The sequence below is a fragment of the Streptomyces sp. NBC_00829 genome, from assembly GCF_045161795.1.
Lineage (GTDB): Bacteria > Actinomycetota > Actinomycetes > Streptomycetales > Streptomycetaceae > Streptomyces.
Window position 1 is genome coordinate 8,538,277 of sequence record NZ_CP108867.1, and the last position, 55,532, is coordinate 8,593,808.

General features: G+C 68.7%; 60 protein-coding genes and 7 pseudogenes (2 of these 67 only partly in view). 34 read left to right on the forward strand and 33 right to left on the reverse strand.

Features of this window, described 5'->3' with window-relative positions:
• Positions 1-509 carry the 3' portion of a hypothetical protein gene (locus tag OG293_RS38075; protein ID WP_406003302.1) on the forward strand. 22 nt of this gene lie to the left of the window's left edge, so the window shows 509 of its 531 coding nt (coding positions 23-531); its start codon lies beyond the left edge, outside the window; it ends in the stop codon at positions 507-509.
• Positions 510-873: 364 nt separating this feature from the next.
• Entirely contained in the window at positions 874-1,215 is a 342-nt protein-coding gene (locus OG293_RS38080; RefSeq protein WP_406003303.1) for a hypothetical protein, read from the forward strand.
• Positions 1,216-1,889: 674 nt separating this feature from the next.
• Here the strand turns inward: OG293_RS38080 and OG293_RS38085 are convergent.
• Positions 1,890-2,390, reverse strand: a complete 501-nt coding sequence (locus OG293_RS38085) for a hypothetical protein (protein ID WP_406003304.1) — start codon at positions 2,388-2,390, stop codon at positions 1,890-1,892.
• 446 nt (positions 2,391-2,836) lie between these two features.
• Here OG293_RS38085 and OG293_RS38090 point away from each other — a divergent pair, with 446 nt between their 5' ends.
• Together OG293_RS38090 and OG293_RS38095 are read left to right on the forward strand one after the other, a co-directional pair.
• Positions 2,837-3,250: a relaxase domain-containing protein gene (locus OG293_RS38090; protein ID WP_406003305.1), complete on the forward strand. Its 414-nt coding sequence runs from the start codon at positions 2,837-2,839 to the stop codon at positions 3,248-3,250.
• Positions 3,251-3,343: 93 nt separating this feature from the next.
• Positions 3,344-3,589, forward strand: coding sequence for a hypothetical protein (locus OG293_RS38095; protein WP_406003306.1), 246 nt, complete (start codon positions 3,344-3,346; stop codon positions 3,587-3,589).
• Between the two features lie 588 nt (positions 3,590-4,177).
• Here the strand turns inward: OG293_RS38095 and OG293_RS38100 are convergent.
• The 6 genes and pseudogenes from OG293_RS38100 to OG293_RS38125 all read right to left on the reverse strand — a co-directional run.
• The gene (locus OG293_RS38100; protein ID WP_406003307.1) at positions 4,178-4,333 is read right to left on the reverse strand and encodes a DUF664 domain-containing protein; all 156 of its coding nucleotides are present in this window, start codon (positions 4,331-4,333) and stop codon (positions 4,178-4,180) included.
• A 91-nt stretch (positions 4,334-4,424) separates the two neighbouring features.
• Positions 4,425-4,670: a DUF664 domain-containing protein gene (locus OG293_RS38105; RefSeq protein ID WP_406003833.1), complete on the reverse strand. Its 246-nt coding sequence runs from the start codon at positions 4,668-4,670 to the stop codon at positions 4,425-4,427.
• A gap of 515 nt (positions 4,671-5,185) precedes the next feature.
• Positions 5,186-5,536 (reverse strand): beta/gamma crystallin domain-containing protein, encoded by a 351-nt coding sequence (locus OG293_RS38110; protein ID WP_406003308.1) that lies wholly within the window; start codon positions 5,534-5,536, stop codon positions 5,186-5,188.
• Between the two features lie 231 nt (positions 5,537-5,767).
• Positions 5,768-5,893, reverse strand: a pseudogene (locus tag OG293_RS38115) (IS5/IS1182 family transposase); the annotation flags it as partial.
• Positions 5,894-6,002: 109 nt separating this feature from the next.
• The gene (locus OG293_RS38120) at positions 6,003-7,784 is read right to left on the reverse strand and encodes a reverse transcriptase domain-containing protein (protein WP_406003309.1); all 1,782 of its coding nucleotides are present in this window, start codon (positions 7,782-7,784) and stop codon (positions 6,003-6,005) included.
• A gap of 534 nt (positions 7,785-8,318) precedes the next feature.
• Positions 8,319-9,003: pseudogene (locus OG293_RS38125) on the reverse strand (IS5 family transposase); the annotation flags it as partial.
• A 79-nt stretch (positions 9,004-9,082) separates the two neighbouring features.
• On the opposite strand from OG293_RS38125, the pseudogene OG293_RS38130 reads away from it, so the two are divergent.
• Positions 9,083-9,810: pseudogene (locus OG293_RS38130) on the forward strand (IS5 family transposase); the annotation flags it as partial.
• A 225-nt stretch (positions 9,811-10,035) separates the two neighbouring features.
• On the opposite strand, the gene OG293_RS38135 reads toward OG293_RS38130, so the two are convergent.
• The 3 genes from OG293_RS38135 to OG293_RS38145 all read right to left on the reverse strand — a co-directional run bounded on the left by OG293_RS38135 (position 10,036) and on the right by OG293_RS38145 (position 11,710).
• Complete coding sequence (locus OG293_RS38135) at positions 10,036-10,524, reverse strand: calmodulin-binding protein (RefSeq protein ID WP_406003310.1); 489 nt, start codon at positions 10,522-10,524, stop codon at positions 10,036-10,038.
• Positions 10,525-11,357: 833 nt separating this feature from the next.
• Positions 11,358-11,537 (reverse strand): hypothetical protein, encoded by a 180-nt coding sequence (locus OG293_RS38140; protein ID WP_406003311.1) that lies wholly within the window; start codon positions 11,535-11,537, stop codon positions 11,358-11,360.
• Complete coding sequence (locus OG293_RS38145; protein ID WP_406003312.1) at positions 11,531-11,710, reverse strand: hypothetical protein; 180 nt, start codon at positions 11,708-11,710, stop codon at positions 11,531-11,533. The genes OG293_RS38140 and OG293_RS38145 overlap by 7 nt, the downstream gene beginning before the upstream one ends.
• Before the next feature lie 284 nt (positions 11,711-11,994).
• Between OG293_RS38145 and OG293_RS38150 the strand changes: the two genes are divergently transcribed.
• The 3 genes from OG293_RS38150 to OG293_RS38160 all read left to right on the forward strand — a co-directional run bounded on the left by OG293_RS38150 (position 11,995) and on the right by OG293_RS38160 (position 15,556).
• Positions 11,995-12,249: a hypothetical protein gene (locus OG293_RS38150; protein ID WP_406003313.1), complete on the forward strand. Its 255-nt coding sequence runs from the start codon at positions 11,995-11,997 to the stop codon at positions 12,247-12,249.
• Positions 12,250-12,376: 127 nt separating this feature from the next.
• Positions 12,377-12,691: a hypothetical protein gene (locus OG293_RS38155; RefSeq protein WP_406003314.1), complete on the forward strand. Its 315-nt coding sequence runs from the start codon at positions 12,377-12,379 to the stop codon at positions 12,689-12,691.
• A 354-nt stretch (positions 12,692-13,045) separates the two neighbouring features.
• Entirely contained in the window at positions 13,046-15,556 is a 2,511-nt protein-coding gene (locus OG293_RS38160; protein WP_406003315.1) for an ATP-binding protein, read from the forward strand.
• Between the two features lie 75 nt (positions 15,557-15,631).
• On the opposite strand, the gene OG293_RS38165 is transcribed toward OG293_RS38160, so the two are convergent.
• Positions 15,632-16,108: a hypothetical protein gene (locus OG293_RS38165; protein WP_406003316.1), complete on the reverse strand. Its 477-nt coding sequence runs from the start codon at positions 16,106-16,108 to the stop codon at positions 15,632-15,634.
• A gap of 549 nt (positions 16,109-16,657) precedes the next feature.
• On the opposite strand from OG293_RS38165, the gene OG293_RS38170 reads away from it, so the two are divergent.
• From OG293_RS38170 to OG293_RS38180, 3 genes and pseudogenes are all read left to right on the forward strand, one after another.
• Complete coding sequence (locus tag OG293_RS38170; protein WP_406003317.1) at positions 16,658-16,837, forward strand: peptidoglycan-binding protein; 180 nt, start codon at positions 16,658-16,660, stop codon at positions 16,835-16,837.
• A 15-nt stretch (positions 16,838-16,852) separates the two neighbouring features.
• On the forward strand, positions 16,853-17,269 hold the full coding sequence (locus OG293_RS38175; protein WP_406003318.1) for a peptidoglycan-binding protein: 417 nt from the start codon (positions 16,853-16,855) through the stop codon (positions 17,267-17,269).
• 241 nt (positions 17,270-17,510) lie between these two features.
• Positions 17,511-17,783: pseudogene (locus OG293_RS38180) on the forward strand (relaxase domain-containing protein); the annotation flags it as partial.
• Between the two features lie 93 nt (positions 17,784-17,876).
• On the opposite strand, the gene OG293_RS38185 reads toward OG293_RS38180, so the two are convergent.
• Positions 17,877-18,299, reverse strand: coding sequence for a hypothetical protein (locus tag OG293_RS38185; protein WP_406003874.1), 423 nt, complete (start codon positions 18,297-18,299; stop codon positions 17,877-17,879).
• Positions 18,300-18,498: 199 nt separating this feature from the next.
• Here OG293_RS38185 and OG293_RS38190 point away from each other — a divergent pair, with 199 nt between their 5' ends.
• Positions 18,499-19,740 carry an MFS transporter gene (locus OG293_RS38190; RefSeq protein WP_406003834.1) on the forward strand — a complete coding sequence of 414 codons (1,242 nt, stop codon included), beginning with the start codon at positions 18,499-18,501 and terminating at the stop codon, positions 19,738-19,740.
• A 450-nt stretch (positions 19,741-20,190) separates the two neighbouring features.
• Here OG293_RS38190 and OG293_RS38195 read toward each other — a convergent pair whose 3' ends face one another.
• Positions 20,191-20,478: a hypothetical protein gene (locus OG293_RS38195; RefSeq protein WP_406003319.1), complete on the reverse strand. Its 288-nt coding sequence runs from the start codon at positions 20,476-20,478 to the stop codon at positions 20,191-20,193.
• Positions 20,479-20,510: 32 nt separating this feature from the next.
• On the opposite strand from OG293_RS38195, the gene OG293_RS38200 reads away from it, so the two are divergent.
• The 5 genes from OG293_RS38200 to OG293_RS38220 all read left to right on the forward strand — a co-directional run bounded on the left by OG293_RS38200 (position 20,511) and on the right by OG293_RS38220 (position 23,840).
• Positions 20,511-20,765, forward strand: a complete 255-nt coding sequence (locus OG293_RS38200; RefSeq protein WP_406003320.1) for a DUF5372 family protein — start codon at positions 20,511-20,513, stop codon at positions 20,763-20,765.
• A 122-nt stretch (positions 20,766-20,887) separates the two neighbouring features.
• On the forward strand, positions 20,888-21,457 hold the full coding sequence (locus tag OG293_RS38205) for a helix-turn-helix domain-containing protein (RefSeq protein WP_406003321.1): 570 nt from the start codon (positions 20,888-20,890) through the stop codon (positions 21,455-21,457).
• The gene (locus OG293_RS38210; RefSeq protein WP_406003322.1) at positions 21,417-21,713 is read left to right on the forward strand and encodes a hypothetical protein; all 297 of its coding nucleotides are present in this window, start codon (positions 21,417-21,419) and stop codon (positions 21,711-21,713) included. Before OG293_RS38205 ends, OG293_RS38210 begins: the two co-directional genes overlap by 41 nt.
• A gap of 33 nt (positions 21,714-21,746) precedes the next feature.
• Positions 21,747-22,139, forward strand: a complete 393-nt coding sequence (locus tag OG293_RS38215; RefSeq protein WP_406003323.1) for a recombinase family protein — start codon at positions 21,747-21,749, stop codon at positions 22,137-22,139.
• 45 nt (positions 22,140-22,184) lie between these two features.
• Positions 22,185-23,840, forward strand: a complete 1,656-nt coding sequence (locus tag OG293_RS38220; protein WP_406003324.1) for a recombinase family protein — start codon at positions 22,185-22,187, stop codon at positions 23,838-23,840.
• 223 nt (positions 23,841-24,063) lie between these two features.
• Here the strand turns inward: OG293_RS38220 and OG293_RS38225 are convergent, their stop codons facing one another.
• Genes OG293_RS38225 through OG293_RS38240 form a run of 4 tightly spaced genes read right to left on the reverse strand, consistent with a single transcriptional unit; the run spans position 24,064 to position 27,321 of the window.
• Positions 24,064-24,960 (reverse strand): amino acid ABC transporter permease, encoded by an 897-nt coding sequence (locus OG293_RS38225; protein WP_405997511.1) that lies wholly within the window; start codon positions 24,958-24,960, stop codon positions 24,064-24,066.
• Positions 24,957-25,601 carry an amino acid ABC transporter permease gene (locus tag OG293_RS38230; RefSeq protein ID WP_406003325.1) on the reverse strand — a complete coding sequence of 215 codons (645 nt, stop codon included), beginning with the start codon at positions 25,599-25,601 and terminating at the stop codon, positions 24,957-24,959. The genes OG293_RS38225 and OG293_RS38230 overlap by 4 nt, the downstream gene beginning before the upstream one ends.
• A gap of 8 nt (positions 25,602-25,609) precedes the next feature.
• On the reverse strand, positions 25,610-26,569 hold the full coding sequence (locus OG293_RS38235; RefSeq protein ID WP_406003326.1) for a glutamate ABC transporter substrate-binding protein: 960 nt from the start codon (positions 26,567-26,569) through the stop codon (positions 25,610-25,612).
• Positions 26,570-26,589: 20 nt separating this feature from the next.
• Positions 26,590-27,321 (reverse strand): amino acid ABC transporter ATP-binding protein, encoded by a 732-nt coding sequence (locus tag OG293_RS38240; protein WP_406003835.1) that lies wholly within the window; start codon positions 27,319-27,321, stop codon positions 26,590-26,592.
• 147 nt (positions 27,322-27,468) lie between these two features.
• Here OG293_RS38240 and OG293_RS38245 point away from each other — a divergent pair, with 147 nt between their 5' ends.
• The 4 genes from OG293_RS38245 to OG293_RS38260 all read left to right on the forward strand — a co-directional run bounded on the left by OG293_RS38245 (position 27,469) and on the right by OG293_RS38260 (position 31,589).
• The gene (locus tag OG293_RS38245; RefSeq protein ID WP_406003327.1) at positions 27,469-28,653 is read left to right on the forward strand and encodes an ROK family protein; all 1,185 of its coding nucleotides are present in this window, start codon (positions 27,469-27,471) and stop codon (positions 28,651-28,653) included.
• Positions 28,650-30,173, forward strand: coding sequence for a M81 family metallopeptidase (locus tag OG293_RS38250; protein ID WP_406003328.1), 1,524 nt, complete (start codon positions 28,650-28,652; stop codon positions 30,171-30,173). Before OG293_RS38245 ends, OG293_RS38250 begins: the two co-directional genes overlap by 4 nt.
• Complete coding sequence (locus OG293_RS38255) at positions 30,170-31,129, forward strand: ROK family protein (protein ID WP_406003329.1); 960 nt, start codon at positions 30,170-30,172, stop codon at positions 31,127-31,129. The genes OG293_RS38250 and OG293_RS38255 overlap by 4 nt, the downstream gene beginning before the upstream one ends.
• Positions 31,130-31,418: 289 nt before the next feature.
• Positions 31,419-31,589 carry a hypothetical protein gene (locus OG293_RS38260; protein WP_406003330.1) on the forward strand — a complete coding sequence of 57 codons (171 nt, stop codon included), beginning with the start codon at positions 31,419-31,421 and terminating at the stop codon, positions 31,587-31,589.
• A gap of 201 nt (positions 31,590-31,790) precedes the next feature.
• Here the strand turns inward: OG293_RS38260 and OG293_RS38265 are convergent, their stop codons facing one another.
• Positions 31,791-32,138 (reverse strand): hypothetical protein, encoded by a 348-nt coding sequence (locus OG293_RS38265; protein WP_406003331.1) that lies wholly within the window; start codon positions 32,136-32,138, stop codon positions 31,791-31,793.
• 251 nt (positions 32,139-32,389) lie between these two features.
• Between OG293_RS38265 and OG293_RS38270 the strand changes: the two genes are divergently transcribed.
• Together OG293_RS38270 and OG293_RS38275 are read left to right on the forward strand one after the other, a co-directional pair.
• Positions 32,390-32,941 (forward strand): hypothetical protein, encoded by a 552-nt coding sequence (locus tag OG293_RS38270; RefSeq protein ID WP_406003332.1) that lies wholly within the window; start codon positions 32,390-32,392, stop codon positions 32,939-32,941.
• Positions 32,942-33,065: 124 nt separating this feature from the next.
• Positions 33,066-33,338: a hypothetical protein gene (locus tag OG293_RS38275; RefSeq protein WP_406003333.1), complete on the forward strand. Its 273-nt coding sequence runs from the start codon at positions 33,066-33,068 to the stop codon at positions 33,336-33,338.
• A gap of 359 nt (positions 33,339-33,697) precedes the next feature.
• Here the strand turns inward: OG293_RS38275 and OG293_RS38280 are convergent.
• Positions 33,698-34,350 (reverse strand): annotated as a pseudogene (locus tag OG293_RS38280) (DUF6192 family protein); the annotation flags it as partial.
• Between the two features lie 768 nt (positions 34,351-35,118).
• On the opposite strand from OG293_RS38280, the gene OG293_RS38285 reads away from it, so the two are divergent.
• Positions 35,119-37,791, forward strand: coding sequence for a GDSL-type esterase/lipase family protein (locus tag OG293_RS38285; protein WP_406003334.1), 2,673 nt, complete (start codon positions 35,119-35,121; stop codon positions 37,789-37,791).
• A gap of 74 nt (positions 37,792-37,865) precedes the next feature.
• On the opposite strand, the gene OG293_RS38290 is transcribed toward OG293_RS38285, so the two are convergent.
• A complete protein-coding gene (locus OG293_RS38290; protein WP_406003875.1) occupies positions 37,866-38,006 on the reverse strand; it encodes a hypothetical protein in 141 nt (46 codons plus the stop codon).
• 519 nt (positions 38,007-38,525) lie between these two features.
• Positions 38,526-38,819 (reverse strand): VOC family protein, encoded by a 294-nt coding sequence (locus tag OG293_RS38295; protein ID WP_406003335.1) that lies wholly within the window; start codon positions 38,817-38,819, stop codon positions 38,526-38,528.
• Positions 38,820-38,943: 124 nt separating this feature from the next.
• Here OG293_RS38295 and OG293_RS38300 point away from each other — a divergent pair, with 124 nt between their 5' ends.
• Positions 38,944-39,255, forward strand: a complete 312-nt coding sequence (locus tag OG293_RS38300) for a hypothetical protein (RefSeq protein WP_406003336.1) — start codon at positions 38,944-38,946, stop codon at positions 39,253-39,255.
• 445 nt (positions 39,256-39,700) lie between these two features.
• On the opposite strand, the gene OG293_RS38305 is transcribed toward OG293_RS38300, so the two are convergent.
• Positions 39,701-40,024, reverse strand: coding sequence for a hypothetical protein (locus OG293_RS38305; protein WP_406003836.1), 324 nt, complete (start codon positions 40,022-40,024; stop codon positions 39,701-39,703).
• A gap of 458 nt (positions 40,025-40,482) precedes the next feature.
• Here OG293_RS38305 and OG293_RS38310 point away from each other — a divergent pair, with 458 nt between their 5' ends.
• The 6 genes from OG293_RS38310 to OG293_RS38335 all read left to right on the forward strand — a co-directional run bounded on the left by OG293_RS38310 (position 40,483) and on the right by OG293_RS38335 (position 45,615).
• The gene (locus OG293_RS38310) at positions 40,483-40,875 is read left to right on the forward strand and encodes a GntR family transcriptional regulator (RefSeq protein WP_406003337.1); all 393 of its coding nucleotides are present in this window, start codon (positions 40,483-40,485) and stop codon (positions 40,873-40,875) included.
• Complete coding sequence (locus OG293_RS38315) at positions 40,875-41,801, forward strand: ABC transporter ATP-binding protein (RefSeq protein ID WP_406003338.1); 927 nt, start codon at positions 40,875-40,877, stop codon at positions 41,799-41,801. Before OG293_RS38310 ends, OG293_RS38315 begins: the two co-directional genes overlap by 1 nt.
• Positions 41,798-42,904 carry an ABC transporter permease gene (locus OG293_RS38320; RefSeq protein WP_406003339.1) on the forward strand — a complete coding sequence of 369 codons (1,107 nt, stop codon included), beginning with the start codon at positions 41,798-41,800 and terminating at the stop codon, positions 42,902-42,904. The genes OG293_RS38315 and OG293_RS38320 overlap by 4 nt, the downstream gene beginning before the upstream one ends.
• A gap of 35 nt (positions 42,905-42,939) precedes the next feature.
• Positions 42,940-43,551 carry a hypothetical protein gene (locus OG293_RS38325; protein WP_406003340.1) on the forward strand — a complete coding sequence of 204 codons (612 nt, stop codon included), beginning with the start codon at positions 42,940-42,942 and terminating at the stop codon, positions 43,549-43,551.
• Positions 43,552-43,563: 12 nt separating this feature from the next.
• Entirely contained in the window at positions 43,564-44,091 is a 528-nt protein-coding gene (locus OG293_RS38330; protein WP_406003837.1) for a glycosyltransferase 87 family protein, read from the forward strand.
• A gap of 282 nt (positions 44,092-44,373) precedes the next feature.
• Positions 44,374-45,615 (forward strand): PP2C family protein-serine/threonine phosphatase, encoded by a 1,242-nt coding sequence (locus tag OG293_RS38335; protein ID WP_406003341.1) that lies wholly within the window; start codon positions 44,374-44,376, stop codon positions 45,613-45,615.
• Positions 45,616-45,660: 45 nt separating this feature from the next.
• On the opposite strand, the gene OG293_RS38340 is transcribed toward OG293_RS38335, so the two are convergent.
• From OG293_RS38340 to OG293_RS38385, 10 genes are all read right to left on the reverse strand, one after another.
• Positions 45,661-46,422, reverse strand: a complete 762-nt coding sequence (locus tag OG293_RS38340; protein ID WP_406003342.1) for a hypothetical protein — start codon at positions 46,420-46,422, stop codon at positions 45,661-45,663.
• Positions 46,423-46,553: 131 nt separating this feature from the next.
• Entirely contained in the window at positions 46,554-46,676 is a 123-nt protein-coding gene (locus OG293_RS38345; RefSeq protein ID WP_406003343.1) for a hypothetical protein, read from the reverse strand.
• 696 nt (positions 46,677-47,372) lie between these two features.
• Entirely contained in the window at positions 47,373-47,816 is a 444-nt protein-coding gene (locus tag OG293_RS38350; protein WP_406003344.1) for a hypothetical protein, read from the reverse strand.
• Positions 47,756-48,115: a hypothetical protein gene (locus OG293_RS38355; RefSeq protein ID WP_406003345.1), complete on the reverse strand. Its 360-nt coding sequence runs from the start codon at positions 48,113-48,115 to the stop codon at positions 47,756-47,758. The genes OG293_RS38350 and OG293_RS38355 overlap by 61 nt, the downstream gene beginning before the upstream one ends.
• 102 nt (positions 48,116-48,217) lie before the next feature.
• Positions 48,218-49,381, reverse strand: coding sequence for a zeta toxin family protein (locus OG293_RS38360; protein WP_406003346.1), 1,164 nt, complete (start codon positions 49,379-49,381; stop codon positions 48,218-48,220).
• 99 nt (positions 49,382-49,480) lie between these two features.
• Positions 49,481-49,615, reverse strand: coding sequence for a hypothetical protein (locus tag OG293_RS38365; RefSeq protein ID WP_406003347.1), 135 nt, complete (start codon positions 49,613-49,615; stop codon positions 49,481-49,483).
• Between the two features lie 31 nt (positions 49,616-49,646).
• A complete protein-coding gene (locus OG293_RS38370; RefSeq protein WP_406003348.1) occupies positions 49,647-50,228 on the reverse strand; it encodes a zeta toxin family protein in 582 nt (193 codons plus the stop codon).
• Between the two features lie 22 nt (positions 50,229-50,250).
• Positions 50,251-50,427, reverse strand: coding sequence for a zeta toxin family protein (locus OG293_RS38375; RefSeq protein ID WP_406003349.1), 177 nt, complete (start codon positions 50,425-50,427; stop codon positions 50,251-50,253).
• A gap of 97 nt (positions 50,428-50,524) precedes the next feature.
• The gene (locus OG293_RS38380) at positions 50,525-50,770 is read right to left on the reverse strand and encodes a type II toxin-antitoxin system RelE/ParE family toxin (RefSeq protein ID WP_406003350.1); all 246 of its coding nucleotides are present in this window, start codon (positions 50,768-50,770) and stop codon (positions 50,525-50,527) included.
• Complete coding sequence (locus tag OG293_RS38385; protein WP_406003351.1) at positions 50,767-51,027, reverse strand: type II toxin-antitoxin system Phd/YefM family antitoxin; 261 nt, start codon at positions 51,025-51,027, stop codon at positions 50,767-50,769. Before OG293_RS38385 ends, OG293_RS38380 begins: the two co-directional genes overlap by 4 nt.
• A gap of 56 nt (positions 51,028-51,083) precedes the next feature.
• On the opposite strand from OG293_RS38385, the pseudogene OG293_RS38390 reads away from it, so the two are divergent.
• A pseudogene (locus OG293_RS38390) lies at positions 51,084-51,377 on the forward strand (helix-turn-helix domain-containing protein); the annotation flags it as partial.
• Between the two features lie 588 nt (positions 51,378-51,965).
• The gene (locus tag OG293_RS38395; protein ID WP_406003352.1) at positions 51,966-53,351 is read left to right on the forward strand and encodes a replication-relaxation family protein; all 1,386 of its coding nucleotides are present in this window, start codon (positions 51,966-51,968) and stop codon (positions 53,349-53,351) included.
• 559 nt (positions 53,352-53,910) lie between these two features.
• On the opposite strand, the pseudogene OG293_RS38400 reads toward OG293_RS38395, so the two are convergent.
• Positions 53,911-54,394, reverse strand: a pseudogene (locus OG293_RS38400) (IS5 family transposase); the annotation flags it as partial.
• A gap of 683 nt (positions 54,395-55,077) precedes the next feature.
• Between OG293_RS38400 and OG293_RS38405 the strand changes: the two are divergent.
• Positions 55,078-55,532, forward strand: the 5' portion of a protein-coding gene (locus tag OG293_RS38405) for a hypothetical protein (RefSeq protein WP_406003353.1). 4 nt of this gene lie beyond the right edge of the window; the window shows 455 of its 459 coding nt (coding positions 1-455); it begins with the start codon at positions 55,078-55,080; the stop codon falls past the right edge of the window.

The window sequence follows — 55,532 nt, forward strand, 5'->3', positions numbered from 1 at the left end:
GCCTTGCCCGGCTGCGGCTCGGCGGCTTCGCGACCGGCGGTCGCTTCCGCCTCGCGCCGCGCCGCCCGTTCTGTTTCGGTGCGGGCGCGGTCCTCCTCCGCGCACGACCCGAACAAGTCAGCCCGCTCGACGGGCCACGGGTTCGGCCGGGTCTGCTGCCAGCGTTCGTCGGTGAACTTCGTCCCGCAGCGTTCGCACACCGGCCGCCTTACCTCGCGTTCCGCGGCTTCGCGCTGCGCCTGGCGGCGGCGGGCCTTCTCCCGCTGGACGGCATACAGCTGGTCGCCGTCGGGGTTCTCGCGCTCCATGCGGTCGGCATCCGGGTGCCGGCCTTCCCCGAACAGCAGCTCCGCCTGCCGCTCCGTCACCACCGAGCCTGCGGTGAGCCCAAGGGCTGCGAGTCCCAGCCCCATCCACACCGCGGGCGGGAGGCCGGCTTCCTCCTGGGCGTCTTCATCGGCTTCCGGGCCGCACGGCGGCCGTCTCCGACGACCACACCCCGCAAGTAGTACCGATAGGCGTTCCGCTTCTGGACCTTCGTGACGCTGATCATCCTCACCGGGAACACCGGCTCTGGCCTGCAAAAGCGCGATCCCGCAGGGCTGGACAGCTCACCGGAACTTCACGGCCGATCCCGTACGGCGAGCGCCGGCGGCGACACCGCGCCCGCCCGACGGACACCCTCTTTCGCTCTCGGCGCCCCTACAGGGGGCCATGCTCATGCTGCGCCAACTGACTCAAGTGCACACCATTGGCGGGGACTTGGTGTCTCGCTGCTGACAACGGAGTGCGTCGAAGTCTCCGTCGCGGAAATCGATGATGCTTGTTCGCGTTGTCAGGTGCCGGTCGCCTCTGGATTCCTGGTTTGCCTACATGGCCAAGGCGGAGCTGTTCGCGACCTATCCCGACGGCGCGGAGGACCGCCGGCTGGGCAAGCACCGCGACCACGGCTACAGCCTGGAGCCGCTCGGGCTGCCCGGGCTGGTCTTCGACCCGCGGGCCGGCCTCCACATCGCCAACTCGCCGCCCCCCGAACGGGACACCGACACGGCCGTCATGAGGCTCACGCAGGACGCTGCGGCGAACGTCGCCGCGTACGGACAGCCGGCCCTTTCTCCGCCACGGCGACGCCCGGCTCCTGTGCGGCCTCCACGGACACATACCCTACGACGCGGTACCCGGCCTCGTTCCCGGATACGAGCGGTACCGCTTTGACACGGCAACCCTGCGCGTTCGAAACGTGGTTCCTGCCCATGTACTCCTGGCACGCCAAGAAAAACATCGACGCCAAACGGCTGCCAGAGCCCATCAAGGCTTCCACCGCGCCCGACGTATCACCACAGCCGCTCAGTCTGCGCACGGTGTTCAGAGCGGCACTGGGCTGCTTGGCTGATCGGCTGGCCCCTATGGAGTGGCGACGCCCCTCCGGTCTTTGTCCAGCGCTCCAACGCCCTGTACCCCCCCGCAGACGTGGCAAGCCCTTCCCGCCACGGACGAGAACAGATCCTGTGCATGTGGGATGTGCTGGTGGAGGAGTGGCCGGACGCGGCACCCGTTCAAGGGCTTGCCGCCGCGCTCCGGCACTGCGAGTACGAGGTGTTCACTAACCGCGATCGAGGCGCTCGCCAGGCCGCCGAGGGCGGACACTCGATCCTGCGAGTGACACCCCATGAGAATGACGACAGCTGCGGCCACCAGGGCACTCATGCGGAGTATTCCGTGACTTGGTCCATGCCGATGTTCTGCGATCTCCCCCAGACACATCTTGCTGCACCCCCCTGCAAGACGCCGGACGCCTGCGCAGAGCTTGCGCTCACTGCCTGACGGTCGCCCGGACCGCCACTTTTGCCTGTGGCGGGAGTGCGGCCTCAGTTCGTCTTTTTCTATGATCATTGCGGTAGGCCGGCCTCGGCCGCCCGGCGGAGGACGTCCCCGCATGTGGGGGACGGTATCGGCGAGCGTTCGGCGAGGACGTTCAGCGCGTAGCGCAGTTCCCTGCTCAGCAGCAAGAGCCGGTGGCTGTACTTCCCGCCCTTGTAGGCGTACAGGCGGAAGACGTTGACGGCCTGTCCGTCACGGTCGTCGCCGAAGGTGTCCGGGAGCCCGGCGAGCAGTTCGTAGTCGCGCTTGCCGGTCGCCGCGTCGGCCACGGCACTGAGGGGCAGAGTGTCGAATTCTGCGGCGGACACGGAAGCGTCGGCCGCGACGGCGTGGGCGGCCAGGGCCGCAAAGATCTCGATCATTCGTTCGCCTGTCGCGATGTCGATGCCCCGGGCCCGCAGGGTCTCGTGGCGACGCGCCTGACGCCATGGCTCCTGGTCCACCAGCGGCAGCAGGACACGGCCCAGGTGCGCACAATGACGCCATAGCATGTCGTGGTCCGAGGTCACGGTCGATCCTCTCTACGGCGAGTGGAAGGCCTGGGGCCGAGGACCCACCCCGACGACCACCAGGCCCCTCCAACTTCCCACTACGCGCAGGGCACGTACAGGACGGGGCTCTTTGCCGTGCCTCCGCCCGGAGCCGCCCGAGCTCACGAGGGTCCCGACCGTAGTGGCACGCCAGGCAACGTTCGGGTCATCGAGGTGATTCACGCAGGTTGCCGCTGCGGTCGACGACCGCAGCGGTGGCGCGCACTTGGAACTCCTGCCTCATGGGGTATAGGCACGACGTAGTAGCGGCGGCGGGGCCGGAGAGCGATGACACTCGCTCGCGGTCCGGGGGCGCTTCCCGTCTGGTGGGCACCGGGGAAGAAAGTTGGTCCGTTGCTCCCGACTGGCGGGACGTACCGCTGAACGGCCTTTTTTGCAGGTCAGGGCCGTGTGGCGTTGTCTCTATGACAGTGGATATCAGGATCGTCCGAGCCGGTCAGATGTACCGCTACTACCTGCGCCAGACCGTTGTCGGCGACGGCCGCCGCCCGGCGCGCACACCGCTGCGCGAGGCTCAGGAGGAGGCCGGTGTCCCGGCCGGGCGATGGAGAGGCCGCGGCCTGGCCGTGCTCGGTCTGACGGCAGGGCAGGAGGTCACCGAGCAGCAGCTGCGGAACCTCTTCGGCGAGCGGGGCCGGCATCCGTACGCGGACCGGATCGAGGCCGACCGGCTTGCCAAGGGCGAGTCCCCGAAGAAGGTGTGGAAGGCCGGTGCCCTCGGACGGCGGGTGACGGTCACCGGTGTCGACTTCGTCTTCCGGTCGCAGCCGACGATCTACCTGTTGTGGGCGCTGGGGGTGAGGAGACCCGGCGGGTGATCGAGGCCGCGCACGAGCGCGTGATCGAGCGGGTGCTGGAGTGGATCGAGGACGACGTTGCGGTGATCCGGTACGGCAAGGACGGCATCTACCGTGTCGCTGCGGGCCTTGAAGGCATCGCGCACCGACGTGGAAGCCCTCGATCTCACCGGCGAGCGGCCGCGCCGTCTCCAGGACGCCTTGACCGAAGCGGCCGACCAGGCCCGCGTCACCATGAACCGCTACGCCGACCATGAGGACGCCGACGCACTGCGCTCGGCGCGCGAGGACGACCAACGCACGCACCACCCCCAGCAGCCGGACCCGCACCAAGGCCGAGAGGCCGGTCCTGGTCACTGAGCCCACCCACCGGGCGCATAGAGGAAAGCTGTGGGCACCCGTCACCCGGACGAATGAATGAGCGGCCGCAGCGGCCATCGGCGAGATTTTCAAATGCACCCGCGAGGACCAGAAGCCCGGCGACTACCTGAAGATCGCCGCGACCTACCAGATCTGAACTCTCACCAAAGGCGCGGCCTCGGACCAGACGTCCGGAACGGGGTCGACAGGCACGCCCGGGAGACCGGACGCCCTCGTGCACGGAAAGACACCAGCAGACCGTGCAGCACCACAAGCAGGAAGAGCACCGTCCGACCCCAGACCCGCTACCGGCGGGGGCACATTCCCCGTTTCGGGAATGGTGACTACTCACAGCTGCTGAACGGGCTGGACTTTTCCCCCGCCGGTCGAACCGGGTGGTGACGGCTGACCTTCGCCTCGCGACGCGAAGAGCCCGCAGTCCTGGTCCAGTTCCGGGCCGCGGCGCATGCCGGACTCCACGATCAATCCCCGGCGGTGGTCGCCGGGGCTGGCCACCGGTCCACGGTCAGGGCCGGCTCGATGGGCAGCTACCACCCGCCGCCCTCGAGGTGGCCGGCCTGCCGCTGCTCAGCCGGTCGGGGCCTGCCACGGCTGGAACCACGGGTCGGGCCACTGCTCGGCGGCGGCCAGCAGAGGGAACAGGGTGGCGCCATCGATGGTCTCGCGGATGAATTCGGCGTGGCCGCCATGCCGGGCGGTCTCCTCGATCAGGTGCAGCAGCACCCAGCGGACCGACCACTCCTTGACATCGGCAGGGAACCACGGCGCCCCTGCGGAACGTCCACGGCCTGGCCGAGATCGGCGACTCCGGCGATCACCGCGTCTGTGCCCGGGCTGCGGCCTCGTACTGGTCCAGCGCATCCGCCAGCGTTTCCTCCGGGGTGAGCCGGAACTCGGCGGAGTCACTCGCGTCCGCCGTCCGCCGCGGGCCGCGCTGCCTCTGCAGGATCAGATCGGTCCAGCCAGCCTCACACCGGGCGGCGTGCTTGATCAGACCACCGATGCTCAGCTCGCTGGCGGTGGGCGCCTTCCTGGCCTGATCGTCCGTCAGGCCGGACAGAGCGGCTCAGGATCGCCGCCGCCGGGCCGCCCGTCGGCACCGCCGCCCAGCCCTTCGTCGATGCACTCACCGAGTTGGTCCAAGCCCAGGCTGACACCACCGGCTTCGTCGTCCTGCACCGCTGGGCGGAGATCCTGGAGTGCCAGGTCCCGTCGGAACTCCCCGACCCCGACCGCGCCACGGCGCCGTGACGTCCCGGGCCGTGCCGCTGATCAGCGCGGAGGACATCGACGCGGCCGTCAGGACGACGATCGACTTCCGTACTCCGGGCGCCTGATCACGGGCATGCGGGACTTTACGAGAGTGTGTGCCGCCGGGTCGCCCGACCCGGCGGCACACCATCGGGCGCCCCGCTCACTCACTGCTCGATCGGACGGCCGTTCGTACCGCGTGGGCACGTGCGCCCTTGGCCGGAGCACGTGCTCATGAGACGAAGCCCGCCTCGGTATCCGGCGAACGCCCAGGTGAACAGCTCAGTCCGAGGTCCGTTTCCATACCGGACCCCAAGAACTAGCTCAGACGATTTCGACTGCCTGGAGCTTCACGGTGCCAACCGTGGGGAAGTCGTGAACCATATTGCGCGACAGCCAGTGCCACTTCCCGTCAGCTAGCCACCAGATGTCGTTGTTGCCGGTGCTGATCTCGCTGACCCAGATTCCACCCAAACCAAGCCGCCCCGTGAAACCCACCCTTCCCTTGTTCGCATAGCAGTAGTCCTTTTTGTGGTTCACCGTCATACGGAGAAAGTCCGTATGGTTTCCACAGTCCACTTTGCTGATGGCGAACGCGGGGGCGGCGGAAATGGTCACGCCGAGCGCGACCGTCAGGGCTGCGGTTGTCGCGATTCTCTTGAAGCTTGTCTTCACTGAAGTGTCTCGACTTCCTAGGATCTTCGGGCATATGTCATCCCCCGCGCAGATCTAGATGACCGTCGGCGGCAGTTGGTTCCATCCTCAAGCCACATGCCTTCGACGTTCGTGCGGGACCCCAGCCCGAAGCGCCGGGCGCGGGCCGGCCGATGACTCCCGAATCCTCGTCAGTCGAACGGCATTCGGACGATGGACTGGTTGCCCGTGCCGAGCGTGCTGCACGGTGTCCTATGTGGTGAGGCGGACGAGGCGTTTGTAGCAGCAGAGTGCGGCGGCGAGGCCGAGAAAGGCCAGGTAGTTGCGGGGATGGCGTTCGTAGCGGGGGCTGAGTCTGCGATAGCCGGACAGCCAGGCGGTTGGGTCGGCCGCGCGGTGAGGTGCTCGCCGTGGGGCGAGTCCTGTTCCGCGCGGCCTCCCGCCGAACCGGACATGACGGTTTCCCGGTCATCCGGCTCTCCAGTGACTACGGCGTGAGTGATCGGGCTGGCCGTTCTGAATGGATACGGTCGTGGCAGACGTCGCAGGCCACGACCGTTTTGCGTCGTCGGTGAAGCATGACGCGTGCCCAGTCGGAAGGCTGCCATCCGGCATGTGCGAGGTCGGCGAGAGCACGGACGTGGTGCACTTGCACATTGCCCTTGCTTCCGCAGATCTCGCAGGTGTCCGCCAGGAGTCTCGCGATGAGTTCCTTCTGCGGATAGTCCACCCGCACCGGCTCGCGGTCGGCGAGTTCTGCCGCTCGCTGCCGTTGGAGGGGAATCCCACCGAACCGTGCCACCAGTGGTTTCCTGTTCTTCCGCTCGATGCGGGCCTCGAAGCACACCCGGGGCCCGTTGGGCGTGTCAATTCTGGCCTTGTGCTTGGCGGCCATCTTCGACACTGACGAACGGTGCTTGGCGGCAAGGGTCTTGAGCATGGACGTTTCCATGACCCATTGCAGCCGGTGCAGCCGGAAGACATCTCCGGCGAGCAGGTAGTACTGGACAACGCCCCGGTAAACGGTCCCGAAGGTCGCCACGATCGCATGATCGCTGCTGTTGATCAGGGCTGTCTTCTTCGCGGGTTCTCCGCGGGCGAGATAGGGGGCGCACTTGGACTTGATCACGTCCTGAGGGACGCGGAGAGCGATCTGGCCGTTGATCCGACGGTAACGGCCGGTTTTCTTCGTGTCGTTGTGCTGGGTCGTGATCTCGTAGCCGAGAAACCTCGCTGCCCCGGTGCGGGCATGAGTGATCAGCGTCTTTTCCTGGGACAGCTCCAGCTTGAGTTCGTCGCGCAGGAGCTGGTCCAGGCGTTGCTTGATCTGCTCGGCCTCGGCTTTCGGTCCGGTGAAACCGAGGAGGTGATCGTCCGCGTAGCGTATGTAGCGCAGTCTGCGGTATGCCGGATCGTCGGGATCCGCGCTCGGCAGGCTGACCATCCGCTGACGCAGCTTGCGGGCCTGGACCCGGTCGCCGCGCCGGCGGGCTTTCGCCAGCAGATTCTGCAACTCCAGGTAGGCCGGGTTTCGGGCCCGGCGCTTCCCTCGGGTGTAATCCGGAATCAGAACTGTCTCGATAAACTCATCCAGCTTGTGCAGGTAGATGTTGGACAAGATCGGGGAGGCCACTCCGCCTTGCGGCGCTCCGGAGAGCGTGGCACCCCATCTCCAGTCCTCCAGGTATCCGGCCTTGAGCATGTTGCGCACCAGCCGCAGAAACTGCTGGTCATGGATCTTCTCGCCGAGGATCGACAGCAGCACCTGATGGTCCAGGCTGCCGAAGCAGTCGGCAATGTCCCCTTCGATGAACCAGGACGTCCCGGTCCAGGTGTGGTCCACCTCCCGCAAAGCGGTATGGCAGCCACGGCGGGGACGAAACCCATGAGATCGGTCGGAGAACGTTGGCTCGTAGTACGCCTCTAATAACAGGCGGATCACTTCACCGACGAGTTTGTCCGACCAGGTCGGCAGCCCCAACGGACGCATCTTCCCGTTCTTCTTCGGGATATGGATGCGCCGGACCGGCTTGAAGCGGTAGCGCTCGTGGCGTATCGCCTCGATGATCCGGTATATCTTCCGCTGCGACATGCCGTCCACGGTTTCCGACGTGACCCCGGGTGTCATCGCACCATGGTTGGCGTAGATCCGCCCGTAGGCCAGCAGATACAACTGCGGATTGAACAGCTGCCGAAACAGTTCATTGCACGGCAGGCCACGCCTGCCGCGTTCACGCAGGACACCCAGCACCGTTTTGGCGCTCTGCATTACGCATACCTCCCGACTCTGTGGTGTCCAAATCACCTGGCCCCCTTCGCCCGATGTGGACGGCTTTCCCGTCCTCCCTGACCGGTCGTTACTCCGGCGACTACTACGGGGCCTCCGTCGCCATAGGACTCGCATCCCGTAGGCGATCCCACGTTCGTCCCTGTCTGTACGTTCTAGCGCGACACAGGCGTCCCACTCATCTCCTTGAATGTCCTCGCTGGAGATCGCTCCGAGCTCCGGAAGTGCACCGGACAACCTTCGAATCCAGGGCAGAGCACGGCGCCGGTTTCAGTCGTCTTTCCGACGGATGGGAACTTGCATCTTCTGGAGATTGGGCTTCAAACAATCCAGTCTTCGCCATATCGCGCGGGCCGCCCAGCACACCGTCTCTGACAACTGAGCCCGGTCACTGGTTTTCTGACATGCTGTTGTCCCCTTCACCTTTCGGATCCAGGTAAGTCATCCGGCCCAGAAACCTCCTTCCGAGTTCCTCCCGGCTGAGCCGGGGATACAAACAGAGCGCCTCGTGGCGCACAGGGTCCGCTCGATCACCCAACGCCGTCGGCCCAACCGTTCGCTGGACTCGATGCCCTTGCGTGCGATGCGCACTCCGATCCGTTGCCTCGCAGCCATTTTCGCAGGTGAGGAATGTCGTAGGCCTTGTCCGCATGCAGACGCTGAGGCTTGAAGTACCGGCCGCGGTCGGGGTCGTGTCTCGTTTGGTGACCGGCCACCGTGGGCTTCAGACCTTCGCTGGACGTTGGCAGCGGAGACGCCGACGATCAGGGGCAGTCCGTTCGCGTCCGACAGGATGTGCATCTTGGAACCCGGCTTGCCCCGGTCCACGGGGCTCGGACCTGTGTGTTCGCCCCCTTTTAGCCCGCACGCGCGCGGAGTCGAGGACGACGCGGGAGACGTCGATCAGGCCGGCGTCGTCCAACTGGTGCAGGACCGCCTTGTGCAGACGGCCCCACACACCGGCTCTCGACCAGATCATGAACCGACGGTGCGCGGTCGACTTCGATATCCCAAAGCACGGCGGCAACACCCGCCACGAACACCCGCTGACCAGCACGTAGATGATCGCTGCGAACAGCGTCTCATCAGGCGTATTCGCAGTTCCGCCGCCTTGCGGCCGTGCCCGGTCCTCCGGGATCAGCGGCCGGGCAATCTCCCACAGCCCGTCCGGAACAATCCAACTCCATGTACCCCGCCCCATGGACAGTCCAACGAGCGATCACCACGTAGGACACCGTCTAAGAAGTCGTCTCATTTGGCCTGCTCGATAGTCTGCGGTCGTGGTGGGGATCGTTGAGCGGCTGGTGCCGGATGAGTTGTGGGAGTTGTTCCAGCGGGTGGTGCTGGAGGCGCCGACGCGGCCCAGGGTGGTGGCCGACGTCGGCATGGTGACCGGGAGGTCCTGGCGGCGATCGTGTTCGTGGCCACGTGGTGCTGCACGTGGCGGCAGTTGCCGCCATCGTTCGGCCCGTCCGGGCCGACGGCCCACCGCCGGATCACCGAGTGGAGCAGAGCGCGGGTGTGGGCCAAGCTCCATCGCCTGGTGCTGGACGAGCTCGGCGCGCGGGGCGAGCTGGACTGGTCCCGCTGTGCGATCGACTCGGTCAACATGCGAGCCCTGAAAAGGGGGACCTGACAGGTCCGAATCCTGTCGACCGGGGCAAGTACGGCTCAAAAGATCCACTTGATCACCGAGCGGACCGGTCTGCCCCTCTCCGTCGGAATCTCCGGGGCGAATCTGCACGACAGCCAGGCCCTGATCCCCCTGGTGAAAGGCATACCGCCGATCCCCTCCCGCCGCGGACGACGCCGACGCAAGCCGTCCAAGCTCCACGCCGACAAGGGTTACGACTACAACCACCTGCGCCGATGGTCACGGCAGCGGGGCATCACCCACCGCATCGCCCGCAAAGGCATCGAATCCACTACGTGGGTCCGTGTCCGTCGGGCTCGGGGCAGGTCAGCCAGCTCGTTGGTATGTCCTGCCGGCAGGAAGGCGCACCGTAGATCGCGGCTCGGGTGACATCCTCCGGCTGGTGATCTGACCTGACCTGACCTGACCTGACCTGACCTGACCTGACCTTTCCCGCACCGCTGCCATATGTCCCGGGGAACCTTGGCCGCGGGCCGCGGGATTCGCCCCTGAATCAAATTTGGTGAACCGGGCCCGGTGCACGACGCGGATCTTGCGGTCACCGGGCCCGGGTTCCGGGTCATGACATCAGCGCCGTGCTCAGCGGGCCGGCTTCTGCGCCGCCTTGGGCGCGGGAACCTCACGGACCAGGCGTGAGCTCCAGTCGCACCAGGTCATGCCCGGCAGGAACGAGCCGCCCGCCTCATCGAGGTGCTCGTTGACATAGGGAATGGTCGCATCGCACACCTCCATGGCCCTGTCGAAGAAGCCGACCGTGTCTGAGTCGAGGGTGAACTTCCAGCCCGGGTTGTACGACGCCGGAGAGGCGACGATCTTCCCGATGATGTGGTTGTTCCCCTTGCGCTGCCCGCTGAGGACGTTCCTGGCCTCCTGGATCTTCGCCGGATCGGTCAGCTTGAAGACAAAGCGCTCACGGGTCACATCGGTGAACTCGAAATAGGCCTCCGACGAGGCCGACGCACGCGGCGCAGCAGCATCGACCGGCTGCGCCTGCGCGGTTCCGGCGGCAGGGATGGCTGCGATGGTGGCCGCTGCCAGAACACCGATCCTGGTCATGATACGTCGCACTGATAACTCCGGTGCTATCGGGCCGTGCTCGCTCGCACAGCTAAATGAACTCAAAAAAGCTCCGCCTCATGCCGACCGGAAGGGCCGTCATTCGGCGGGGCTGGTCGACTCCACCAGAAGTCACATCAAGACGCAAGATCAACAACGCAGATCCAGCCAAGTCATGGTGTGGCCGAACTTCTTCCCCCAGCATGGTGGGTGATGCTGTCTCAGGTTCGAGAGTTCTTATGCGGTGGGGTGGTTCAGGCTGGTGTGATCGTGGGGTGGATCAAGGCGTAGGAGCCGGCCGCCGTGGGGCTGGGCTGCCCAGGGGGTTGGTGGTGCGTCGTCTGCTGGAGCGGCAGCAGGCGGGGGAGTTGTCGACTCGGCATGTGCGTGCGGTTGCTGAGACGGTGGGTGTTTCGGAGCGTACGGTGGTTGCCGCAACCGGGCCGGCAGTCGTACTGCCGCGGGGCGGTGGCGCCCGGGTCGGGTTCGCAGAGCGCGTTGTCACGCTTGAACGCGCAGATGAGGAACGCGTCAGGGTTGTTATAGAGCACGACGCCGTCGCGGGCGAGGAAGGCGGTGCCTTGCGCGCGAAGCTCCTGGTGACGGTGCGGCCCTCGAAGCGGGGTGTCTGAGCTGCGGCGGACAGAGCCCGGCTGGCGGCAGGGCCGGAGAACTTCTCGCCGGCCGCGACGCGGTCCCGGAGCCGGGAGGCGGTGTCGGCTGCCGCCAGTGCGGTCTCGATGTCGAGGACACCGTGAATTCCGTGGCGGCTGCGGGAGCGGCAGCGCTGGACGTGCGGGCATCCAGGATCGTGCGCATGTGCCCGTACTGGATGGCGAGCGCGATCAGTCCACCGGGGCGTCGGGAGATGTGCCAGGCAGACTCCGTCTCAACCGGCTCGTGCCGATCGCGCCGTGCGGGTCCTCGGCGATGGGCTGCTCTGGCAGTCCGTGCCTGTCCACCTCGTGGTTCGCCCAGGTCACGAACTCCCGGATCCGCCTGTTCAGCGAGCTGTTCTTCAGCACGCCTTGAAACCCTGGAACCAGGGGAAGTTGTGGTGCGCGGAGCTGAGGAGGAGCTCTCCGTCGGGGACCATCCGTTCCAGGACTCGGATGGCGCGGACGACGGGTGCGATGGCGACCCAGGGGACCTCGTGTACTTCGCCAGCGGGGACGTGGTTGCCGTCGTCATCGGTCACGGTTTTGTAGTGGCGGCTGCGGATCAGATGCCGGCCAGGGACGCCGTCTGCGCCGGGTTCGGGGTCGGGGCAGCACCCGGATCTCAGGCCCTGCATTACTGGCGGGAGGGGGGTTATTCCGACCGTGCACTATTCCCCCTGGTGTTGCGTGGCGAGCGATGTGTGCCGCGTCGGTGCGGTAAGGGGAGTCGTGTCCGGCGGCGATGTGCTCGGCGAACGCGGCGGTGCCAGCGTCGGCTTGCTCATGCATGTGGCGGACCAGGTGTTCCAAGCGGTCCCGGGCCGTGTCGGCAAGCGACGCGGCGATCGTTGTCGTCAAGCTGGTAGGCGTCTGCGAGGAGTCGGAGTCGGCGGGCCTGTTCCTCGACGGCCAGGGTGAAGTCACCGTTGCCTGGATCGGTCAGGGGCACGAACCGATAGGCGGCGTAGGCGAGGTCTCAGATACGAGCACCGGGGTGGGCGGTATCGAAGTTGATGAACGCGACCGGCCTCCCGTCGCGGAAGACACAGTTGTAGGCATGAGGCGATCTCCTGTCTGACCCGGGGTATTACTCCCCGTACTTGCTGCTCGGGGGTGGGGCATGTCGTATGTAGTCGGCGAAGTCTCGATGAGCCTGCACCGCAGTGACGGACAGATCGACGAGGCCCGTACCTGGCCGACGACGGGTGCCGATATTTTCGAGCCCTCGGTGCCGTGGCACGTTCCGCTGGCGGTACGGCCAGAAGCACTACTCGGGCACGTACTGGTCCTCCACCATGCGCGTCCACGTCGTCTACGAGTCGCGGCTTGAGCTGACACGCCTCCTCTACGCCGACTTCGACCTGGACTTGACCGCGGTCTTCGCCCAGCCGTTCCGCTTCTCCACCACCGTGAACGGGCAACTACGGCGTCACGTCCCGGACTTCCTCCTCTTCCGGGCGAAGGACGTGCCGAGGGCGGTCGATGTGAAGCCACAGCACCTGCTCAGCCGACCAAGGTGAACTACGCCCTTGGCTGGCCACGCGAGATCGTCCTCTCGCGCAGCCGGGACTTCCAGGTGCGGCGCGAACCGCCGGAAGCAACAACTTGAGAACCTGCGCTTCCTCGCCGGTCACCGTCGCGACTGGCTCTTCGACGAGAGCCTGCTCGCGGAGATGCTTCCGCGCCCTGGCGGTTGCCCTTGGCCGACAATCCCGTGGTCGTCACGTAGGACCACGGGCATGATGTGGAGTCATGCTGTACGTATGCGGTTCGGCTGCCTGCGCTGCTCGGATGCGTGTCGCTGTGGCATGCGGCTTGCTGCGGGGCGGGGTCCCCTTGGCGCCGTGGAGACAAGCGCGTGGGCGGGTGGCGAGATGAACCCCGCCGAAGCGACCGGCGTCGACCCCGGCGACGCACACAACAGCAGCGAGTTCGTGGCCCAACTGCGGCGGCTGAAGACCAGAACTGGCCTGTCCTTTCGTGACATCGAACGACGTGCCCGTCAGCAGGGCTACAGCCTGCCGATGAGTACGGTCGCCAGCGCCCTCAACCGGGATACATTGCCTCACGGCGAATTGATCGGCATGCTGCTGCGCACCCTCGACCTGCCGGAAGACGAAGTGGCTCGATGGCTGGAGGTGCGCCGATCCATGGCCGAGGAACCCCCGGCCATGAAGAGTAGAAGCAGGTCCGTGGGAGCGCCGTGTCTTCTGCCGCCGGCTCAGCTTCCTCTTGTCGGGCGCGACGAGGAGGTCGACGTCGCAGGCAGGTTTCTGAAGGCGGCCGACGATGAATCGCAGTGCCTGATCATCACCGGGCCGGCCGGTGTGGGCAAGACATCCCTGGCCGTCTACCTGGGGCACAAGTTCATCAGTGAGTTTCCTGACGGGCAGCTTTACGCCGACCTCGGCGGTTTCGGTGCGACGCCGGTGGATCCCCGGAAGGTCCTCGCCATATTCCTGCGCGCCCTCGGCATGCGCAGCTCCACGATTCCTCGGGACATCGGTGAGCGGGTGGCGATGTACCGAACGTTGCTGGCGCAGCGACGGGTGCTCGTCATCCTGGACAATGTGGCCAACTCACGAATGGCGCGCGATCTGTTGCCCAACGGCCTGGAGTGCCGGGCCGTCATGACCAGCCGCTCCACTCTTGCCGACAACAGCGGAACACGCCTGCAACTGCCCCATCTGCGCCCGGACGACGCGGTTTCGCTGCTCAGCCACATGGCCGGAAGCAGCCGCACCGCGAAGAGGCCAGCCGTGGCGAACCAGATCGTGAACGAGTGCGGGTGCCTGCCCTTGGCCGTGTGGGTGATCGGCGCCCGCCTGGCCGCCCGCCCGCACATGCCGTTGGAAGACATGGCGCGGGCCCTGGCCGACGAGCGAAGCAAACTCAACGAGTTCACCGTCGGCGACGTCGCCGTACGCGCCAGCATCGAGCTGTCCTATCGACACCTCGCGACCTCCGCCCAGCGAGTGCTGCGGCTGATGAGCTTGTGCGGCAGCACCGACCTCTCCGCCTGGGTTGTGGCGGCGTTGCTCGACACTGATCTCGCCGGTGCCGAGCTCCTGCTGGATCAGCTGCTGGAACTGCATCTGGTGGAGATCCGCTCCACGTCGCGCGGCAGAACCCGCTACCAGATGCACGACATGGTCGCGGCGTTCGCTCGGGAGGCTGCGCACCAGAAGGACGCAGAAGACCATCGGGAACGTGCACTCGACCGGGTGCTCAGTGCTGCACTCCAGCTGACACAGACAGCGGACGTCCAGCTCAGCGCCGACTTTCGCGGGATCACCCGCCACCACCACCCGCCGCAGTGGACGCTGCCGGGCGACGATGCCCATCGCCTGCTGTCGCACCCACTGAGCTGGTTCGACGAGGAGGCGGAGTTCCTGGGCTGGCTCATCGAGCGCCGGATCAGTACCAACGCCACCCTGGCCGGATGCCTGGCGGTGTCGTTGACCACGTTCTTTCAGATCCGCAGTCACTTCGACGAGTGGCGCCAACTGCAACAGAAGGCCCTGGCCAAAGCCATCGCCAATGGCGACCGTCGCACCGCCGTCAAGCTGCACCGATCCCTCGGTGAGCTGGGCACCATTGTCGACCGGTATCCGGAGGCCATCGAGCACTTCCAAAGGGCACTGAACCCGCCGGAGCCGGCGGAGCCGGATTACACCGCCAGCGCCATGGCCGGGTTGGCCTACGTCTACCGGCTCATCGGTCAGCAATCACGCGCGCTGTCCTACTTCGAGCGCGCTGCCGAGCTGGCGCGGTCGATCGGCAATGCAAACTGCCTGACGTACGCGGTCAACGGAAGTGGCGTCATCTGCTTCGAGCGTGGCGACCTCGCGGAGGCCGAGCGTCTTTTTGCGGAGAGCCAGCGGCTCAGCCGGCTCATCGGCTACCAGCCCGGCGAATCGTTGGCGTCGCGGTCGCTGGGCCACGTTCACCGTGCCCGCGGGGACAGCGTGTCGGCCGCCCGATGCTATGCCCATGCGGAGGGCCTGAGCCTGAGCGTGGGCGACAGGTTATCGGCGACACACGCGCGGTGCTGGCTCGGTGATGCGCAGGTCCGGCTGGGCCAACCGGCGGCAGGGCGTCGGCTGCTGGCCGAATGTCTGCATGTCTATCGGGAGTGTGCGAACGAATGGGGGGAAGCGGCCACTCTACTGAACATCGGCAACGCTCAGCTCGCCGCTGGCCGACCGCGCATCGCTCTTCTTCGCGCCACCGCAGCCGCCGCCATCTGGCGACGGCTGAACGCGTTCTACTGGCTTGCGCAGGCACTTGACCAGGTGGCCGCCGCAGCCGACCTGTTGGGAAACAGCGCCGACGCCGTGCGTGCCCGAACTGAGGCGCGGCTGGCCCGTTCGCAGCTCACCTGACGCCGGTGGGTGCGGGCAGCGCGTGACGCACCCACCGGCAGGAGGCGGCGTGGCCGTTACCTGGAGGTACCGCTTTCACCAGGGATAGCGGATCGCTGGGGTCAGCTCCTCGCAGTTGTTGTTGGTGGTACCAGGCGCCTTCGTTCCCAGGCATACCCAGATCGTCATGTACCTCAGGTAGCCCTCGAAACCCCACGAGGTCGCCCCAGCAGTATCAACGGTGTCTTTCTTGCGCTCGAACTTGAAGTCCTGGCCGGATTGGTACTCACCCCACAGCCAGATGCGCGCTGCGACGCCGTCGCCGCTGACCAGATCCTTGACCGAGCTCGTACCGGTCGTGGTCTCGAAGTAGCCGTTGCTCTGCAGGCACCATGAGGTCTTTCCGTAGGCTCCGTTCCGACCGTGCTGGTTCGTGACGTACGCGTCGGAGCCGTAGCAGATGGGATAGGGGGCAGCGGCCGTCGGGGCAGCCGCTGTGGCTGGTATGGCCGACCCCGCCATCGTCAGCCCCAGCAGGGCGGTGCCGACGGCCAGCTTGCGTGTGAAGCTCATTGGAACTCCCTTCGACGGATCGGCGCGGGCTCGCCATAGACGATGACTGCACCGCGGGACAGCGATCCGATCCGACCACATGAGAGTTCGCCTCAGCAGCCCTCGTGCTGTACGAGGGTGTTCGAGTCCGTACATGGTGACGGAACGTGCGTGGCTGGCGGCTGGGCTCACATTCGTACGTCCTCGTATGGGACCACCCCTTCAGCCAGCGACATTTCAGCTGCTTGGCTGCGGGGTATCTCTTCGTCGGCCGGCGGGGCAGTCAAGGTATCCGTCAAGAAATTGAGGAGGCTGATGACTCATGCGGCTTCGCCACGTGATGGTGACCGTCACACTCGCATCAGCGCTCGCGGGTGGCCTTGTGGCCTCTCCCGCTCCAGCCGCTGATCGGTCAATCGCGTCCAATGCTTCCGCGGTGGCGTACTCCGCCGCCTCGGACCGCTCGGCCTGTGTCAACCAAGTCGGCACCCGCACCTACCGTCCGAGCAGCGACGTGCAACCCTCAAGAACCCCGATGTTTACCTGCGCCAGGGCAATACCGGTGCCTACGTGCGCCACGCCCAAGTCCTGCTGTCCTCCCATCTCGGGGCCCCGGGGCCGGGATTCGTCGAGGGCATCTTCGGCCCCACCACCCGCACTTGTGTACGAATGTTCCAGCGCAACGGCGGCCTCTCCGTCGACGGAGTCGTCGGGCCCGACACCTGGTACTGGCTGATAACCATCAACTGAGCAGAGGAGAAGGACTTGAGTACACGCCGCAGGACTCTCGGCATGGCGGTTATCCTGGCCGCCGGCGCACCCATGCTGCTCGACGCGGGCACAGCTCAGGCCGCGACGCCCACGTGCAACACCAGTGTCTCGTACACCACAGTCCACGGTTCTAGCACGACGATACCCGCCGCAAGTCGCAACGTGAGCTGCCTGCTGGCGCGCGGCAACAGCGGCAATGGGGTGAAGGCACTGCAGCTTTCCCTGAACGAATGCTACGGGGAGGATCTCGCCCGAGACGGGATCTTCGGGGCGGGCACCCAGGCGGCACTGCGGCGTGCACAGTCCCAGGAGGGGCAGGCGGCCGACGGGGTCTACGGCCCGCGCACTCGGGACGCCCTTCACTGGCGAGTGGCCGGCTTCGCATGCGACCGGGTCAACGGTCCCGGATGATTACCGCACATACAGCCCGACCGGGCTGTATGTTCCGGCTTCGGCCGCGACCGCATGCAGCCCCCAAGGAGGAACCTGAGACTACCCGCACACCGCGCAGGCCGAGGGGACAAGGTCGTGAGACAGCAATGCCGTGTCCTGGGCACGAAAAGCTCAGGAAATCCCAGGTCGTCACAACGGAACGGGACATTCTGAATGCGGGCCTGCAGCTCTCGACACCCGCCACCTCTATCAGCACGTCGTGGCGGCCGGGACGCTCTACACCCTCACGACGACCACCGAGGTGTGTGAGGAGCTGGGTCTGGCAACCGTGCCCCGGGAGGTGACGCCGGGCCTGCATCCAGTCATGGAGATAGCCGGCGTGGACCGCGACCTCATCGACTGGTCGGCCACCCGCCGCGAGCAGATCGACGCGGCCCTGGAGGGCATCACCGACACTACGTCAAGAAGCACGGGCGGCTGCCCGGCAAGCGCGGCCGCCACGGGCTCGGGTGGTGGGCCTCAGGACACCCGCCGGGCGAAGAAAACCCCGAAGCCGTTGGAGCAACTGCGCGCGTGGTGGCGTACGTCCGCGATCCTGCGCTTCGGCAAGCAGATGGTCGACGGGCTACTGGAGCGGTGCCGCGCGGCCGGGAAGGCGATCCGGGACCGGGTGGGCCCGCGGGTGGACACCGCGCTCGCCGCCGTCGACGTCGCCGCGGTCGTCTTCACCGTGCGCCGCTCCTTCGCCCGCCGCCACGTGCTGGCCGAAGCCCGCCGGCACCTGCTGGAGACCCTGCGCGGCCTTGAGTTCACGCGCGGCCTGGACGACTACATCGCGAACGCGGCCCTGTCCCGCCACTCCCGACAGCTCACCGTTCCCCAGCCCGGCCGCCGGGCCCCGGCCCCCGACCAGCTCACGTACACGCTCGTACCGGCTCGACTCCCGAGGCGACTTGCCATCGGTCCCGGCGACCCACCAGCGGTCCGGCCAGTCGAAGTCGGCGGCTGGGTGATCGACGCGGTCGCAGTCGTACCCGGCGGCGCCCACCCGTCGTACGCGGCCGGATATTCGGTGCGCGACAACGACTTCTACCGGGCCTGGGACCACATCGCCCGGGACTCCACCGCGCCCCGGAACCGGTGCAGCGAGCCCACGCCCGGGTTACCGCCCCAGGAACTGACCTATCAGGACCTCGGCATCATCAGCGGCGTTCTCGCCATCTTCTGGGGGAAACCTCTCCGACCGCATCGGGCGGCGCAAAGTCCTCATCCCGGCCGTCGTCGGATTCTCCCTCATCTGCGGCCTCACGGGGGCCGCGTCCGGTATGGGAATGCTGCTTGTGTTTCGCGCCACCATGGGACTTTTCGAAGGGGCCTACACGCCGGCGAGTATCGCGCACACCTCGGAGTCCTCGACACCGTCACGCCGCGGATTCAACATGGGTTTGCAGCAAAGCCTGTTCGCGCTGCTCGGACTCGGTGTCGGCCCGATCATCGCCACCCAGCTTCTCGACGTGCTGTCCAGCTGGCGATGGGTCTTCTCGTTGGTGGCACTGCCCCGGGTTTGTCGTCGCCTTTCTGCTGTACCGAACCCTGCGGGAGCCAGGTCACGCCGCTGCGGCGAGCCAAGTCCGGGCAGGCACCCGGACCGCGGAAGTTCGCGTCGGTGCCCGCCCGCCCTGGCGATCTTCGCCGAACGCAATGTCCTCCTGGCCACGGCCATGCTGTTCGGCAACTTCTCCTGCGTCTTCGTCATGGTCACCCTCATGCCGAGCTACCTCACCGACTACCTCGGTTTGTCCGCCACTCACATGGGATTCGTCCTGTCAGCCTTTGGGTTCGGAGGGTTCGTCGGATATATCGCCCTGCCTGCACTGTCTGATCGGCTGGGCCGGAAACCCGTCCTTGTCGTTGCCTTCGTCATCGGCATTGGCGCACTCATCGTCTTCCGTGCCATCGGCGCGAACCTCGCAGCTCTGTTCCTGGTGCTGTTCGTCGCCGCCGTCTGTGAATTCGGCGCTCTGTGCCTGCTGACCGGCCCCGTGGTCACCGAGGCCGTGCCCGCGGCTCTGGTCGCCTCCGCGGCCGGATTGCCGATCGGCATCGGCGAGATCGCCGGAGGTGGGCTCACTCCGGTCATCGGCGAGTTCATCGCCCAGCATTTCGGCATCAACTCCATCATCTTCGTCGCGATCGTCGGCCTCGCAATCAGCCTGACGATGTCACTTTTCCTGCGTGTGAAACGGCGCCAATCCGAACAAAGGGCCGCCTGGGCGAGGAGCCGGTCGACGTCGCCACAGCACGGTGACCACCGCCGCGACGACGTGACACCACGGCCGGTTCGACTCAGTCGAACCGGCCTTCGTCTGCGGGGTACACGGACGCGCCCCTTGAATGCCACGGTCTGCTGGCCCAGCACGTCGCAGCCGGTTGATCGGTCGTCATGTACTCGAAGTAGGCGTGCACCATCGCCGGACCGACCCGCTTGATCAACCCGCCTGTCACCGTGCCGTGTTCAACCTGCCAGGCGTGCTTGGTTTTAGCCTCGGCCCGGTTCAGATTGTTCGGACGATGACAGACGTGCAGGTGAGTGCTGCGGCACTCGTTGCAGGCCGCGTTCTCGCGCAGATGTAGGCCAATCAGATGCAGCCCGCAGAGCTCACCGACCCGAAGGCCGCCATCGGCGAGCCAGGTCACCACCAGCCGGTCCCAGGCGGAGTTCACCCTCTCCAGCAGTCTGTCCCTCGCCCCGTCCGGGAGCATCTTCGGATGCCGGCGGTGTGGGCCCTGCGGCGCGAGCGGATTCGCGGGCATCGTGGATTTCACGTGTCCCAGGAACGAGCGACGACGGTCCACTCGCGACGGCAGCCGGGTGCCATCCAGCTTCTCACCGACGTCGACGTTGATGCCGAGGGAGGCTTGGTGCAGGTAAAAGCTCTTCAGTCAGGACGCCGCGATCGACAGTGCGGACCGACATAGGGGCGCTTGCCGACCCGCCAGGGCTCGCCGAGCGGCATACGGACCCCGGCGCCGACGATGCCCATATACCTTTCCAGGTCGCGTACTTGGACCGTGTCGAAGGCCAGGCATTCACGCTCCAGCCACCGCAGATGATCCACCAGGTAGGTGTTGGAGCCCGTGTAGCCGGACACGTACTGGCAGAACAAGGTGCCCACCGAGGACATCATCTTCTCGATATGAGGCTTGTCACGAGTCGTCGACTGCACCCGATCAGCACGGTCGGCCCGGAGTTGTGAGGGTGGCGCATCCCTTCCATCCCTGGTCCGGGCGGGAGTTCACGTTCGTTGACCGGCGCCGGACCTGGGACGAGGACAGGGTCGCCTTCCAGGACGAGGACGGGCAGCTGGCGTCGCTGCCGGCGGCCTGGACGGACCTCGATCCGGTCGATCCGTTCGTCACGATGGCCGCGGGCCGGTGCCCGTTCCGCGTGGAGGACCTCCTGGCCGTCGCCGGGCTGATCGACGCTCTCCGTGTACGGGTGTCGGGAAGATGATGCCGTGACCGTCGTCTGATTCACGCCCGGCCGGACGGCCGGGGTGATCGACGGCGCGCGGAGGTAGCCAGCCGGAGCACTTCTGATCTGGTGGTTTGCCTCCGCGCGCCTGCCTTGTGGTCTTGGCCGGTCCGGGTGTCGGCGCGAACCTGGTGACACGGCTGGTGACAGGGGAGGCGGACGCGATGGCGGTGACGGCGAAGGATCCGAAGGTGGCTGTGCTGGCCGCGTCGAGATCGCTCAACCCGCATCCGGAGAAGGTGACCGACGAGGTGTTCCTGGCCTCGCCGTTCTGCGACCCGCGCGACGTGGTGCAGGTCAAGTACGAGATGGTGCGGCGCGTCCGCGTCGACAAGGTGCCCGTGGCCCGGGCGGCCCGCGCCTTCGGCTACTGCCGTCAGGCGTTCTATGAGATTGCCGCCGCCCTGGACGTGGGCGGTCCGGGTGCCCTGGTCCCCGGCAAGCCGGGCCCGAAGGGGCCGGTCAAGCTGACCGCACCGGTCATGGATCGAATCGACGCCTGGCTGGCCGCCGACGCCGCGCTGACCTCGAAGGAGATCACCGAGAAGGTCGCCGGGGAGTTCGGCTTCAGCGTCCACCCGCGGTCCGTCGAGCGCGCGCTGTCCCGGCGGCGCGAGCCGGAAAGCGCCGGTGAGGACGAGCCCATATCCCGCTGCCGCCCCGGGCGGTGACGTCACGGCGGGCGTCACCGAGTACGAGCGGCTGCGCGAGAGCGCGGGCCGCGGCGGGTGCCGAGGCGGGCTGGGCGTGCTCGTTGCCCGCGGCAAGGCCGCGTATCTGAAGGTGGCAACTTCGCTGGCCGCCGCGGCAGCTCCGAGGACAAGGAATCCGGGCCCGTCGGCCGCCGGTGCGGTGGCCACCACGCTGGACGCGGAGGTCATCCAGGTGTGGTCCCGGATGGTCTGGGCCCACGCCAACTCCCCCTGATCCACCGCGAGATGAGAAGGCACGGGAACATCGATGAATGACCAGTTGTTCGGTCCGGCCGCCAAGGTGACGGCCTCCCACCTCGCCAGAGACGCCTACCTGTATGTCCGGCAGAGCTCGCTCAAGCAGGTTCTGAACAACACCGAGTCGACGGTGCGGCAGTACGGGCTGAAGGAGCGGGCGATCGCGCTGGGGTGGCCGGCCGACCGGATCCACGTCATCGACACCGACCAGGGCCAGTCCGGCGCCACGGCCGCGGACCGGGAGGGCTTCCAGCGGCTGGTCACCGAGGTCGGCATGGGACACGCCGGGATCGTGCTCGGCCTGGAGGTCTCCCGCCTCGCGCGCAACAGCACCGACTGGCACCGGCTGCTGGAGATCAGCGCGATGTCCGGGACGCTGATCCTGGACGAGGACGGCCTCTAGCCCTGCGACGTCAACGACCGCCTCCTGCTCGGGCTCAAAGGGACCATGTCCGAGGCGGAGTTGCACCTGCTCAAAGCGCGTCTTCGGGGTGGTCAGCTGTCCAAGGCCCGGCGCGGGAAACTGGTCCAGCCGCTGCCGATCGGCCTGGTCTACGACGGCGCCGGAAAAGTCGTCCTCGACCCGGACACCGCGATCCAGCGGGCGATCCGCACCGTGTTCACGCTGTTCGACACCACCGGCTCGGCCACCGGCGTGGTCAAGGCGTTCAACCACGACCGCCTCACCCTGCCGCGGCGGATCCAGTCCGGCCCGGACAAGGGCAAGGTCGTCTGGGGGCCGATCGCGCACTCGCGGGTGCTGCAGATCCTGCACAACCCGCGCTATGCCGGGGCCTTCGTCTATGGCCGTCACCAGCACAAACCCACAGCGAGCGGGAAGAGCGCACCGGCTTTGCAGCCACGCGAGCAGTGGATCGCACTGTTCCCCGATGCCCACGTCGGCTACATCTCCTTCGACAAGTACGAGGCCAATGAGGCCAGGCTGACCTCGAACGCCGTCGCCCATGGCAAGGACCGCCGCCACGGACCGGCCCGCGAGGGCCCGGCCCTGCTCCAGGGAATGACCCTGTGCGGGATCTGCGGACGCCGGATGACCGTGCGCTACCACCAGCGCAAAGGCGGCCTGGAGCCGGAGTACGTCTGCCAGGCCAAGGGCATCGAGTACGGCAACCCGATCTGTCAGCGCGTGCACGGCGCCGTGGTCGACAACGCCGTCGGCCGCCTCCTCATCGAGGCGCTGACTCCGCACGCGATCACCGCCGCCCTCGCGGTCGCCGACGAACTCGCCGCCCGCGCCGACGAGACCGAGAGGCTGCGGGCCGCCGGTGTCGAACGTGCCCAGTACCAGGTCGACTTGGCCCGCCGTCGCTACCTCGCCGTCGATCCTGACAACCGGCTCGTCGCGGGCAGTCTGGAAGCCGACTGGAACACCGCCCTGCGCGAACTCACCCAGGTCCGCGAAACGTACGAGAGCGCCAGAAACGACGGTGGAGGTGTCCTCGACGACGCCCAGCGGGCCCGGATCACCGCCCTCGCTGGAGACTTTCCCGCCCTCTGGAAGGACCCCGATACTCCGATGCGGGAACGAAAGCGCCTGGTCAGACTGCTGGTCGTCGACGTCACTCTGGTCCGGGCCGACGAGATCGCCGTCCACGTCCGGCTGACCGGCGGCCAGGAGCACACTCTGACCCTGCCCGTCCCTCTGGCCTCCTGGCAGATCCGGCAGACCCCGCCCGAGGTCGTCGCCGCCATCGACGAGCTCCTCGACGACCACACCGACGGCCAGGTCGCCGCCATCCTCACCGAACGCGGCCACGTCAGCGGCACCGGCCACGCCCTCCGGCCCACGATCGTCCGGCACATCCGGAACAGGTACGGACTGCGCAGCCACCCCCAACGGCTCGCGGACCAGGGCATGTTGAGCCTGCGCGAGATCGCCCGGCGGCTCGGCATCGGCCTGAACACCGTCCAGGTCTGGCGGAACAACGGCCTGCTGACCGCCCTTGTCGCCAACGACAAGGGCGAGTACTTCTACTTCCCGCCACCACCCGACCTGGAACGGCCCAGGATCGGACGGCCACCGGGACCACGACCAGCACCAGCTGGAACACCCACCGAATTAGCCCAAGGAGGCGCAGTATGAAGCACGAGGTTTCTCAGCAGGTGAACCAGGGTGCGTGGGCTGGAAGTTGATGCCCAGGAACCGGCAGGAGGATCGGCAGTTGCGGGAGATGAACACCATGCCGTGGTCGCAGACGATGGTCTCCGGCACGATCACCGGTTTCGCGGCAGCGTGCGCCTGTCCTGGGCGGTCATGGCGCCCGCGGCGGAGTCGACGCACACCTCGAACCGCGCATCGTCCCTCATCACCGTCCTCCCGGCACGGCGTCGGCGACCGTCCTCGTCTCGTCCCGGGGCGGGCTCGCCGGGCCGGTCCCGGGCACGGCCGGGCGGGAGCGGCGCGGTCCGCCGCGGTTCTGCAGCACCCGCGCGGTCTTGGACAGGGCGGCGTTGACGACCAGGTATATCGCGGCCACGACGAGGAAGGTTTGGATGAGCAGGTGGCTGTAGGTGGCGTAGACCTGCCCGCTGAAGAGCAGTTCGTAGTAGCTGACGATGTAGCCCAGTGAGGTGTCCTTGATCAGGCCGACCGACTGGCTGACCAGGGAGGGCACCACCCGGCGCAGGGCCTGCGGGAGCAGGATCACGAGCATCGTGCGGCCGGAGGTCAGGCCCAGCGACAGCCCCGCCTCCTTCTGACCGCGGTCCAGCGAGAGCAGTCCGGCGCGGAAGATCTCGGCGGTGGAGGCGGCGATCGACAGCGCCAGCGGCGCGACGAGTTTCCAGTACAGGGGGAGGTTCATCCCGTACTTGGGCAGCGCGAACAGGGTGAGGTAGATGAGCAGCAGGACCGGGACGGTGCGCATGATCTCGATGTAGGTGCCCGAGACCCAGCGCACCGTCCGGTGCGCGGACATCCGGCCGACCGCGAGCAGCAGTCCGAGCGGTCCGGCGATGGCGGCGGCGCCCGCGGCGGCGAGCAGGCTGTACCAGGCGCCGTTGAGGAGGAAGCGCCAGACCGCCCAGGTGGTGAACGGCTGCCACTTGTCGGCGTCGAGCTGGCCGCGGTCGGCGAACCGGTTGACGGCGATGGCCAGCAGTGCGAGGACGACCAGGGCGGTCGCGGCGCTCGCGAGGCGTTCCCTGCGCCGGGCCCGGGGGCCCGGCGCGTCGAAGAGGACGGTGGGTTCGCGGGAGCTCATCGTACGATCGCTACTTTCCGCTCGATGTAGCCGGTCGCGAGGCCGATGGTGAGGGTGACGGCCATATAGGCCAGGCCCGCGCCGACGAAGACCGGGATGGGCTGCGCCTCGGCGAGGTTGACCTCGTTGGCCGCGTGGGTGAGTTCGACGACGCCGACCGCGGCGGCCAGGGAGGTGTTCATGGTGAGTGCGATGGTGACGTTGCCAACCGGCTGGACCACGGCCCGCAGCGCCTGCGGCACAACGACGTACCGCAGTGCCTGAGTCGTGGTCAGGCCGATGGATCTGGCCGCTTCCGCCTGGCCCCGGCCCACGCTGTTGATGCCGCTGCGCACCGCCTCGGCCATGTAGGAGGCCTCGTAGAGTGCCAGGGTGATCACGGCGGTGCTGAACAGCGGGAAGATGACCCCGACTTCGGGCAGCGCGAAGACGAACAGCAGGAGCCACACCAGCAGGGGCACATTCTGGAACAGCTCCACGTACGCCGTGCCCGCGGCGCGCAGTGAGGCGACGGGGCTGACCCTGGCTGCCGCCACCAGCACACCGATGGCCAGCGCTCCGACGAGGGAGAGCAGCATCAGCAGGCAGGTGGACAGCAGCCCGTCGACGAGTTGGGGCAGATGATGGGTGAGCGCGGACACCGGGTTCGTCAGTCCTTCGAGGAGTACACGTCCGGGACGGAGCCGACCACGGGCGGGGTCTTGTCGCCGAGGGTGTCGCCGAAGTTGGCCTTCCAGACCTTGCTCCAGTGGCCGTCATCGATCACCTTGGTCAGCCAGGTGTTGACGAACTTCGACATCTCCGGCTGGTCCTTGGGGACACCGATTCCCATGTTGCCCTCATTGAAGGGCTCGCCGGTGATCTGCAGGTCGGGGCTGGTCTTCACGGTGCCCGCGAGGGTGATGTTGTCCTGGACGTAGGCCTTGCCGCGGCCCTGCTTGAGGGCCTGTATGCACGCGGGGTCGGTGTCGAAGGTGAGGATCTTGGCCTTCGGGGCGGCCTTCTTGATCTCGGGGATGGCCGGGGTGTTGGCACCGGCGATGACTGTCTGGCCGTTGAGATCGGCCAGCGTGGTGATCCCCTGGGTGCCCTTGCGGGTGGCGATCTGGAAGCCGCTGGAGAGGTAGGGGCCGACGAAGGTCACCTGTCTGGCCCGCTCGGGGGTGATGCTGTAAGTCTGGAAGACGACATCGACGGTGTGGTTCTGCAGCAGCGCCTCACGGGTCTGGGTGGCCGAGCTGACGATCCGCACGTTGGGCTCGCCGAGGATGTACGCCGCCAGCAGGCGGCCCATGTCGGCGTCGAAGCCCTCGTACTTGCCGGTGGTCGGGTTCTTCTGCGAGAGCAGCGGCGCGTCGGAGGAGCCGCCGACGATCAGGTAGCCGCGCTTGCGGATCTTGGCCATCGTGGAGTCGTCGGGCATGGCGGCGGCCGCGGCCTCGGGGGCGTCGGCGAGGTAATCGGGGCCGGCGCCGCCGGACTTGCCGGGGACGGGCGGGGCGCTGCCGGGGGAGCCGCCGCAGGCGGTCGCGGTCAGCGCGGCGGCGCAGACGGCCGTGAGGAGCAGGACGGTGCGGTGCGCGGCCGGTGAGGTCGGGCGAGGCTTCATCTGTGTTCCTTGGGTTCGGGTCAGCCGTGGACGAGGATCTTGGAAAGGAACTCCTGGGCGCGCCGGCTGCGCGGTGAGGAGAAGAACTGCTCGGGGGGCGCCTGCTCGACGATGCGTCCGCCGTCCATGAAGACCACGCGGTCCGCCGCGGAGCGGGCGAAGCCCATTTCGTGGGTGACGACCACCATCGTCATCCCGTCCGCCGCCAGCCTCTTCATCACGTCGAGGACTTCGTTGATCATCTCAGGGTCGAGGGCGGAGGTCGGTTCGTCGAAGAGCATGACCTTGGGGTCCATGGCCAGCGAGCGGGCGATGGCCACCCGCTGCTGCTGGCCTCCGGACAACTGCGCCGGGTACTTGGCCGCCTGAGCGCTCACCCCGACGCGGTCGAGGAGTTCCTCGGCCCGGCGCCTGGCCTGCTCGGGCCGGCATCCGAGCACTTTGACCGGTCCGAGGGCCACGTTGTCCAGGACGGTCTTGTGGGCGAAGAGGTTGAACTGCTGGAAGACCATGCCGACCTCGGCCCGCATGCGGGCCAGGGCCTGGCCCTCGGCCGGCACGGGGCGGCCCGCGACGAGGATCTCTCCCGCCTCGGCCGTCTCCAGTCGGTTGATACAGCGGCACAGGGTGGACTTGCCGGACCCGGAGGGGCCGGCGACGACCACTACTTCGGCGGTGGCGACGTCGAGGTCGATGCCGTCGAGCACCAGGTTGGCTCCAAAGGATTTCTGGAGCCCCCGGATGCGGACCATGGGCATGTCCGTCTCCGTGGCACCCTTACTTGATCCACTGAGCATCGCCAACTCCCATCAGTTGGGGCGAGTGGTTGAATGAAAAGTCCAACCATCGAACTAAGTCAAGACCTACTGTCCTGTAATTGCTCGTGATATCTATGGCTCATGGACTTTCAAGTAGGCCACGTCCCGGAGTCGGGATCTCCCTCGCATCTGCTGCGCCTGGTCTCAACCGGCCAGGCCAGCTCGAGATCCGACCTGGTCCGCCTCGTGAAGCTGGCCCCCTCGACCGTCTCGGCGCGGGTGGAGCACCTCCTCAGCCACGGCTACCTGCACGAGTCGGGTAGCGGCCGCTCCCAGGGCGGGCGCCGCCCCCGGCTCCTGGAGATCCGCAAGGACGGCGGGATGCTCCTCGCCGCCGACTTCGGCTCCCGCCACGCGCGCCTCGCCGCCATCGACGTCGCCGGCCGGGTCCATGTGGTGCACGAATACGCCTGGGACCTGGCCGAGGGGCCGGAGCACACCGTGGACTGGCTGGTCGAACGGTGCCAGGACCTGCTCGCCTCACCCGCCATGGGCGGCGTCCCCGCCCGAGGGCTCGGCATCGGCCTGCCCGGCCCCGTCGACCACCACCGCGGCCAGGTCGTCCTGCCCTCGCGCATGCCCGGTTGGCACAGCGCCTCAATCCGCGGCGCCCTGAGCGACCGGCTGGGGCTGCCGGTGGTGGTGGAGAACGACGCCAACCTGATGGCAGTCGGCGAGCACCTCACCGCCCGCGCCGACGTCGGGCATCTGCTGATGGTCAAGATGGGCACCGGCATCGGCTGTGGGGTGATCGCCGCGGGCCATCTGCACCACGGGGCCATGGGGGCGGCCGGCGACATCAGCCATGTCCAGGTCCCCTCGGCCGCCGACATCCCCTGCGCCTGCGGCAACACCGGATGCCTGGAGACGGTGGCGAGCGGCGCGGCCATCACCCGGGGCTTGGAGGAGCAGGGCCTGCAGGTGGACCGCCCCGCCGACATCGTCCGGCTCGTGGAATCGGGCAACGTCGCCGCCACCACCTTGGTGCGCGAGGCCGGCCGCAACCTCGGCGAGGTCCTGGCCACCGTCGTCAACTTCTTCAACCCCGGCCTTCTCGTGCTCGGCGGCGCCCTCGGCGTCACACAGCCGCTGCTCGCCGCCGTGCGCGGCGCCATCTACGAGCGCTGCCTGCCGCTGGCCACCGAGTCCCTGGAGATCGACACCGCCACCACCGGGCCCAACGCGGGTGTCATCGGAGCCGGGCTGATGGTGCTCGAGCAGATCCTGTCCGCACCCGAGAACGGTCAGGAGGCGGCCCAGCGATGACCACCACCCCAGAGGACCGCCGTCCCCTGCTCATCGGTATCGGCGGCATTCACATCGAATGCAGCACCTTCACTCCCCACACCACGTCCTACGACGACTTCGACGTACGCCGCGGCCAGAACCTGCTCGCCCTGTTCGACTTCACCGGGCCCGGCGCCCACGAGTGGACCGAGCAGGTGCAGTGGGTGCCCCTGGTGCACGCCCGGGCGGTGCCCGGAGGCCCGGTGCGGCCCGCCGCCTACGCGGCGCTGCGGGACGAACTGCTCGGCCGGCTCGACGAGGCCGGACCGCTGGACGGGCTCCTGCTCGACCTGCACGGCGCCATGCACGTGCCCGGCCACGACGACATCGAGGCCGAACTCGCCGAAGCGGTCGCCGGCGCAGTCGGCCCCGGCTGCCTCATCTCCTGCCCCACCGACCTGCACGGCAGCATCACCGAGGAGCTGGTCGCGAACGTCGACCTGATCACCGCACACCGCCTCGCACCACACGAGGACGAGTGGATCACCCGGGAGCGCGCGGCCCGCCACCTGGTCCAGTGCCTGCGTACCGGGCAGCGGCCCGCCAAGGCCTGGGTGAGGATCCCGGTACTGCTCCCCGGAGAGAAGACCAGCACCCAGGTGGAGCCCGCCCGCGGCCTGTACGCATCGCTGGCTGAGACCGAGCGGGTCCGCGGCGTCCTGGACGCGGCCCTATGGGTCGGCTATGCCTGGGCCGACGAGCCGCGCAGCGCCGCCGCCGTCGTCGTCACAGGGACAGACGAACGGACCGCGTGCGCACAGGCCCGCCGGCTCGCCGAACGCTACTGGAGCCTGCGCGACGACTTCGCCTTCGTCGGCCCCACGGGCACCGCTCAGCAAGCCGTGGCAGCCGCGGTGAGCGCCGTACGCCGGCCCTTCGTGATCAGCGACTCGGGCGACAACCCCACCGCGGGCGGCGCCGGAGACGTCCCCCACCTGCTGAGCGTGCTGCTCGGCGACAAGGACCTCGCCGCCAGCGGGCTGAGCACCGTCTACGCCGCCGTCGTCGACCCCGAGGCGGTCGCCGCGTGCGTAAGCGCCGGGCCCGGCTCCACCGTGGACCTGTACGTCGGCGGCCGGCTGGACACCGTCCACGGCCAGCCGGTCCGGCTCACCGGCCGGGTGGACTTCGCGTGCGGGCCGCACAGCCCCGGCGGCGCGGCGGCCGTGGTCCACACCGGCGGCGTGCGGACCGTGCTCACCGGCGAGCGCAGGCCCTTCCATCACATCGAGGACTTCACCCGGCTCGGCCTGGACCCGCGCACCAGCGACATCGTCGTCGTCAAGATCGGCTACCTGGAGCCCGAACTGCGGGCACTGGCGGCGGACTGGATGATCGCGCTGACCCCGGGCGGCGTCGACCAGGATCTGCCGCGGCTGGGCCACCGGCGCCTGCGCCGCCCGCTGCACCCGTTCGACCCGGACATGCCCGCCCCCGACCTGACTCCCCGTCTGATCCCCGCAAGGAACGCGGCCGCCGCCCCCGGAGCTGCCCGGTGAACGACCTCCTCCACCTCGGTGCCGACATCGGCGGAACCAAGACCGAGGCCGTCCTGACGGCGGCCGACGGCACGGTCCTGGCACACCGAAGAGTGGCCACCCCCGCCCTCGACGGCCCCGACGCCGTCCTCGCCACCGTGACCGAGACCCTCAGGCGGCTGCGTGACCGGGCCGGGCGCGCAGCCCGTATCGAAGGCATCGGCCTGGGCACGCACGGCATCGTCTCCCACCCCGATGGCACGGTCACCCACGCCTCACAGGCACTGCCCGGATGGACCGGCACACCCCTGCGCCGAGCTGTGGAGGACAGCCTCGGCCTGCCCGTCGTCGTTGACAATGACGTCAACACCCTGGCGTTCGCCGAGATGACACTGGGGGCCGGAGCCGGCCACCACAACCTGCTCTTCGTCACCGTGGGTACGGGTATCGGCGGCGCGGTCATCACCGGTGGAAACCTCCTGCGGGGCAGCCACGGCTCGGGCGGGGAACTCGGCCACGCCCCCTCGGCGGCCGCCGCGGGACTGCCCTGCTCCTGCGGCGGCACCGGGCACCTCGACACCGTGGCCAGCGGAACAGCCATCGCCCGGGCCTACCACCACAGCAGCGGCCGGCCGCTGGACACCCGGCAGATCGCCGACCTGGCATCCGCGGCGGATCCCCACGCCCAGCACGTCCTCGCCGCCGCCGCAAGCGCGTTGGGCGAGGCGATCGGCGGCCTCGTCAGCGTCCTCGACCCCGACCTCGTCGTCGTGGCCGGAGGCGTGGCCTCCTCCGGGCCCTGCTGGTGGGACCCGCTGCGCACGGCCGCACGAGCCGCAACACTGCCGCCGCTCAGCGGAATCACCATCACCGGTCCCCGCCTGACCCACGCCGCCGCCGCACGCGGAGCAGCGGCGCTGGCCGCCCACACCTTCGCCCCGAACAGGCCACAACCGCAGCCCTGCGTCACCCCCTGAAACCACCACACCCCCGCCGCGCCGCCGCAGCGTGGGCGGCGCGACGCCAGAACGCCCGCACGGGAATCCGTCACCGGAGACGAGCGTCACCTGCACACCGCCGCTTCTCCGCCGCCTGCCCGGCGCCTGACAACGCTTCGTCGGCCTGCGGGAGATCCCTCGACAACCGCGCCAACCGCCTCGCTCAGGCCATCCACACCGAACGCTCAACCGGCCAGCCAAGCCCTCAGCTGCCACGGTTCACGCGGGTGAGAGGAGGGGGGCCTACGCCTTCCTGCCCGGCCTGCGAGTGCTTCGCCTGCGCGCTGACGGCCGACGATGCACCCAGCTCGCCGCGCCCCACAACGACTCCAGCAGAACCCCGGAAGCCCACATGCTGATCGCACTGCTCACCGTGCCTGTCGTCGACCTCACCGTGGTCTTCGTCGCCGCGGTCGTGTACGACGCAAGCGCTGGGTGAAACGGCAACCCGGCGCATTCCGCGGCGCCATCCGGGTCGAAGGCGGAGAGACCGACGGCGCCCGGCCCAAGTGGAGCCGGGGGTACGGACGGCCTGCATGGCGGCGAGGACGCGGGCTCGGTGTTCCTGGGAATCGCCCGGGGAGGCGCGCAGGCCCTGCCGCTGGGCGCGATGGTTTCCGGTGGCGTTAGGCGATGGCGGTCAGCAGGAGTCGTCGGAGAGCAGCGACTGGAGCACCACCTTGACCAGGGCGGTGAGCAGACGGGGTGGCTCTGTTTCCAGGTCCGCGGGGGCAGTTGTGGGCAGGCGCAGCCTCCACCGATTGGTGTTTCGGCCGGTGCTCTGGTCGCAGACGGCGGGCTGGTCATGGAGCAGGGTGGCGTCTGCGCGGATCTCGACGTTGAGGCGTCCGGGCAGGAACAGCGGGTCCTGTACGGCGAGTTCGCCGAGGTACACCTGGAGTGCTGCGCTGTAGCGTTCCGCGGCTAGCGCCGACAGCCGTTCGTTCGGGCTTGATCTCCCAGTCGACGCCGAGCGCGTTCCAGGCATGGCGGCGTGTGGGGCCGGCGTCGCTGGAGGGCCGTCCCACGCCGTGGGTGTCGGCCGTCTCGGCGTACGCCCCTTCGGTTGTGGTGGGGTCGTCGGCGGTCGGGGCGAGCATCTCGTCGATGACGGTGTCGATGCCTGCCGAGGCGGTGATCTCGCGGAGCAGGGGGACGAGGCCGGGCCGCACCGCTCTGGCTACGCGCAGGGTGAGCGCCCTGGTCGGCCATCATCTCCCAGACGTAGGGGTAGCGTTCGTGACCGAGGCCGCGCAGGGTTGCCACGACGATCTCGTAGCGGGCCCGCAGAGCGGTCTGCTCCCTCGCCGCGGCGGCCAGCAGAGCACGTGCGTGGCCGATCCATTCCGGCAGATCGGCCCGGGGCTCATCGTGGAAGGTGGCGTGGCGCAGCGGGACCCGCAGGTCCACCAGGTCGCCCAGGGTGCGGGCCAGTTCGTCGTTGGCCTGCCATCGGCGGCGGGCTTCGGCATACCAGTCGGGCAGTTCACCGGCTCCGTCCGGGCGCGGTGGAGCGAGGTCGGAGGGCAGGTGGAGGTACTGGACGGCGAGGTAGAACAGGGCATAGTCGGCGAGGTGGAGGGCGAGGGCGGCCGCGTCGCAAATCTCCAGTGCTGTGTCAGATCCTTCGATTCCAAGGCAGGAGTTCACGTCTGCGGGACGGGCCGCGACGGCGCGGGCCAGCTCGCTGTCGTCGGGCAGCGGTGCATGGGCAGGTCGGTGCGCAGGATGTGCGCGAGGACCGGGCTTCGCGCACAGCGAGCCCGGACAGTGTCCGGGACAAGACGCTGACCAGGCCGGACAAACAACGACTGTCCGGGACAGTCGCAAACTGTTGCTCCTGCTCGGCCAGGGTCGGCAAGCTCGATGCCGCAATCCATCCGGCAGTCCATCGGTCGAGAGAGAAGGATGAGTTATGCGTATGCGCAGTATCCTCGCTGGCGCGGCCCTCGGGTCCGCGCTTGTGCTGGGGGGCCTGGCCGCTCCCGCGCAGGCCGCTCCCGCGCCCGTCGACAGCAACACGACGGCAGACGCACCGATCACCCCCTCCGCCATCGTCGTTGTCGGCTGGTACCGCACTTTGGCGCGGTGCGAGGCCGACGGAGAGAACTCCGCCTATAGCTGGTGGGACTGCAGGTGGAGTTCCCAGCGCAGCGCCTGGGGGCTGTACGTGGACACCGACTCGTAAGCATGCGGTGATCGGGGCCATCTGGGCGGGCTGTCATGAATGACGGAACACGTGCCAGGGTGGTCGTCGGTCCCGCCTGTTGGGCCTGCGGTTCGCCCACCCCCAGAGGCCCGGGGATTCCCGGGCCTCTGGGGGTGGGCCTTCCGTGGCAGTCATGGAGCTGCTGGCTGTGGGCTGATCTTTAACCTTTCACCGGTTGTGGGGCGATTAGCGTCGTCTCGCGGCGGACGGTTTTGCCCACGTCGTAGCGGGGGGCCCGGCGTCTATTCCTCCTGTCGGGCCGCCGTCCGGGGCCGGGCCGGTGGGGTTTCGATGCTCTGGCGGGGCCGGGCATGTGCTGGCTGGGGTTCCGGTCAGCCGTCGGCCGGCGCTGGTTTCCTTGGCCAGCTGGGGGTGGCGCCTTTCCGGGCCAGGCGTCTGGTCATAAGGATGATGGCTGCCCAGGTGATCAGGGTCTCGGAGTGTTTGGCCGCGACCTGCGGACGCTTGAGGAGGTCGGTGGTAACCGCCGCGGCGACCTCCTCGTCTTGGGCCGGCGAATGGATCGCGGTGACCTTCTCCTGCGGTGTGATCGGGGTCTCGACCTGCTGACCCACCCGTCGGCTCGCGTCATCCGTGGGGTCCACCGGACCTTGCCGTCCGGCGGCGTCAGGATCGCCGCGAACCGTTCCGCCTCATCCTCGATGTCCGCCAGGGCCCGGTGGACCGTGTACGACGCCGTCTTCGGACTGCGGTGTTCCTTCGGCTAGCGGGAGGCCACCCACCTCGTGGTCTTCACCGTGGCGACCGACAGCCCGATGTCGTCGGCCAGACGCTTCAGCGATGCCTCGAGCGTCCACTCCGGCTCCGCGATCGGGCCGCCCCGCTACCTCATCGGCTCGATCTCCAGAGCGCGGTCGCCGATCGTGAACTGGCCGCGCGTCTGCTGTTCGACCACATCCCGCAGATCGGCAACGATCTGCCCGTAACGGGACTGGCTGACGCTCCCGACCTTTTCTGCCACTTCGGTCATGGTGTCTCACCACCAACTGCGGTCCAGGGAGCGGCACTTCGGGCCGCGACGGGACAGGGCCCGCTTCCAAGCCGAGAGTCAGACCGAAAAGCCTAAGATCACAATGAATGACCGCAAATGACCGGATGGTGAACGAAGTTGGATCCGGGATGCGTTCGCCCAGCGGTTACTGTGACCGTTCGCCGAACGGTTCCGCTCGGCGCCTCCAAGCCCTCACCTTGCACCGCGGCGAGCAGAACACCGCATCCGAGCGGCGGTCGACGCCGGCCACCCAGCGGACCCCGCACTCCGGGCACTCCACCTCGCCCGTGCCGTCCTGAAGGGCCGCCAGGAGCTGGCGCAAGCGCCGTTCCCGACGCCACTGCCTGGACCGACACACCGACGAGCAAAACTTCGCCCCGGGCCGGGCCCCCCGGCCTCAGCCGTTCCCCGCAGCCCCGGCAGATCCTTTCCCCGGCCCGACCGGCGTCCTCGGACACCAGGCCAGCGGAGGACCCCAGGCTACTCAGAACCGGGGCTTAGAGACACGCACTGACAGCCATCCATGTAATCAGTTGCTTACTCTCTACGCCCCGCCACGGGCGACGGCCGCGTCACGCCGTTGTCGGCGTTCCTTCCGTACGACATGATCAACGCTGCTGGTCTGGACATCCCGGCCCGGAAGGGGCGCACATGGACATGGGTATGGACATGGGTATATGGGGGCACAGGTTACGACCGGTCCGCGGGCGGCCCGGCGTGAGGGGATCCGCTCCGCGCTCATACGCGTTGACCCTGCTGGTCTCCCTGGCGCTGCTGCTCGGCGCCCTCGCCGAGCCCGCCGCGGCGCGGGGCTCCGCGGCCGGGGCCGCCTCCTTGTGCGGCACCCACGCCACGTCCTTCGCCACCGAGGGCGATCAGGGAGCGCCGATGACTGTGCGGCTGGGCTGCGCCAAGGACGCGGGCGGTCTCCGCTCGCTCGCGGCGAACGACAACGACCTGGTCATGGCCCTGGACTTCCCGATCGCCGAGCGCCGCCAGCATGTGCGCGCCCGCATGAAGGAGTTGGTCGACCAGATCCACGCCGATCAGGCCGCGGGCATGAGCCTGGGCGCCTCGCTCACCGAGCGCGCCCGGCAGCACAGCGTCGGGATCTATCCGCCGCAAGAGGGAAGCGCCGACTTCCGGGGCACCATCCACGCCGTCGACGACAGCCTCGTGATCGTCACCTCGATGGACGCCATCGGCTTCGACGCCGGCTTTTGGGATAAGTTCCTCGCCGGCGGGGTCGCGTTGGCCGTCAATATCTTGGTCTGGGGCGGGTGCCTGGCCACCTTCAATGTCGGCGCGCCCGCCGCCGCCCCGGTGTGCACCGCCCTTGCCGCCGGCCTCAGCACGCTCGTCGGCGAACTGCTCAACGCCCACTTCGACGGCAAGTCGCTCGGCGACGGGAACGTCTGGGCGGGGGCGCTGGCTGCCTCGATCTGGCCGGCGGTGGGCGGTGCCTTCGGTGGGTCGTTGCTGACCTGGACCTCGACCCGCGGCGCCACTGCCATCGCCGAGGTGCAGACGAGCCTGCGCAACTTCGCGACGAAGATCAAGTACTTCGGTGAGGTCCTCTCCTACATGGCCGGCGCGATGGACGGCCTGGCGCCCAAGCTGCTGGCATCGCTCGAACGGCTCCAGCGCGGGGTCGGCGGCACCAACGCCCCCCTGCGGGTGATGGTGGTGGGCGATTCCATGACCCAGGGCATGGAGGGCGACTGGACCTGGCGGTACCGGCTGTGGGAGTGGTTCCGCGACCAGCACGTCGACGTCGACTTCGTCGGCCCGTACAAGGGGACCAAACAGCAGGCGGCCCCGACCGGGCCACCCGCCCCGCCACGCCTCCAGGGGGAGGTGCTGGAGAACCCTTCGGTCGCGAATCCGCCCCTCACGGGGGCGTACGCCCAGGGTGTGCGGGCGGGTTTCGACAGCGACCACTTCGCCGTGTGGGGACGGCAGGCCGCCCAGGACAAGGACCTGATCGGGCCCATGGTGGCCCAGTACAAGCCCGACCTGGTGCTGTTCGGCATCGGGTTCAACGACATGGGCTGGCTGATCAGCGACGGGCCCGGCACCCTGGACAGCGTGAAGACCCTCGTCGACCGGGCGCGCGCGGCCAAACCGGACGTCCGCTTCGCCGTGGCGAACGTACCCATGCGGCCGCTCATCGACGGCCGCCAGGATCTGATCGTCAAGACCCGGCAGTTCAACGACATGCTCCGGAAGGCGATCCCGTCCTGGAGCACCCCCCTCTCGCCGGTGAAGCTGGTCGACTGGGAGGCGGCGTACGGCTGCGACACGAACACCTGCCCGGGCGGCTACGACAACCTACACCCCAACGCCCTCGGTGAGTTCCAGATCGCGTCCGCCTACGCGCGCACCCTCCACGAGGGGTACGGCATCGGCCAGTTCGTGCCCGGCATCCCGGAGACCATCCCCCGGCGGCCGACGTTCCCGGTGAACACCCTGGTGGCCGAGTCCGTCCCGAGCGGGATCAAGGTGACCTGGTCACCGGTGTTCGGCGCGCGCGGCTATACGGTCCGGTACCGGCTCGCGGGCGCCGCGAACTGGAACCAGACCCACGTCTCGACCAACCGCTACGACACCACCTGGACGGAGGACGGCTGGACCTGGGAGTACCAGGTCAACACCGACAACGGCACCGATGGCGTGTCCGTATGGTCCGAGACGGTCTCCGCGACCGCGCGCCCGGCGACCGCCGCCCCGCCCACGAACGTCTCCACCCTTTCCTACTCCAACGGACTCGACGTGTACTGGGACGCGCCGACCGGCCCGCACACGGACAGCATCGACCGGTACGAAATCATCACCTGGGACAAGGACGTGCCGGGCTCCTACATCAACAGCACGGCGGTCAGGGGCACGTCCGCGCGGATCGCCGGCCTCGTACCGGGCCACCACTATCTCGTCGCGGTGGCGACCTGGAACCGGGCGGGCGGCGGCATGCCCACCGTGGCCAGGTCCGTGACGGTCGGCGCGGGCGTGCCCCCCGTGCCGGCGGACGTGAAGATCCAGCCCCTCGACGCCACGACCGTCCGCCTCACCTGGCAGGGCTCCGCCCAGGCGGCCGGATACCGGGTGTGGGTACGGAACGCCACCACGGGCGGCCCATTCACGGCGGACCAATCCACCACCGACACCCCCTCGCACGAGATCGCCTTCCTGTTCCCGGGCAACTGGAACTTCGAGTTCTGCGTCTCCGCGTTCAACGGCGCGCTGGAGTCGGGCCGGTCTGGCTGCGTCTCGGTCCCGCTCCCGCCCCCGTCGGCCGGCGGCGCCGGGCGATCCTCCGCAGCCGGCGGCCGCTCACCGGATCCTGCGGCGCAATCCCCCTTGACGGAAGGTCGGTTCGCCGACCCCGGACGGGACCTGGTCGCAGCCGCCCCCGGCCGCTGAAGCCGAAGCCCCACCCGCCTGGCGTGCCCGCGGCCCAACCCGGCCCGCGAGCACGCCTGCGGCGTTCCCGACCGTCACACCGCGGGGACCGCGTCCTTCGGGAAGGTGTGCCAGTTGGTGACGACCGGCTTGTCGACGGTGATGGTGCCGACCGGGAGGGAGATGGCGGCATCTGCCAGCGCACTGCTGGTCTTCCTCGGAGCCGGAACGTCCACCGCAGCTCCGGCACCCGAAGACGGAGACGGGACCGTCTCCATCACAACCGACCGTGAGCCGGCCGAGGTTGTGGGCTGCAACTTCCAAGCGATCATGCCGCACTTCATCACTACCACCGGTCCCCTGTACGCACAGGGGAAGATCACGAGCTGTACGACACCGAAGCCGGAGGCGTGCCACCTGATCGTCGATCTCGAAAAGAGGCTCGACAACGGCCGTTTCGGAGTGATCGCGCACAAGGACCTCGGCTGGAAGACCTGCCGCACCGTGAACGTTCCCTACACCTGCCCTCAGCGGATCCTCCTCCACGCGTTCAGGACAGTGGCATCCCTGGCGATTGAGTACCGCGGGCAGTACGACACCAACGTCGTCGCGAGTCCCGTGACAAGGGGATACTGCCAAGCGCACCAGCGGCGGCCCACAGCTCAGGTCGTGGGCCGCCCCCGGGCTTGCCGCCCGACGCCGAGCTCAAGGTCCAGCAGATCCTCTCCGCTCTGCTCCACCACGAACTCGTTGCCTTAAGGATCGGCCATGGTGACCCGGCCGGAGCCAGCTGCATCCTCATGTTCAGAGAGAGTCCTGGCTCCCAGCGCTTCGATCCTGCCCACCTCTTCGGCCAGGCTTCCGCAGACTGCGCCCACTCCCAGAGCCAGCGCCTTCCCCGGAGCCGCGCCAGGGGGTGCGGGCTGGAAGTACAGGTCCTGTGGCTGGTTGCCCTCGACCAGTCGGATGTGAAGCCCCTGACTGCTGTCGATCACGGGGCGGAGCAATACTCCACCCCAAACCGGGCGAGCGCAGCCGGGTCCTGACACCTGAAGGTGATGCGGCGCAATTGCGTAGTCACACTTCGACAGTACCGTCGCATCGTGAGTACCTGTTCCTAAACCTCAGCCGACGCGGTCCGGGCCCATGTAGCGTCGGCGTGAGGGGGATGGGATGAGCTTCGACGAGAACGAACCGCAGTCTGTTCGCGAGCAGCGCTTCGCGGCACAACGGGCCAACCGCAGAACGGCACGCAAGGCTGCGTCCCTCGACCTGCGGGGAGCCCACGTCGGCGCGGTCATCGTGACCGTCGCCCTGGGCCTCCTCGGCTGGTACGGCAAGCTGGTCGCTCTGGGCATCGTCAGCGGAGTCTTTCTACTCTGGTTCGCCGGAGCCCTCGCATGGGCCCACGCAGACGGGGACCACCGCCGGCACGCACTCCATCGCGCGTACAACGTCACCTTCGGATGGGGCGACGGGTTCTGAGCACCAAGGCCAAACCAGAGGGGGCAATTTGACGAGCGACGTCGACCCGGTGAGGAGTCGTCCCCAGTACGCCGGTGAGCTGACGACCGACGTTGTGTGGGAAATCGGCGACTTCCTGCTTCCTCGACTGGAGCGAGCGGCACGTGCTCACCCATCACTGCCCATGCGCTTCGTCCTGCGCCGAGCCTTTTTCAGGTCCGGTCGCCGGGTGGTGCACCCGTCCAGGAAGGGACGGACGTTGTGCGGGCCGGCTGCGGCTCCTCCACGGAGTGCAGCCGGGGCGCGCGGGGTCTGGCGCCGTCTCCTTCGCAAGGGGGTGGCCGCGAGGCCCACCGCGCATATGCACGGGCGAGGAGGTCGCGACCTGAAGGAGACCCCAGTCTTGGGGTGGGCTATGGCGGAACTGCCGATGTCGTTGCCTACGCGGAGCGTGTCGGGGTTCCTGTCACGTTGCTGTGGCCGGAGGGGGCTTCGCGGTGAGAGCAACGCCCGCGCCCTGTGGCTGACGTTCCGCCACCTGCAGGACACGGGGGAGTTGCTCCGGGTCGTGGCCTTCCCACTCTGAGACGGGCAGTTCTGCGGTGATCCCGAACCGGTTGTCGTACTCGTCGAGGCGGCCTGGTTCGTGGGCCTGCTGCCATTCATTGAGGGAGGCGGCTGCGATCGGGGTCAATTCAGGGCCTTGCAGCTCGATCTGCCGGGTCACCCAGCCTTCCGCGTCGACCTCGAAGTAGAACCAGACGTCTTCCTCGTCCCAGTAGCAGCGCATCCACGTTGTCACGAGTCCATGATGAGGCCTCAGGCCCGGCACTCCGCCGACGTTCCCGGGCTCGGTTCTGGCCTTCCGCCTGGCCTGTGCTTCGCCAGGTCGTTGAGTTCTTCGACACTGAGTTGTCGGAGGGCTTTCAAGACCTGGTTCCCAAGACCAGTCGGCTGCATCGGGCGCCCGCCCAGTTCACCCGTGGCTTGGCCGACGTCGGCTCCAGCGCCACGTCCGCACGTAGTCACCCGCCGCGGCGTACCGACCGTGCGCCCCGGCCCACGGAATCCCCACCACTACTTCGCTCCGGAAGGCTCACCATGCCCAGCAGCGCCACTGGTGGGGCAAGCCTTACCGACCCCCAAATCCGAACACGCGGGGACACCGCAGCCGACGCACGGATTTGACAGTGGACCTTCCTCGGTCCATGCTTTCACTACTCAATTAGTGAAAGGATGGTCTGTCGGATGGTCGAATACCGTATCGACCGGCGCAGCGGTGTTGCCACCTATCTGCAGATCGTCCAGCAGACCAAGCAGGCCCTGCGGCTCGGCCTGCTGGAACCCGGTGACAAGCTCCCCGCGGCCCGCGAGGTCGTGGAGGCCACTGCCGTCAACCCGAACACGGTGCTCAAGGCGTACCGCGAGCTGGAGCGGGAGGGGCTGGTCGAGGCCCGGCGCGGACTCGGCACCTTCGTCCTCAGGTCGCTCGGCGCCGCACCGGGCGACTCCCCGCTGCGGGCCGAACTCGCCGAGTGGGCAATGCGCGCCCGGGTGGCCGGGCTGGTGCGGGACGACGTGGCCGCGTTCTTTGCCGCCGTGCTGGACGAGTACTTCGAGGACACCGGAGAGGAACAGTGATGACCACGACCGCCATCGAGGCGACCGCGCTCGGCAAGCGGTTCTCACGGCGCGGGGACTGGGCGCTGCGCGACTGCACGTTCCGGCTGCCCACCGGACGCGTCTGCGCGCTCGTGGGACCCAACGGTGCGGGAAAGTCGACGCTGATCGCCCTCGCCGCCGGGCTGATCGCCCCCACCGAGGGCACGGTCACCGTGCTCGGCGGGCACCCGGCCGACGCCCGGCCGAACATCGGGTTCATCGCCCAGGACAAGCCGCTGTACCCGCAGCTCACCGTCGCCGAGACGCTCCGCATGGGCGCCGACCTCAACCCCGGCCGCTGGTGCGCAGCCACCGCAGAGCGGGTCATGGCCGGCGGCGACCTGGACCCCAGGGCCCGGATCCGCTCGCTCTCCGGTGGTCAACGCACCCGCGTGGCGCTCGCCCTCGCCTTGGCCAAGCGGCCCGAGCTGCTGCTGCTGGACGAGCCGATGGCCGACCTCGACCCGCTGGCCCGGCACGAGCTGATGGGCGCCCTCATGGCCACGGCCGCCCAGTACGGCACCACGATCGTGATGTCCTCGCACGTGATCGCCGAGCTAGAGGACTCCTGCGACCACCTGCTGCTGATCGGCGAGGGCCGCGTCCGCCTGGCGGGCGACATCGACGACCTGCTGGCCGCCCACAGCCTCGTCTACGGCCCCGCACGTGAGACCGCCACCGGTGCTGTCGGCGACCTGGATCCGCACACCGTGGTGGAGTCCCGTACCACCGGCCGCCAGCTCACCGCCCTCATCCGGCCCGCGGGCCCCCTGCCCGACGACTGGCAGACCCGCGAGCCCTCCCTGGAGGAGCTGGTTCTCGCCCACCTGCGCAGCCCCGCAGCGTCCGCACTGACGCTCGACCCCATACGCACCCCCACCAAGGCCCAGGAGACGACCACATGACCGGCCTTGCCTCCATCGCCCCCGCACCCACCCGGCGTCCTTCCGCTGCGCCCCGCCAGACCCGGTGGCTGCTGCGCCTGCACCGCCCGGCGCTGTGTGTCTGGGCAGGGCTCGTGCTCGTGGTCTCGGCCACGCTGCTGTGGCTGGGCGGGCCGCTCACCGACGCCGCTGCGGTGGCATGGCGGCAGTACGACGCATGTGGCATGGCGACGTCGTGCGCCTACGACCAGCCCGCGATCCTGCTCTACAAGGGCGTCTACCAGTACGCCATGGTCGCTGTCCTCGCCGTCCCCTTCCTCGTCGCCGCCTGGGCCGGCGCCACGTTGACCAGCCGGGAGCTGGAGACGGGCACTGCCCGACTGGCCTGGACCCAGTCGGTGTCCCCGGCCCGCTGGCTCGCCGCCAAGCTCGCCGTCCCGTCCGCCCTCATCGCAGCCGGCACCGGCCTGCTGGTCGGGCTGTATCACCTCGCCTGGTCCGCCGGGCGGGGCCGCTCAATCAACACGGCCAAGCCCTGGTACGACCCCTCGAACTTCTTCGCAGGCGGCCCCACCACCGTCGCCCTGGCCCTGGTCGGCCTCGCCGTCGGCGCCCTGGCCGGCCTTGTCTGGCGCCGCTCCCTGCCCGCCCTCATCACCTCCGTCGTCACCACAGCCGGCGTGTTCGGCACCATCCACCTGGCACTGCCCTACCTGTGGCCCAGCGTGACCCGTGGCAGCAGCCTGACGCTCGACGCTCCGGCAGGCACAGGGCTGACGGTCGACGAGGGCGTCCTCACCTCCACCGGCGCCCGGCTGCCCGACCCCGGCTGCGGCAGCAGCCGCTGGCCGCATTGCCGCGCCACGTACGACGAGCTCGACGCCGTCAGCTACTACCGCGACTACCACCCCTTCTCCCACTACTGGCCCCTCCAGCTCACCGCGACCGCCCTCACCCTCGCCATCGGTGCCTTGCTGGCCCTCGCCGCGTTCCGCATGCTGAAGCGCCGTACCGGCGGGATCCCGTCCCGCAAGGGAGCCCCCCCTCGCATGACCGCTGGTCTTCGCAGGAACGCCTCCCGGACGTACTCCGACGCCGGACATCCCTTGCCGCGGTCCCCTTAACGATCCTCATGTCCTCTTCAAGGGGTTGATGTCTGATGTCGATATCTGTTCGGGAGCAAGAGTCGAGCACTTGCTCCGCAGGCAAGTCCTCTCGCGGCAGGCGGCGGTGGGACTGGCCGGTGCTGGTGATGTGCGCGGTGTCGGCGCTCGTGGTAGGGCTGCTGTCTCCCGCCAACACATCGCAGCATGCGTGGGGCCTGATCGCCGCGGTGGGATACGCCTGTGCCGCCGTGGTCGCGGCGAGGTCGTGCACGCCGTGGGCCCGTACCCCCGCGGTGATCTCGGTCATCGGTGCAGCTGCCATGCCGCTGGTGTATCTGACGGTGATCGGCAGGGCGCAGATGGAGGTCGGCGTTGTGGAACGGGCGGCCGACCTGCTGTTGTCCTCCGGAACCCCGTACAACACCCCGCATGCGGTACGGGACTTCAATCCCTACCTTCCCGGCATGGCACTCTTCGGGATACCGCACATGATGTTCGGCGACACCCCGTTCACCAGCGCCCGCTTGTGGCTCCTTGCCGGCTTCCTCGCAGCCGTAGCCGGTGCCGTGCGGATTTTGACCAGGGGCCGGGACATCGGTACCGGCCCGGACGGCACCGCGCACGACATCATCGGGCGGACGGGCGCCCTCTGGCTGATCGCCTGACCCGTCGTCGCGCTGCCACTCACCATCGGTGGCGTGGACCCGCCGGTCATCGGGTTGATCTGCCTGGCCCTGGCCTTCACGCACCGGGGCCATGCCGGACGCGCGGGCCTGGCTGTGGGAGCAGCAGCCGCGCTGAAGTGGACCGCCTGGCCGGCCATCCCGGTGATCGTCGCCGTGCTCGTGGTGTGCGGCGGAAAGCGTGCCGCGTTCAAGTGCGCGGCAGCAGCCACGGGAATCGCCGTGCTCGCTGTCCTGCCCATGGCCCTGGTGGACAGCAGTGCGTTCTACCAGAACGTCGTCCTCTATCCGCTGGGTCTCGGTCCCACGGCGTCATCTGCGCAGAGCCCCCTGCTCGGGCACCTGATCGTTTCGCTGGTTCCCAACGGAAAGGCTGTCACTGTGGCGCTCATCGCGCTGGGCGCCCTGAGCGTAGGGGTATCGCTGCTGCTCCGCCCGCCGCGGAGCACCGTTGCCGCCGCCGACCGGCTGGCGCTGGGTCTGATCCTGGCGATAGTGCTGTCCCCGGCCACCCGCGTGTGAGCACGCTCGCACAACGCGATTGAGAGCCAACTGTCCTGACCGTGTGTGACATGCCGCGTTTGGCGTAATGGGCTCTTTGGGTTGGTCAGCCGCGTCACTCTGTGCGGGTTGATCACGGTCGTGTCAGGAGCCGTGTGTACAGATCCCGTGGGCGGGTTGAGCTGATCCGCCGTGACCGCCGGATGGACCCGAGCATGTCGTGGCGGGCGCTGGATCCGCGGCACGAGGTGAGCAGGGACACGGTGGCCGAGACTTTGAAGACGTCGGTGCAAGGGTGCGGCTATGGCAGAAGGTGAGCGGCGGCCTGACAAGGGCATGGTGGACCGGTCGGAAGGGTTCGGTGAGCGGTTGCTGGGGGTGCTGTTGGACCGGGCCCACGAGATGCCGCCGCAGCTGATCGCCCCGCTGATCGCGGAAGAGGTGGCCAGGGTCGGTGGGCGCGAACTCTCGATCCTGCTGCAGGACTATGCGCAGCTGATGCTGGTGCCGTTGCCGGGTCGGCGGCTGATGGTCGGCGGGCCTGAGCCGATCGGTGACTCTCCCGCCGGCGCGGCCTTCCTGTACGCGACCCCTGTCGAGGTACCGCAGGCCGACGGGGTCCGGATGTACCTACCGTTGCTGGACGGCAGCGACCAGGTGGGGGTGATGGCCCTCACCATGGATACCGTCGATGACGACGACCGGCGCCTGCTGCGCAGGCTCGCCGGCCTGGTCGCCGACATGCTGGTCACCAAGCACGGCTACACCGACCAGTTCTTCCTGGCCCGGCGCCGCGAACCGATGAGCGTGGCTGCGGAGATCCAGTGGTCCCTGCTGCCGCCGCTGGCGATGTCCGTCCCACAGGTCGCGGTGGCCGGAATCCTGGAGCCCGCCTACAACGTCGCAGGCGACAGCTTCGACTACGCCCTCAACGACGACATCCTGCACGTGGCCATGGTCGATGCGATGGGCCACGGTCTGGACGCTGCCACGATGGCGACCGTCGCCGTCGGCGCCTACCGGCACGCCAGACGTGCCGACATCGGTCTGTCCGAGATCTACACGTTCATGGACCGGGCCATCGCCGGGCAGTTCGGGCCCGACCACTTCGTCACCGCGCAGATGATGCGCCTGAACATCACAACGGGCCACCTGCAGTGGGTCAACGCTGGCCATCCAGCACCGCTGCTGATCCGCAACCACCAGGTCGTCGGGCACCTTGAGGGCCCGACCACGTTGCCGGTCGGCTTCGGCGGTGAAGAGCCCCAGATCAGCGAACAGATGCTCCAACGCGGCGACCGGGTGCTGTGCTTCACCGACGGCCTGATCGAGGAGCACGAAGCTGGCGAAGAGCCGTTCGGCGAGGAACAACTCATCCACTGGGTCAACCGCATCGAGCCCGCCGAGAAGGGAGTACGAGCGGTGGTGCGCTCGCTCTCCCACACGCTGCAGCAGCAACGGGGCGGGAGCACCAGCGACGACGCGACCCTCTTCCTGATCGAGTGGCGCGGGGGCGCCGCCGACCACCTCGCTGTCCTGGAGTGAGCCTGCAGCCGCACATCGAAGCCTCGCGCGGGACCGGCCGCGTCATCATCCCGTGCTTGTCCATCCTTGCTGCCGAGCGGCAGGGTGCGGTGTCGTGGGCCGTCGGGAAAGCGGGCCGTGATGGCGCTCAATGGACGGCTCGCCCCGTGGCTTCGGATCCGCCGCGGGTGTCGGTCCTCGGACGGCCCAGACCTTCCCCAGGAGCGTCGGCCGATGACCGCGACAGGCGCGGGTCGTGAGCGAGACGTTCTCCAACGTGCCGGTGTCGTCGATGGTGGGCGGCGAACTCGGGCGGTGCGTCCCGGCCCGGACGGCGTGCTGGGGCGGGCGGCATCGGTCGGTGTGGGTACGACGGGTGTGGACGAGGTGCTGCCAGCGGGCGCGTACGGCATCGGGGCCGTCGAGCCAGCGCGTGGTGGTGGGACCGGGCAGGGGCAGGTCGGCCATGTAGTGGGCGATGTCGGTGAAGTAGGCGAAGTCGCCGGTGGCGGTGAGTTCGCGCAGGCGGCCGATGGTGGCTGCCAGCTTCTGGTCTTCGCCAAGGACGGCGTGGTGGAAGGCGAGGGCGAGTTCCACGAACCGGTGGAGGAAGGGGAGCCCGGCGTTCTCGATGTCGGTGTGCAGGTGCTGGGCGCGGTCGGTGACGCCGGGGGTTCCGGCGTCCTTGATCAGGGCGACGACCTGGGCGAGGAGGGTGTTGGAGCGCTGGTCGAGTCCGTCGAGGTACTGGTGGGCGAGAGCGAGTTCGTCGTCGGCGCGGTCGGGGTTGGCGAAGGAGACGGCGAGGGTGAGGCGGACCTGCGTCATGGCGCGTTCGCCGGCGGCGCCGGGTTGCTCGGCTTCGGCGCGGCCGGCTTCGAAGGCGGCCGCGGCCTGGGCGGTGTTGGCGTGGGACCAGTGGATGTCGCCGAGGACGCGGTGGTGGCGTTCTTTCCAGCTCAGGGTGGGGACGGCGGCCAGGCGGTGGGGAAGTCTCCGGCGAGGCGGGCCAGGTTGGCAAGGCCGCGGCGGGCCTTGGGGGCGAGTCGGCCGCCGGTGTCGGCGACGTCGGTGCGCACCACGCTGCGGATCGCGCGGTGCAGGTGGTAGGGCCACAGGGCGAACGGGTTCTCGGTGACCAGCGGGCTTCCACCAGGCGCCGGGCCACCGTCTGGTGGGTCAGGCCCGCGGCGCGGGTGGCCAGCTCGAGGTCGAAGGCGTCACGCAGCGACACCGAGCGCAGGACGTGGCGTTCTTCGGCGGTGAGGTCGGACAGCACGCGGGCCAGGAGCGCGGGGAAAGTGCAGTCGAAGTCGGCCGGCTCGGGGGTGTGGCCGGTGCGGCGGATCTCCAGGAACCGGCCGACCGCGAGGTCCAGATGGAGGGGCAGGCCGTGGGACCGGTCGGTGATCACGATGCGGATGGCGGGGGTGATGAGAGGCCGGCCGTCCTTGACCAGGCGGCGGGCGAGATGGTCGTCGCAGTCCTCGGGGGAGAGGTCCCCCAGCAGGTGCTGCCGCCCCTCCGGCGTGCCCGTGCGAGGCGCCGGCGCCGCGCTCGGAGAGGTGGCCAGGCCGGGCCAGGCGGTGGAGCCGGTCCAGTCGAGCTGCCCGTGCAGGGCCGGTTCGGCCCACTGCAGCCGGGAGCGGCCGCTGATGACGAACAGGCAGCCGGGCATCAGCCACACCACACGCTGCAGCAGCCGCTCGAAGTCGCGGTGGCGGTCGGCAGCGTCCTCGAAGGTGTCCAGCAGGATCGCCGGCGTGACCTTCTTGCCGTCAGGCAGCCGGGCAAGCTCCCACGCCAGCAGATGCGGGTAGTAGGACAGCGCCTCCAGATCGGGTTCGGCCTCCAGCAAAGGGGCCAGCCGCGTGCAGCCGGCCAGCGCCTTCACCGTCTGGCGCCGCTCGCGCAGCGCCCCGACCAGCGCGTCGGTGACCTGCCCCGGCGGTGCCGGGCAGCAGCAGCGCCTGGGCGACGTCGCTCAGGGCGCTCTGCGTCTGCTGCGGCAGCGCCTTGCCGAACCGTCCGGCCAGCCCGCCGCGGTCGAGGTTGGCCTCCAACGGGTCGCCGGGATGCCGCACCTCCCAGTAGCCGCGCAGCGCGATGTCGAAGGCGGGCAGCGGCCGCGCAACAGCAGCGGCGAGCGCGGCCCGGATGGTCAGCACGACGTCCTCGAACGTGGTGCCGGCGGAGCGGGCCAGGTCGATCCGGACGGGCACGATCGTCTGCCCGGCCCAGACCGGTTCACCCCACTGGGCGGGCCGCTGCCCGGACCTCGCCGCCCGGCTTCGAGCTTGCGCAGGAAGGTGGACTTGCCTACGCCGCCCACTCCGTGGAAGGACACGATGTTGGTGCGCGGCGCTTCGAGGTCGGCTGGGTCGAAGCCGGGGGCGGTGGTGTGCCGCAGGTGTTCTTCCGGCGCGGTGGCGAACAGCTCCCACTGGCACTGACGGTTGGTGAACGCCTCGCTCGTATCGACGGGCTCGTTCGAGCCGAACAGGGCACGTAGGTCGGTCACTTGATTCCCCCCGCCGAATGATCACCAGGCGATCAGCCTATGCCCGAGCCCGCGCCGTCCGGCAGCCTCTACCCGGCCGCCGCGACCGGTGCTGGGCCGGATTCACACCGCTGCATGCCTGGCCAGTGAAGAGCGGCGGCTTGCCGGGGGGTAGTGCGGCGCTGAGAATGAACCCTCCTTGTTCCTCTTCGACTTCGACTTGGTGGCTCTTGTGCACGACCCTGCGCTCCCCGACCCTGACCAGCAGCCCGCCCAGGACCCCGGGGCTGCGCCCCTGGACGGCCATGCGGGAACTGTCGACGAGGCGGCGGCTGCGGGGCTGCTGACACAGGTGATCGCCCGGTACGGCCAGCTGATCCAAGCGGAACGCTGGGCCGGGACGGATCCACAGCGGCTGGGCGAGCTGCTCGCCCAGCAGCAAGCCTGCGTACGGGACCGCGCGCGACTCGCGGAAGCTGATGCCGAAGAAGTGACGTGCCTTGCTGTTCTGTACGCGGCCCGGCTGAAGGAACTGCAGGACTCGTAGGGGCGTGCGGGCAGGGCGGCCACCGCGGCAGGCCCGCGCAGCCGGTACGGCAGCAGGTGCTCGGGCATCAGCAGCCGAGCCAGCCGAGCGATCTGCTCCAGGTCGCGGCGGTAGTGCGGCAGCTGCGTGCGCAGTCGCCGCTGGATCGCCCAGAACCGAGCGGCCTCCTGATCGGTGTACGGGCGATTGTGCTCGGCGACCAGGACGTGGAGCGCGCCCGCCGGCCGCGCCCACGACCCGCCGGCCTCGCGCTCGTTGCGGTACAGCACGCTGCCGTCCCGCCGCATCACCGTCACCAGGTCAGCCACCGGTACCTGCTCGGGGGCCGCCACCGCCTCCTGAAGCGCCGCGAAGTGCATATCGTGCCCGCCAGCGGTGGTGAACCGCCCCGTTGCGCCCAGCTGCAGCATCTGGGCACAGCGATCGGCGGTGCCCTGGCGGGAATCGGCGGCCCGTACAGCGAGCACCACCAGCTCCACGCGGTATCCCGCCTGCCGGTACAGCAGCGCGCCATTGACGAACGCGGCCGCACTGGAAGGGGCGATCTCGATGACCGCGTCGCTGCGCCGCTCCCGTACGTACTGCTCGGCCAGAACCTGCCAGCCCCGGTAGTCCGCGCGGATGCGGGCCCCGGCGGTGCGTGGCTCCTCCTGCAGCAGCTGGTAGTAATCGGGGTGAACTGCCTTGAAGTCGTCGCCGCTGATCCGGGTGGGCTTGCCGCGCAGGGAGCGCAGCACCATCCGCGTCATGCTCGTCTTGCCGGATCCGGGCTAGCCCATGAGGTAGACCACGACGGGCGTCTCCTGCGGGCCGGTGCGCTCGGCGAGGTCCCGGCAGGATCAGTTGTCGAAGATCCACCGGTGCTCTTCGCCGGTCAGCCGGTGGTGATCGACGCCGGGCGCCTCACTCCTCGGCTGGGCAATCCGCCGGACGGGCTCGGCCAGCGCGGCGGCGCGTTCGGCGTTGCGCCGCACGGCCAGGGCTCAGTCCTCGGGCAGGCGCGGGTCATGGGTGCGCTGGGTCGGCATCCGCGAGCTGCCGGCGAAAGGCACCGGTCTCGGCGGGATCCCACGTGCGGGCGCGTTCGGCCAGCAGCACCTCACGTGCGCCGGGCGGGCGGCCCACTCCCCGCCGGGCGTACGCTCGTTGGCGTACAGCACCTCCGCGCCGCACGACGATGACCCGTTCGGCCAGGTTCTCGGCTTCGATGTCTTTCAGGACGTCGAGCAGTGCCCTGGCGCAGGTGTCGTGGTTGTCCCAGGACACGTAGCGGGCCCGGTCCTCCTCGGCGAGGCGCAGGTAGCGGTCGAGCACCCCGAGCTGGCTGACCGCCTCCGGCACGGCCAGGGCCACGAACTCGATGCGGTACCCGGCCTGGCGGTAGGCGGCGGCCGTCGCATTGAAGGCGGCCGGGTCGGCCAGGGCCTCCTCCGCCACCACGTCGTACCGGCCCGCGCGGGCGTGGGCTTCGACCTCGGCCTGCCAGTGGTAGGTCTCCGGCCGCACCCGCACTCCGGCCGTGTGGACATCCTCCGCCAGGAAGGCGGTGTAACGCGGATGGGCGGCCTTGTACGCGTCGCGGTTCACCCGCACCGCGCCGCCGCGCTGTTTAAGGGCGGCGTGGGACCATGTCCATCACGAGCGTCTTGCCGCTGCCGGCCTGCCCGGCCACGAACACCACTACCGGGTGCTGCTGGGGTACCGCACCGCTCACGGCGCCGGGAAGAACCGGCGTGGCCGGGGCGACGGCCTTGTGCAGCGATGGATGCGGGGGCGGGGTACTCACGTACTCCTCCACGAACGGATTCACGGTGCGGGCCAGAGGCGGGAGAACACGGGTGCGCCCGACCGGGCTGGCCGGGCGCGCCGAAGGGGGTACGGGATCAGCGCAGGCGTCCGAGGTGGATGACGCTGACGCGGATCTGCTGGTCGTTGATCTCGTACATCACGCGGTAGGCGCCGATGTGGATGCGCAGCAGGTCGGTGCTGCCGAACGCGCCGTCGGGGCGGGGGTTGCCGGCGAGGCGGTCGACGGCGGTGAACACCTGCCGCACTCCGGCGGGGTCTTCCTTGGCGAACCGCTCCGCCTGGGCGAGGGCCTCGGGCTCCCAGATGACCTCGTAGCTCACGCCTCAGCTCCGCCGAACACGCGGCGGTACGCCTCGTCGTGCGGGATGCCGGCGTTCTCGCCGCGGGCCTGGCGGGCGCGGTAGGCGGCCAGGGCCCGCAGCTCCTGCAGTTCGAGGGCGTCGGCGGGGCTGACCAGTATGGCGACGGTCTGTCCGTGGTCGGTGATGGCGACCGGTTCCCGGGTGGCGCTGACTTCGCGCGCGATGGCGCCCAGGCGGGCGCGGGCTTCCACGATCGAGTAGGTCGTTTCCGTCATGCACACCAGCTTACAGAAGTGTGCACATCGCCGCCATCGAACGCACTCGGTGTCCCATGTATGAGTTGTTCGATGCGGTCGACGCGCTGGTCGCGTCCCGCTCTCCGCTGCCGTCGGCGGAGGAGCGCAAACGGCTGCGGACCGCGCACGGCCTGACGCTGGACGAAGTCGCCGCCGCACTGAAGGTGCGCCGGGCGACGGTGTCCGGCGCTGGGAGTCGACGAGGAGGCCGACCGAGCCCGGGCCCGGAGCGTGAGGCGTGCGCGCGGCTGCTTGCGCAGCTCGCGGAGCTCTACCCCGCCCCGGCCGCTGCGGTGCCGGCCACGTTCACCGGCGCGCCCGCCCCGGCTGCGATGTGCCGGTTTGGTGTCAGTGAGTGGGTGTCAGTGACGGCATGTCAGGCTGGGAGGTTTTCGCTGGTCGGGCGTTGAGGAAGGGCGAGGTCACTGACGTGGAGTGGTGTATGCGGGGGTGTTGCTGTCATGGGGCCGGTACACCTTGCCCTGTTCCGCTGTCTTGGGAACGGCACTTCTGATCCGGCTGTCGTCTCGGCGACCGCCCCTGCCGGGGGCGGCGAAGGGACGAGGCGATGGGGACCCCCACCCACGGGTCGGGCTGGGGCAGTCCTCGGGCCGATCACACCGGAAGCCGGCCCGTGCGGGCAAGCCGTAGTGGGCTCCTTGGGTGCCCACTACGGAGGGCACTTGGGGACCCCCTTTGGTGCCCGGGACTCCGGGTCGGGGAAAAGCTCCTGGTCAGGCCGGGAATCGGCGTGAGTCCCGCTCTGTTGGGGGCCCTCTTCTCTTCTCTTGAACTTGCTGGTGATGTCAGTGGTGGAGGAGATCATCGGGTCCGGGGGCCGGATGCCCTCTGCGGCCGGGCCGGCCTGGCTGGCGCCTGGCCGGTGGCCGGTCGCGAGTGATGAGGGAGCGGAGCTGATGGCGGGGATGAGGAAGGCTAATCCGGCGGGGTCGACGAATAGTTTCCGCGGTGATGTGCTGCGCGTGCTCGGAGTGCTGAAGGTGGCCACGGCTGATCAGATCCAGCGGATCGGCGCTCCGCACCTGAGCTTTAGGCACACCGACAAGGAGATCCCGTCGAAGCAGAAGCAGGCCCGCACTGCTTCGCACACTGGTGCGCTCTCGGACATGCGCAAGCACGCTCTCGCCGAGAACGGGGGCTCCACCGAGGCGGGGGAGAGGCTGCGGAACCTGACCGCCAAGGGCTTGGAGGCTGCCTCCTACGAGCTGCGGCGGCCGGTGACGGAGATGGGTTCCACGGCACGCGGTGCGGGCTCCAGCGGGGCTTCCCACCCGATGGCCGTCAACGAGACCGTGATCGCGATGCTGCGCCCGAAGCCGAATTTGGCCAGGCTCGCCGAGGATCCGCCCGCAGTCCGGGCGGCTGCCCAGGCGGCCGTCGACGCACCCGATGGGATTGGCACGATCGCCTCGTACTGGACCGAGATCCCGCTGCCCGCCACGGGCACGTGGAACGCGCCGGGGAAGGGCGGTGCCCAGGCCGACGTTGTGCTCACCGCTCCGCAGGACGGGGTGCCGCTGTTGTTCATCGAGGTCGACAACTGCCACGAGACTGCGGAGGAGCTTGCCGACAAGCTGGAGAAGTACGCCCGTTTCTTCCGGCGGGAGATGAAAGACACCGACGGCAGGGAACGGCCGATGTGGCGCACCCGCTGGACGGCTCCGGCCTCCTGGTCCGGCGACAGGACGCATCCGCCTGTGCTGCTGGTGTTCAACCGCATCGGCGACCGCAACCCCAACCGCACGGTCCCGCGCCTGACTGAACTCACCCGCCACCTGTGGGAGAGGGAGCGGCAGCGTGGCGGGCACCACGTCTACGACGGGAGGATCCCGATCATCGCGACGGGGCTGCAGAACCTGCGCGAGCACGGTCCGGCCGGCGCCCCGCGTTCCTCCGCTTCGGCCGCGACGGCATGCAACCCCTGCTGGAGGCGATCGGCAACCCCCGCCGCGAGGCGGCCGACGCCCGGGAACGGGAAGAGGCCAGGGCCCGTCAGCAGGAGTACAAGGCACAGCTGCGGCAGGAAGCCGAGCAGAAGGAAGCTGAGCGTGTGGCCCGCCGCCCCGCCTGTGCCTCCTGCGGGGCGAAGTTCACCGACGACCGGTGGGCCCGAAGGACGGGCCCAGGTGGCGCCCGACGCTGTGCGAAGAGTGCGAGGACCGAGCCATCGAGGCCGAGCGCCAGGCCGAGCAGGACGAGCGCGAGCGCCAGGAACAAGCCGGGGCCCAGGCGGCGCAGAAGGCCGGAGGCTTGCGCTCCTGACCCGGGCAAGCCGAAGGTGAGCCTGGGCAAGCCCGCCGGGTGACGATCGCACCGCCCGGTTCGTCGCCCCACACACTGTCAGCAGCCCTTGAGACGCGAGCCATTGGACGCCACTCGAGGGCCACCCGCTGGTACTGATTCGGACGGTGTTCCGCGAAACGCCTCATCGGGTCCACTGCGTCTGACAGTTTCGGACCCGTGGATCAGGCGTGGGCAGCGGATATCGCGGGCGGCGTCGGGCTTGTCAGTGCGGTATCGCTGGTGCTCTCGTCGGCGGGCTTGCCGCAGTGCGGGGTGCTCGGATCGGTGCAGAGACGAACGCGGCCGCAGTACGGGCGCAGGTTCGGGAGGAGGCTGCTCTGGCGCACCAGCACTGGTCCGCGAAGAGCGGCAGAGGGCATACCTACACGTGATGGATGTGTATGCCGCGTTCAACGCCCAGTCCATAAAGCGTCGCGAGCAACTGGAGCAGGGCACGGTGCTGGATGAGGCGTCGCTGCAGTCCTACGCTGGGGATCGCCTCGCCCTCGCCGCCGCATGTAGCCACCTGGCGCTCCTAGGGCCTGTGTGATGTCGTGATCAATCGGCTGCTTGCAGGAGCTCTCCGAGCCAGATCATCGAGGCGCGCAGTTCGAGGCCGGCGAGATAGCTCTCGGGTGTCTTGTCGAAGCGTGTGGCGATGCCGCGCCAGTCCTTGAGCCGGTTGATCAGTCGCTCGACGGTGTTGCGATCACGGTAAAGACCGGCGTCGAATAGGATGGGGTGGCCGCCGCGGCTTCCCTTCTTCTTGCGGTTGGCGGCCTGGTCCTTCTTCTCCGGGATGACCGCCTTGATGTGGCGTCGTCGCAGGTGGGCGCGGTTGGCGCGGGACGAGTACGCCTTGTCCGCGGCGACCGCGTCCGGCCGGGTGCGGGGCCGGCCGGACGGCACGGACGCGGATGTTCTTCAGCACGGGGACGAACTGGGGGCTGTCCGCGGCCTGCCCGGCGGTCAGAACGAACGACAGCGGTCGGCGCTTGCGGTCGCCGGCAAGGTGGATCTTGCTGGTCAGTCCGCCGCGGGACAAGGGGCTGCGACAGGAACACAAACGGGCGTGGACGCAGCAGCGGGAAGCCGACGTGGCTCCCTACGTACGCGACGTCGCCCCGGCCCTGCTGTGGCACGTCCAGGAGGCCGGGTGGGATCTGCTCGCCTTCGAGGACATCGACGGCCGCCTGGCGGTCTACGTCCCCGGCTCCGACGACCTTCCGTTGGTCGTGGACGTCATGACGCGGCTCGGGGAACACCAGAAGCCGGACATCGTGATGCGGTCGGTTCCGGACCGGATGAAGAACCACAGTCCCACGCCGGAGCTTTTCGCCGGGGACATGCGGCTGCACACGGATTGGTTTCCCACCAACGTCCTGATCGCCCAGGACCGGGCCGTACTGGTCGACTGGACGTGGACGTCGTACGGCGCGGGATGGATCGACCCTGCCCTATGGGCGGTGTGGCTCATCAGGGAGGGTCACACGCCCCGTAAGGCGGAGCGATGGGCCTCCCAGGTGCCCGCGTGGGCCGCGGCGACGAAGGAGGGCCTGGACGCATTCACGGCGGCCACCGTCAGCGTCCGGGAGGAGATCACCGCTGACGATCCGGGAGCCGTGGATGACCGGGATGCTGACCGCTGCAAAGGCATGGAACGAGTACCGGCGCATGGTCTGACTGGCAGTCTGGTTTTCGGCACACCCCGACCGAGAGGAACCCATGAAACTGAAACAACTCGCCGCCACAGCAGGAGCAGCCCTGCTGACCGCGCTGGCACTGCCAGCAGACGCCCACGCCGCCGCCGTTGCCTGCGGAGGCGCCGTCTCGACCCAGAACATCGGCGCACAGGGCTGTATCTCCGCCGAACGGTGGAAGGACGGCCACGTCTTCATGCGGAACATCACCGCCCACGCCGTCATCACCAACTCCCGCGCCCACGCCTCCTACGTCGACTACGAAGCGTATTTCCGGATCCGCGAAGGCGGCCACTGGGTCAAGCTCGGCAACGGCCGCACGATCGTCCAGCGCAGGTCCACGATCGGCCCGTTCGAGATCGGCAACACCGACCGCGTCTGCGGCCCCGTCAACGCCACCGCCGAAATCCGGGTGCATGTGAGGCCGGCCGGCGGGGCGTGGAGCAACTGGAGCGGAGCCGTGACGAAGCAGTGCCAGAC

Excerpts from the sequence above, each read along its gene's own strand:
- OG293_RS38315 (WP_406003338.1), top strand. The coding sequence starts at position 40,875 with ATGACCACGACCGCCATCGAGGCGACCGCGCTCGGCAAGCGGTTCTCA.
- OG293_RS38310 (WP_406003337.1), top strand. The coding sequence starts at position 40,483 with ATGGTCGAATACCGTATCGACCGGCGCAGCGGTGTTGCCACCTATCTG.
- OG293_RS38165 (WP_406003316.1), bottom strand. The coding sequence starts at position 16,108 with ATGAGCTTCACACGCAAGCTGGCCGTCGGCACCGCCCTGCTGGGGCTG.
- OG293_RS38080 (WP_406003303.1), top strand. The coding sequence starts at position 874 with ATGGCCAAGGCGGAGCTGTTCGCGACCTATCCCGACGGCGCGGAGGAC.
- OG293_RS38300 (WP_406003336.1), top strand. The coding sequence starts at position 38,944 with ATGAGCTTCGACGAGAACGAACCGCAGTCTGTTCGCGAGCAGCGCTTC.
- OG293_RS38225 (WP_405997511.1), bottom strand. The coding sequence starts at position 24,960 with ATGAGCTCCCGCGAACCCACCGTCCTCTTCGACGCGCCGGGCCCCCGG.
- OG293_RS38360 (WP_406003346.1), bottom strand. The coding sequence starts at position 49,381 with ATGGTGCTGCGCTCCCTGCGCGGCAAGCCCACCCGGATCAGCGGCGAC.
- OG293_RS38245 (WP_406003327.1), top strand. The coding sequence starts at position 27,469 with ATGGACTTTCAAGTAGGCCACGTCCCGGAGTCGGGATCTCCCTCGCAT.
- OG293_RS38160 (WP_406003315.1), top strand. The coding sequence starts at position 13,046 with ATGAACCCCGCCGAAGCGACCGGCGTCGACCCCGGCGACGCACACAAC.
- OG293_RS38240 (WP_406003835.1), bottom strand. The coding sequence starts at position 27,321 with ATGGTCCGCATCCGGGGGCTCCAGAAATCCTTTGGAGCCAACCTGGTG.
- OG293_RS38220 (WP_406003324.1), top strand. The coding sequence starts at position 22,185 with ATGTCCGAGGCGGAGTTGCACCTGCTCAAAGCGCGTCTTCGGGGTGGT.
- OG293_RS38320 (WP_406003339.1), top strand. The coding sequence starts at position 41,798 with ATGACCGGCCTTGCCTCCATCGCCCCCGCACCCACCCGGCGTCCTTCC.
- OG293_RS38250 (WP_406003328.1), top strand. The coding sequence starts at position 28,650 with ATGACCACCACCCCAGAGGACCGCCGTCCCCTGCTCATCGGTATCGGC.
- OG293_RS38385 (WP_406003351.1), bottom strand. The coding sequence starts at position 51,027 with ATGACGGAAACGACCTACTCGATCGTGGAAGCCCGCGCCCGCCTGGGC.
- OG293_RS38120 (WP_406003309.1), bottom strand. The coding sequence starts at position 7,784 with ATGCAGAGCGCCAAAACGGTGCTGGGTGTCCTGCGTGAACGCGGCAGG.
- OG293_RS38235 (WP_406003326.1), bottom strand. The coding sequence starts at position 26,569 with ATGAAGCCTCGCCCGACCTCACCGGCCGCGCACCGCACCGTCCTGCTC.
- OG293_RS38395 (WP_406003352.1), top strand. The coding sequence starts at position 51,966 with ATGGCGGGGATGAGGAAGGCTAATCCGGCGGGGTCGACGAATAGTTTC.
- OG293_RS38215 (WP_406003323.1), top strand. The coding sequence starts at position 21,747 with ATGAATGACCAGTTGTTCGGTCCGGCCGCCAAGGTGACGGCCTCCCAC.
- OG293_RS38305 (WP_406003836.1), bottom strand. The coding sequence starts at position 40,024 with ATGCGCTGCTACTGGGACGAGGAAGACGTCTGGTTCTACTTCGAGGTC.
- OG293_RS38265 (WP_406003331.1), bottom strand. The coding sequence starts at position 32,138 with ATGCCTGGAACGCGCTCGGCGTCGACTGGGAGATCAAGCCCGAACGAA.
- OG293_RS38090 (WP_406003305.1), top strand. The coding sequence starts at position 2,837 with ATGACAGTGGATATCAGGATCGTCCGAGCCGGTCAGATGTACCGCTAC.
- OG293_RS38325 (WP_406003340.1), top strand. The coding sequence starts at position 42,940 with ATGTCGATATCTGTTCGGGAGCAAGAGTCGAGCACTTGCTCCGCAGGC.
- OG293_RS38275 (WP_406003333.1), top strand. The coding sequence starts at position 33,066 with ATGCGTATGCGCAGTATCCTCGCTGGCGCGGCCCTCGGGTCCGCGCTT.
- OG293_RS38340 (WP_406003342.1), bottom strand. The coding sequence starts at position 46,422 with ATGACGCAGGTCCGCCTCACCCTCGCCGTCTCCTTCGCCAACCCCGAC.
- OG293_RS38335 (WP_406003341.1), top strand. The coding sequence starts at position 44,374 with ATGGCAGAAGGTGAGCGGCGGCCTGACAAGGGCATGGTGGACCGGTCG.